Annotated in this window: 50 protein-coding genes and 1 rRNA gene (1 of these 51 running past the window's edge); 31 read left to right on the top strand and 20 right to left on the bottom strand. The window is 69.4% G+C overall.

Going from position 1 to position 57,059, the window contains the following annotated elements; genetic code table 11:
- On the bottom strand, positions 1-54 hold the start of the coding sequence (locus B118_RS0115360) for an SCP2 sterol-binding domain-containing protein (protein WP_018221757.1). It extends 399 nt beyond the left edge of the window; the window shows 54 of its 453 coding nt (coding positions 1-54); it begins with the start codon at positions 52-54; its stop codon lies off the left edge, out of view.
- A gap of 66 nt (positions 55-120) precedes the next feature.
- Between B118_RS0115360 and B118_RS0115355 the strand changes: the two genes are divergently transcribed.
- Positions 121-777, top strand: a complete 657-nt coding sequence (locus tag B118_RS0115355) for a TetR/AcrR family transcriptional regulator (RefSeq protein WP_196236784.1) — start codon at positions 121-123, stop codon at positions 775-777.
- A 44-nt stretch (positions 778-821) separates the two neighbouring features.
- Here the strand turns inward: B118_RS0115355 and B118_RS0115350 are convergent, their stop codons facing one another.
- The 3 genes from B118_RS0115350 to B118_RS0115340 form a co-directional block, all read right to left on the bottom strand.
- Entirely contained in the window at positions 822-1,439 is a 618-nt protein-coding gene (locus tag B118_RS0115350) for a DedA family protein (protein WP_018221755.1), read from the bottom strand.
- A 69-nt stretch (positions 1,440-1,508) separates the two neighbouring features.
- Positions 1,509-2,402, bottom strand: a complete 894-nt coding sequence (locus tag B118_RS0115345) for a MaoC/PaaZ C-terminal domain-containing protein (protein ID WP_018811902.1) — start codon at positions 2,400-2,402, stop codon at positions 1,509-1,511.
- Entirely contained in the window at positions 2,402-3,757 is a 1,356-nt protein-coding gene (locus B118_RS0115340; RefSeq protein ID WP_018811903.1) for a 3-oxoacyl-ACP reductase, read from the bottom strand. The genes B118_RS0115345 and B118_RS0115340 overlap by 1 nt, the downstream gene beginning before the upstream one ends.
- Before the next feature lie 55 nt (positions 3,758-3,812).
- On the opposite strand from B118_RS0115340, the gene B118_RS0115335 reads away from it, so the two are divergent.
- The 4 genes from B118_RS0115335 (at position 3,813) to purB (ending at position 9,290) form a co-directional block, all read left to right on the top strand.
- On the top strand, positions 3,813-5,105 hold the full coding sequence (locus B118_RS0115335; protein WP_018811904.1) for an acetyl-CoA C-acetyltransferase: 1,293 nt from the start codon (positions 3,813-3,815) through the stop codon (positions 5,103-5,105).
- 56 nt (positions 5,106-5,161) lie between these two features.
- Positions 5,162-5,866 carry a GntR family transcriptional regulator gene (locus B118_RS0115330; protein WP_028192988.1) on the top strand — a complete coding sequence of 235 codons (705 nt, stop codon included), beginning with the start codon at positions 5,162-5,164 and terminating at the stop codon, positions 5,864-5,866.
- Between the two features lie 204 nt (positions 5,867-6,070).
- Complete coding sequence (gene argS, locus B118_RS0115320) at positions 6,071-7,789, top strand: arginine--tRNA ligase (protein WP_028188810.1); 1,719 nt, start codon at positions 6,071-6,073, stop codon at positions 7,787-7,789.
- Positions 7,790-7,865: 76 nt separating this feature from the next.
- Positions 7,866-9,290 (top strand): adenylosuccinate lyase, encoded by a 1,425-nt coding sequence (gene purB / locus B118_RS0115315; RefSeq protein WP_026185535.1) that lies wholly within the window; start codon positions 7,866-7,868, stop codon positions 9,288-9,290.
- Between the two features lie 56 nt (positions 9,291-9,346).
- Here the strand turns inward: purB and B118_RS0115310 are convergent, their stop codons facing one another.
- Complete coding sequence (locus tag B118_RS0115310) at positions 9,347-9,913, bottom strand: YbjQ family protein (RefSeq protein WP_026270788.1); 567 nt, start codon at positions 9,911-9,913, stop codon at positions 9,347-9,349.
- Between the two features lie 404 nt (positions 9,914-10,317).
- On the opposite strand from B118_RS0115310, the gene purS reads away from it, so the two are divergent.
- The 3 genes from purS (at position 10,318) to purL (ending at position 13,839) form a co-directional block, all read left to right on the top strand.
- The gene (gene purS / locus B118_RS0115305) at positions 10,318-10,581 is read left to right on the top strand and encodes a phosphoribosylformylglycinamidine synthase subunit PurS (protein WP_018221744.1); all 264 of its coding nucleotides are present in this window, start codon (positions 10,318-10,320) and stop codon (positions 10,579-10,581) included.
- Entirely contained in the window at positions 10,578-11,258 is a 681-nt protein-coding gene (gene purQ, locus B118_RS0115300; RefSeq protein WP_018221743.1) for a phosphoribosylformylglycinamidine synthase subunit PurQ, read from the top strand. The genes purS and purQ overlap by 4 nt, the downstream gene beginning before the upstream one ends.
- A gap of 67 nt (positions 11,259-11,325) precedes the next feature.
- Positions 11,326-13,839 (top strand): phosphoribosylformylglycinamidine synthase subunit PurL, encoded by a 2,514-nt coding sequence (gene purL, locus B118_RS0115295; RefSeq protein ID WP_028192987.1) that lies wholly within the window; start codon positions 11,326-11,328, stop codon positions 13,837-13,839.
- 163 nt (positions 13,840-14,002) lie between these two features.
- Here the strand turns inward: purL and B118_RS0115290 are convergent, their stop codons facing one another.
- Positions 14,003-15,913: a carboxypeptidase regulatory-like domain-containing protein gene (locus B118_RS0115290; protein WP_043541403.1), complete on the bottom strand. Its 1,911-nt coding sequence runs from the start codon at positions 15,911-15,913 to the stop codon at positions 14,003-14,005.
- Positions 15,914-16,095: 182 nt separating this feature from the next.
- Between B118_RS0115290 and B118_RS0115285 the strand changes: the two genes are divergently transcribed.
- The 5 genes from B118_RS0115285 (at position 16,096) to amcA (ending at position 20,880) form a co-directional block, all read left to right on the top strand.
- A complete protein-coding gene (locus tag B118_RS0115285) occupies positions 16,096-16,419 on the top strand; it encodes a sterol carrier family protein (protein WP_018811911.1) in 324 nt (107 codons plus the stop codon).
- A 153-nt stretch (positions 16,420-16,572) separates the two neighbouring features.
- Positions 16,573-18,153, top strand: a complete 1,581-nt coding sequence (gene purF, locus B118_RS0115280; RefSeq protein WP_028192985.1) for an amidophosphoribosyltransferase — start codon at positions 16,573-16,575, stop codon at positions 18,151-18,153.
- A gap of 61 nt (positions 18,154-18,214) precedes the next feature.
- Positions 18,215-19,369 carry a phosphoribosylformylglycinamidine cyclo-ligase gene (gene purM / locus B118_RS0115275; protein WP_018221738.1) on the top strand — a complete coding sequence of 385 codons (1,155 nt, stop codon included), beginning with the start codon at positions 18,215-18,217 and terminating at the stop codon, positions 19,367-19,369.
- A 202-nt stretch (positions 19,370-19,571) separates the two neighbouring features.
- Complete coding sequence (gene amcB / locus B118_RS0115265) at positions 19,572-20,675, top strand: cyclophane-forming radical SAM peptide maturase AmcB (RefSeq protein ID WP_332308193.1); 1,104 nt, start codon at positions 19,572-19,574, stop codon at positions 20,673-20,675.
- A complete protein-coding gene (gene amcA / locus B118_RS0115260) occupies positions 20,644-20,880 on the top strand; it encodes a multiple cyclophane-containing RiPP AmcA (RefSeq protein ID WP_018727989.1) in 237 nt (78 codons plus the stop codon). Before amcB ends, amcA begins: the two co-directional genes overlap by 32 nt.
- A 209-nt stretch (positions 20,881-21,089) precedes the next feature.
- On the opposite strand, the gene B118_RS0115255 is transcribed toward amcA, so the two are convergent.
- Entirely contained in the window at positions 21,090-21,305 is a 216-nt protein-coding gene (locus B118_RS0115255; protein WP_018221734.1) for a DUF3073 domain-containing protein, read from the bottom strand.
- A 291-nt stretch (positions 21,306-21,596) separates the two neighbouring features.
- Positions 21,597-22,679: a Glu/Leu/Phe/Val dehydrogenase dimerization domain-containing protein gene (locus B118_RS0115250; RefSeq protein ID WP_018221733.1), complete on the bottom strand. Its 1,083-nt coding sequence runs from the start codon at positions 22,677-22,679 to the stop codon at positions 21,597-21,599.
- Between the two features lie 218 nt (positions 22,680-22,897).
- On the opposite strand from B118_RS0115250, the gene B118_RS0115245 reads away from it, so the two are divergent.
- Entirely contained in the window at positions 22,898-23,737 is an 840-nt protein-coding gene (locus B118_RS0115245) for a DUF8083 family protein (protein WP_018221732.1), read from the top strand.
- Between the two features lie 252 nt (positions 23,738-23,989).
- Positions 23,990-24,199, top strand: coding sequence for a BldC family transcriptional regulator (locus B118_RS0115240; RefSeq protein ID WP_007073996.1), 210 nt, complete (start codon positions 23,990-23,992; stop codon positions 24,197-24,199).
- Positions 24,200-24,364: 165 nt separating this feature from the next.
- Here the strand turns inward: B118_RS0115240 and B118_RS0115235 are convergent, their stop codons facing one another.
- A complete protein-coding gene (locus B118_RS0115235) occupies positions 24,365-24,745 on the bottom strand; it encodes a PPOX class F420-dependent oxidoreductase (RefSeq protein WP_018221731.1) in 381 nt (126 codons plus the stop codon).
- Positions 24,746-24,969: 224 nt separating this feature from the next.
- Here B118_RS0115235 and B118_RS0115230 point away from each other — a divergent pair, with 224 nt between their 5' ends.
- On the top strand, positions 24,970-25,827 hold the full coding sequence (locus tag B118_RS0115230; RefSeq protein ID WP_018221730.1) for a 3-hydroxyacyl-CoA dehydrogenase family protein: 858 nt from the start codon (positions 24,970-24,972) through the stop codon (positions 25,825-25,827).
- Positions 25,824-26,567: an enoyl-CoA hydratase/isomerase family protein gene (locus B118_RS0115225; RefSeq protein WP_018811916.1), complete on the top strand. Its 744-nt coding sequence runs from the start codon at positions 25,824-25,826 to the stop codon at positions 26,565-26,567. The genes B118_RS0115230 and B118_RS0115225 overlap by 4 nt, the downstream gene beginning before the upstream one ends.
- A gap of 175 nt (positions 26,568-26,742) precedes the next feature.
- Here the strand turns inward: B118_RS0115225 and B118_RS0115220 are convergent, their stop codons facing one another.
- The gene (locus tag B118_RS0115220; protein ID WP_018811917.1) at positions 26,743-28,077 is read right to left on the bottom strand and encodes an ABC transporter substrate-binding protein; all 1,335 of its coding nucleotides are present in this window, start codon (positions 28,075-28,077) and stop codon (positions 26,743-26,745) included.
- 146 nt (positions 28,078-28,223) lie between these two features.
- Positions 28,224-28,742 carry an SRPBCC family protein gene (locus B118_RS0115215; protein ID WP_018811918.1) on the bottom strand — a complete coding sequence of 173 codons (519 nt, stop codon included), beginning with the start codon at positions 28,740-28,742 and terminating at the stop codon, positions 28,224-28,226.
- Between the two features lie 227 nt (positions 28,743-28,969).
- Here B118_RS0115215 and B118_RS0115210 point away from each other — a divergent pair, with 227 nt between their 5' ends.
- From B118_RS0115210 to B118_RS0115200, 3 genes are all read left to right on the top strand, one after another.
- On the top strand, positions 28,970-29,431 hold the full coding sequence (locus tag B118_RS0115210) for a GbsR/MarR family transcriptional regulator (protein WP_018221726.1): 462 nt from the start codon (positions 28,970-28,972) through the stop codon (positions 29,429-29,431).
- Position 29,432: 1 nt separating this feature from the next.
- Entirely contained in the window at positions 29,433-30,731 is a 1,299-nt protein-coding gene (locus B118_RS0115205; protein WP_018811919.1) for a glycosyltransferase, read from the top strand.
- A 349-nt stretch (positions 30,732-31,080) separates the two neighbouring features.
- Positions 31,081-31,929: a hypothetical protein gene (locus tag B118_RS0115200; RefSeq protein ID WP_018823974.1), complete on the top strand. Its 849-nt coding sequence runs from the start codon at positions 31,081-31,083 to the stop codon at positions 31,927-31,929.
- A gap of 243 nt (positions 31,930-32,172) precedes the next feature.
- Here B118_RS0115200 and B118_RS0115195 read toward each other — a convergent pair whose 3' ends face one another.
- Positions 32,173-33,021, bottom strand: coding sequence for a CPBP family intramembrane glutamic endopeptidase (locus B118_RS0115195; protein ID WP_026270790.1), 849 nt, complete (start codon positions 33,019-33,021; stop codon positions 32,173-32,175).
- A gap of 468 nt (positions 33,022-33,489) precedes the next feature.
- Between B118_RS0115195 and B118_RS0115190 the strand changes: the two genes are divergently transcribed.
- From B118_RS0115190 to B118_RS0115170, 4 genes are all read left to right on the top strand, one after another.
- A complete protein-coding gene (locus B118_RS0115190) occupies positions 33,490-34,413 on the top strand; it encodes a cation diffusion facilitator family transporter (protein WP_028192984.1) in 924 nt (307 codons plus the stop codon).
- 180 nt (positions 34,414-34,593) lie between these two features.
- Complete coding sequence (locus tag B118_RS0115180) at positions 34,594-36,603, top strand: bifunctional copper resistance protein CopD/cytochrome c oxidase assembly protein (protein ID WP_028192983.1); 2,010 nt, start codon at positions 34,594-34,596, stop codon at positions 36,601-36,603.
- A 197-nt stretch (positions 36,604-36,800) separates the two neighbouring features.
- Complete coding sequence (locus B118_RS0115175) at positions 36,801-37,460, top strand: DsbA family protein (RefSeq protein ID WP_018221720.1); 660 nt, start codon at positions 36,801-36,803, stop codon at positions 37,458-37,460.
- Positions 37,457-38,095, top strand: coding sequence for a vitamin K epoxide reductase family protein (locus tag B118_RS0115170; protein WP_018811921.1), 639 nt, complete (start codon positions 37,457-37,459; stop codon positions 38,093-38,095). Before B118_RS0115175 ends, B118_RS0115170 begins: the two co-directional genes overlap by 4 nt.
- A gap of 275 nt (positions 38,096-38,370) precedes the next feature.
- Here the strand turns inward: B118_RS0115170 and B118_RS0115165 are convergent, their stop codons facing one another.
- Together B118_RS0115165 and B118_RS0115160 are read right to left on the bottom strand one after the other, a co-directional pair.
- On the bottom strand, positions 38,371-39,777 hold the full coding sequence (locus B118_RS0115165) for an MFS transporter (protein ID WP_018221718.1): 1,407 nt from the start codon (positions 39,775-39,777) through the stop codon (positions 38,371-38,373).
- Complete coding sequence (locus B118_RS0115160; protein ID WP_018221717.1) at positions 39,774-41,192, bottom strand: MFS transporter; 1,419 nt, start codon at positions 41,190-41,192, stop codon at positions 39,774-39,776. The genes B118_RS0115165 and B118_RS0115160 overlap by 4 nt, the downstream gene beginning before the upstream one ends.
- A gap of 306 nt (positions 41,193-41,498) precedes the next feature.
- Between B118_RS0115160 and B118_RS0115155 the strand changes: the two genes are divergently transcribed.
- The 5 genes from B118_RS0115155 to B118_RS0115135 all read left to right on the top strand — a co-directional run bounded on the left by B118_RS0115155 (position 41,499) and on the right by B118_RS0115135 (position 48,696).
- A complete protein-coding gene (locus tag B118_RS0115155) occupies positions 41,499-45,197 on the top strand; it encodes a nitrate reductase subunit alpha (RefSeq protein ID WP_033669796.1) in 3,699 nt (1,232 codons plus the stop codon).
- Positions 45,197-46,816, top strand: coding sequence for a nitrate reductase subunit beta (gene narH / locus B118_RS0115150; protein WP_018827735.1), 1,620 nt, complete (start codon positions 45,197-45,199; stop codon positions 46,814-46,816). The genes B118_RS0115155 and narH overlap by 1 nt, the downstream gene beginning before the upstream one ends.
- Positions 46,813-47,484, top strand: coding sequence for a nitrate reductase molybdenum cofactor assembly chaperone (gene narJ / locus B118_RS0115145; protein ID WP_018811924.1), 672 nt, complete (start codon positions 46,813-46,815; stop codon positions 47,482-47,484). Before narH ends, narJ begins: the two co-directional genes overlap by 4 nt.
- Positions 47,481-48,224 carry a respiratory nitrate reductase subunit gamma gene (gene narI, locus B118_RS0115140; protein WP_018221713.1) on the top strand — a complete coding sequence of 248 codons (744 nt, stop codon included), beginning with the start codon at positions 47,481-47,483 and terminating at the stop codon, positions 48,222-48,224. Before narJ ends, narI begins: the two co-directional genes overlap by 4 nt.
- Positions 48,225-48,366: 142 nt before the next feature.
- Complete coding sequence (locus B118_RS0115135; RefSeq protein WP_018221712.1) at positions 48,367-48,696, top strand: carboxymuconolactone decarboxylase family protein; 330 nt, start codon at positions 48,367-48,369, stop codon at positions 48,694-48,696.
- A gap of 43 nt (positions 48,697-48,739) precedes the next feature.
- On the opposite strand, the gene B118_RS0115130 is transcribed toward B118_RS0115135, so the two are convergent.
- Positions 48,740-49,615, bottom strand: coding sequence for an AraC family transcriptional regulator (locus tag B118_RS0115130; RefSeq protein WP_018811925.1), 876 nt, complete (start codon positions 49,613-49,615; stop codon positions 48,740-48,742).
- Between the two features lie 141 nt (positions 49,616-49,756).
- On the opposite strand from B118_RS0115130, the gene B118_RS0115125 reads away from it, so the two are divergent.
- Complete coding sequence (locus tag B118_RS0115125) at positions 49,757-50,410, top strand: class I SAM-dependent methyltransferase (protein ID WP_018221710.1); 654 nt, start codon at positions 49,757-49,759, stop codon at positions 50,408-50,410.
- A 79-nt stretch (positions 50,411-50,489) separates the two neighbouring features.
- On the opposite strand, the gene B118_RS0115120 is transcribed toward B118_RS0115125, so the two are convergent.
- Genes B118_RS0115120 through B118_RS0115100 form a run of 5 tightly spaced genes read right to left on the bottom strand, consistent with a single transcriptional unit; the run spans position 50,490 to position 56,094 of the window.
- Complete coding sequence (locus B118_RS0115120; RefSeq protein WP_018811926.1) at positions 50,490-51,125, bottom strand: nucleotidyltransferase family protein; 636 nt, start codon at positions 51,123-51,125, stop codon at positions 50,490-50,492.
- Positions 51,126-51,127: 2 nt separating this feature from the next.
- Entirely contained in the window at positions 51,128-52,261 is a 1,134-nt protein-coding gene (locus B118_RS0115115) for an XdhC family protein (RefSeq protein ID WP_028192982.1), read from the bottom strand.
- Positions 52,262-52,310: 49 nt separating this feature from the next.
- Entirely contained in the window at positions 52,311-54,620 is a 2,310-nt protein-coding gene (locus tag B118_RS0115110; RefSeq protein ID WP_018811928.1) for a xanthine dehydrogenase family protein molybdopterin-binding subunit, read from the bottom strand.
- Positions 54,617-55,615 carry an FAD binding domain-containing protein gene (locus B118_RS0115105; protein ID WP_018221706.1) on the bottom strand — a complete coding sequence of 333 codons (999 nt, stop codon included), beginning with the start codon at positions 55,613-55,615 and terminating at the stop codon, positions 54,617-54,619. The genes B118_RS0115110 and B118_RS0115105 overlap by 4 nt, the downstream gene beginning before the upstream one ends.
- Positions 55,615-56,094 (bottom strand): (2Fe-2S)-binding protein, encoded by a 480-nt coding sequence (locus tag B118_RS0115100; protein ID WP_018221705.1) that lies wholly within the window; start codon positions 56,092-56,094, stop codon positions 55,615-55,617. The genes B118_RS0115105 and B118_RS0115100 overlap by 1 nt, the downstream gene beginning before the upstream one ends.
- An 883-nt stretch (positions 56,095-56,977) precedes the next feature.
- Between B118_RS0115100 and B118_RS0115095 the strand changes: the two genes are divergently transcribed.
- Positions 56,978-57,059: ribosomal RNA gene (locus B118_RS0115095) — 16S ribosomal RNA — on the top strand; the annotation flags it as partial.

The raw sequence follows: 57,059 nt of genomic DNA, 5'->3' as shown, positions 1-57,059 counted from the left end.
CGCGAACTCCTTGGGTCCGACGTTCGCGAACTTGGCCGGGTCGAAGTCAGTCATGGGGCGCACCTTCCGAAATTGACTACTCGCGCGTAACCCTACGCACGAGTAGGTATGCTCGCAAGGGTGTCCAGTAGCCCCACCTTCCGCCGTCTGCCCCGAGCCGTCCGCGAGCAACAGATGCTTGATGCCGCAGTCAAGGTCTTCTCCCGGCGGGGCTACCACGGGGCCAGCATGGATGAGATCGCCGACGACGCCGGCATCTCCAAGCCAATGGTCTACGCGTACCTGGGCACCAAGGAGGAGCTCTTCGTCGCCTGCCTGCACCGCGAGGGCACCCGGATGATGCAGGCCATCGCGGACGCCGTCGCCCCCGACCTGTCGGCCGACGAGCGGCTCTGGCGGAGTTTGCAAGCCTTCCTCGGCTTCGTCGGCGCGCACCGCGACGGCTGGGCGGTGCTCTACCGGCAGGCCCGGGGCGAGCAGCCCTTCGCCGGGGAGCTCACCGCCCTGCGGCGGCGGATCGTCGAACTCGTTGCCGGGATGCTCGAACACACCCTGCGCAGCGAGGGGCGCGAGGTGACCGGGACCGAACTGGAGGTCGTCGCGTATGCCCTCGTCGGCGCGACCGAGTCAGTCGCCGACTGGCTGGTTGACCACCCGGAGGCGGACCCGGAGCAGACCGCCACCCAGATGATGAACGTCGCCTGGGTCGGCGCCGCCCAACTGCTCGCCGGGACCCTCTGGCGCCCGCCCAACAAACGGGGCGAAGCCCCCTCCTGACGTGCCCTCCGGGTCGCCCTCGCTCCGGTGGACGGCACCCTCGGCTACCGGTGGGCGGCGGGCCGGCGACGCGAGCGCCGACGTAGCCGCCGGGTCAACTCCAGCAGGCCGGTCACCGCGACCGACAGGGTCAGGCCAGCGAGTACGCCAAGCAGCGGCTTCTCCTGGAACGCCAGCCCGCCGAAGTGGCCCAGCAGCACGCTGTACAACGCCCAACTCCCCGCGCCGATCGCGTCAAAGAACAGGAACGACCGCAGTGGATAGCGCACCGCGCCCATCGTCAGGGTCACCGCCGTTCGCCCGCCGGGGACGTAGCGGGCGGTGGTGAGGACAAACCCGCCCCGGCGATACAACGCCCGGCGGGCCCACTCCGAACTGGCTCTCCGTCGGCTCTCCGCCGGAAACCTGGCGAGCCGCCGGGCGCCGCCGCCCCGCCCGATCACGTACGAGACGTGGTCGCCGGCCAGCGCGCCGAGGGCGGCGGCGGCCCAGATCGCCGCCAGCTCCGGCGCGTCGCCGCTGACCAGCACCGCCGCGGTGATCACCGCCGTCTCGGCCGGCACCATCGGGACGATCGCGTCGACCGCGGTGAGCGCGAACAGCAGCAGATACACCACGGGTGAGGTGATCAGCTGCCGCAGCAGGTCGAGCGCGGAGTCCATCTCCTCATGCTCGGGGGGTCGGTAGGAAAAGGCGGCCCTTCCGTCACAAAAGGAAGGATGAAGGTGCCCTCACTGCTCCCGGAGCGTGCCGATCAGGTGAGGGCGCTCCCGCAGGTCGTGCAGCGCGAAGTCGCCCGCCGAGCTGCTGCCGAAGGCGACGGTGCTTGGCAACGGCACCGGCAGCTTGAACGCCACGTCAACGGTGTACGCGTCCGGCAGCCGTGGCTCCAGCGCGGCCAGGCAGCGGGCCTTGCTCCACATGCCGTGCGCGATCGGGCACCGGAAGCCGAAGAGCCGCGCGCCGGGTCGAGAGGTGTGGATCGGGTTGTGGTCGCCGGAGACCCGGGCGTACGCGGGCCCGAGCTGGCGCCCGACATGCCAGTGCGCCCAGGCGCGCGGCGCTGGAGGCTGGTCACCCCGGTTGGCTCGTTCGCCACCGCCGGACGCCTGCTCCCGGCCCAGGTAGGTGGAGACACCCCGCCACACCTCCTCGCCGCCGACGGTGCCCACCAACACCACGTCGATCAGTCGGCCCCGGTCGTGCGGGCGCAGGTTCGTCGCGTACGTGACGAAGTCGAGCGTCTCGGCGGCGTCGATCGGGCGGTGGACAGTGATCCGGTTGCCGAGGTGGACCACACCGGAGAGCGGGATCGGGAAGTCCGGCGCGGTTATCAGGCTCAGCGCCAGCGGGAAACCCATGACGTGTGGGAACGTCGCCGGCAGCCGGTCGGTGAGCCGGAACCCGCAGACCCGGTCGTAGTCGGCGAGGTGCCCACGGTCGACGGCGATTCCCGCCACCCCCAGCTCGACTGCCGGGGGCTGCTCGGCTCGCCGCGCCCCGGTCCCGGGCAGCGCCCCGAGCAGTGCCCGGCGGTAGAGCGCACCGATCGTCGGCAGCGCCGTCAGCTGGACCCGGGACCGGGTGGCCGGGGCGATGTCGGACGGCTTCGGCGGGCCTGCCATCACGCCCCCAGCAGGCTCTGGCCGCAGACCCGGACCACGTTGCCGCTGACCGCGCCGGTGGCCGGCCAGGCCAGCCAGCTGATCGTCTCGGCGACATCCACCGGCAGTCCACCCTGGGCGAGGCTGTTCATCCGCCGGCCGGCCTCGCGCAGCACCAGCGGGATCCGGGCGGTCAGCCGGGTCTCGATGAACCCCGGGGCGACCGCGTTGACGCTGATGCCGCGTTCGGCCAGCACCGGGGCGAGCGACTCGACCAGACCGATCACGCCGGCCTTGCTGGTGGCGTAGTTGGTCTGCCCCCGGTTGCCGGCGATCCCGGCGATCGAGGAGACCGAGACGATCCGACCCCCGGCAGAGATCAACTCGCGTTCCAGCAGGAGGTCGTTGATCCGCTCCTGGCTGGAGAGGTTGACATCGATCACCTGATCCCACCGGTCAACATCCATCCGACCAAGGGTTCGGTCCCGGGTGATGCCCGCGTTGTGTACCACCACGTCGACCCGGCCGTGGCGGGCGGAGACATGGTCGGCCAACCGGGCCGGGGCGTCCGGGGAGGTGAGGTCGAGCTGCACGGCGGTGGCGCCGATGTCGTTGGCCACCGTGGAAAGCTCGTCACCGGCGGCCGGGATGTCCAGGGCGACCACCTCGGCGCCGTCTCGGGCCAGGACCCGGGCCAGCGCCGCGCCGATCCCCCGCGCCGCACCGGTGACCAGCACGACCTGGCCGTCCAGCGGGCGGTCCCAGTCCGCCGGGAGCGCGGCCTGCCCGGCACCGACCCGGATCACCTGACCGGAGACGTACGCGGAGCGCCCGGAGAGCAGGAAGCGGAGGGTGGCCTCAAGGCTGGTCGCGGTGCCCGGGTCGTCGGCGGCGGTGACATAGACCAGCTGGGCGGTGACCCCACGGCCGAACTCCTTGCCGATGCTGCGGGTCAACCCTTCGAGCGCCCGCTGCGCGGTGGCCTGCCGAGTCGTGGAGCACTCGGCGGGCGGGGTGCCGAGCACGATCACCCGGCCGCTGGGCAGCACCGAGCGGGCGTGCGGGTGGAGGCAGTCGTAGAGCTGGCGCAGCTCGGTCGAGTCGGTGATGCCGGTGGCGTCGTAGACGAGGGCGCCGAGCCGGGCCCCGGGGGTGACATCGGCCGGATCGCGGAGTTCGACTCCGGCGGCGGTCAGGAGTTTGCCGATGCTGCCGGCGAGCCGGCCCCCGGTGGCGGCATCGAACAGGACGGGGCCGGGGGTGAGGGGGTCACCGCTCCGGTGCCGCCGGAGTTGGGGTGGGTCGGGCAGCCCGAGGCGCTTGACCAGCCCCCGGCCGACCCCTGATTGGACGAAGCTCGCGTACCTGTCGGTCATAGGCGTAGCCTACTGGCGAGTAGGTTGAGAGCAACCCCCAAAGGAGGCGGGAAGCATGCAGAACATCCGGCGGGTCGCAGTCATCGGCGGCAACCGCATCCCCTTCGCCCGCTCCAACTCGCGGTACGCCGAGGCGTCCAACGCGGACCTGCTCGGCGCGGCCCTCGACGGGCTGGTCGCCCGGTACGGCCTGGCCGGCCAACGGGTCGGCGAGGTGGTGGCGGGCGCCGTGCTGAAACACTCCCGAGACTTCAACCTGACCCGCGAGGTGGTGCTCGGCTCGAAGCTCGACCCGCACACCCCCGCCTACGACATCCAGCAGGCCTGCGGCACCGGCCTGGAAGCCGCCATCCTGGTCGCCAACAAGATCGCGCTGGGTCAGCTCGAGGTCGGTATCGCCGGTGGCGTCGACACCACCTCGGACGCGCCGCTCGCCGTGAACGAGCAGCTGCGGCGCACGCTGCTCAAACTGAACAGTGCCCGGACCCTCGGGGAGCGGGTGCGGACCGCCACCCGGCTGCGCCCCTCGCAACCGTTCCGGCCGGAGCTCCCCCGCAACGCCGAGCCCCGCACCGGCCTGTCCATGGGCGAGCACGCCGCCCGTACCGCCCGGCGTTGGCAGGTCGGCCGGCAGGCGCAGGATGAGCTGGCGTTGCGGTCGCACCACCGGCTGGCCGCCGCGTACGAGCGGGGATTCTTCGACGACCTGATGACGCCGTACCTCGGGCTGACCCGGGACCAGAACCTGCGGCCCGACACCAGCCTGGAGAAGCTCGGCAACCTCCGCCCGGTCTTCGGCACGAAGGGCCCGGACGCCGAGCAGGCCACCATGACCGCCGGCAACTCGTCGCCGCTGACCGACGGCGCGTCGACCGTGCTGCTCGCCAGTGAGGAGTGGGCGCAGGCGCGCAACCTGCCGGTGCAGGCGTGGTTCACCTGGTCGCAGACGGCCGCCGTGGACTTCGTGCCCGGCGAGGAGGGGCTGCTGATGGCCCCCGCGTACGCGGTGCCCCAGCTGCTGGCCCGCGCCGGGCTCACCCTGCAGGACTTCGACTTCTACGAGATCCACGAGGCGTTCGCCGCGCAGGTGCTGGCCACCCTGGCCGCCTGGGAGTCGCCGGAGTTCTGCCGGGACCGGCTCGGGCTGGACGCCCCACTCGGAGCGATCGACCCGGAGCGGATCAACGTCAACGGTTCGTCGCTGGCCGCCGGGCACCCGTTCGCCGCGACCGGCGGCCGGATCGTGGCGACGCTGGCCAAGCTGCTCGACGAGCGCGGCGGCGGCCGCGGGCTCATCTCAATCTGCGCCGCAGGCGGGCAGGGCGTAACGGCGATCCTGGAACGCTGACCGAGGAGTCTCCCGGGTACGAGGTGGCGATCGACTGACGGAGCGGAGCAGCGGACATGGCGAGTGGATCCGACAGCCGTCCCCGTCATGAGCAGGTCGCGGCCGACCTGCGATCCCGCATCATGTCCGGCGAGCTGCCGCCGGGGTCACAGCTGCCGTCGATCCCAACGCTCGTGCAGCAGTACTCCGCTGCCACCGCGACAGTCCAACGTGCCCTCGGTGCGCTGAAGGCGGAGGGCTCCGTTTACAGCAAGGTGGGAAAGGGCGTCTACGTCCGACCGAGGCGACCGCTGGTGGTGGAGGCGTCGGCTTACCTCGCTCCCACCTCCGACCGGTACGCCTACCGGCTCCGCTCGGTGGCAGAGGTGGTGCCGCCAGCCGAGGTGGCGCGGGAACTGGGGATCGGTGCGGGCGAACGAGCCGTCCTGCGGCATCGGCTGCTCATGTGTGGTGCCGAGCCGGTCGAGCTGTCCTGGTCGTACTACCCGGCGGCCATCGCCAGCGGTACGGAGCTCGCCGTGCGGCGCAAGATCCCGGGTGGCGCCCCGCGGGTGCTGGCGGATCTGGGGTACCCGCAGCGGCAGACGCGGGACCGGGTCAGCGCGCGGATGCCCACGACGGAGGAGGTCGAAGCGCTCGACCTGCCGCCGTACGTACCGGTGCTCCGCCAGCTACGGGTGATCCGATCGGTCGACGCCAGACCGGTCGAGGTGTCGATCCTCGTCAAGGGCAGCCACCGGCACGAGCTGCACTACGACTAGCGGGGGTAGTCCCGGGCCCGAGGGCGCATCGCGGGCGGAAATCGGTCGATGGTGCGCCGGAGTTTCGGTAGTTTCCGGTTCGTGTCCAGCTTCGAACTCCGGCGAACCGTCCTCGACCGCCTGAGTTGACTCTTCGTGTCCGGCGGATCGATCCGCCGGACACCCTGGTCGTCGATCCGCTCCCCCGAGATTGGCGTACCTTTCATGAATCTTGAGAAGTTGCTGGCGGACCGGCTGGCGCCGGTGTTCTCGGCGGTGGCCGGTGCGCCGGTCGACCCGGTTCTGCGGCGGTCGCAGCACGCGGACTACCAGTGCGACGCCGCCCTCGCCCTGGCGCGTCGGCTTGGTCGCCGGCCACGGGACGTCGCGGCCGAGGTGCTGGACCAGGTGGAGTTGGCGGACCTCTGCTCAGCGGCGGCGGTGTCCGGTCCCGGTTTCATCAACCTGACGGTCGCCGACTCGGCACTCGGCACGCTGCTGTCGACCGCGGCCGCCGACACCCGGCTCGGGGTCGCGCCCAGCTCCGCTGCGGAGACGGTGGTGGTCGACTATTCGTCCCCGAACGTGGCCAAGGAGATGCACGTCGGGCACCTGCGGGGGACCGTGATCGGTGACGCCGCCGTACGGCTGCTCGAATGGCGCGGGCATCAGGTGATCAAGGCCAACCATCTGGGCGACTGGGGTACCCCCTTCGGGATGCTCATCGAGCACCTGCTCGACCTGGGTGAGTCGGGGGCTGCCGACGAGTTGTCCGTCGGGGACCTGGATTCGTTCTACAAGGCGGCCCGGGCCAAGTTCGACGCCGACGACGCGTTCCGGGGGCGGGCCCGGCGGCGGGTGGTCGCCCTGCAACACGGGGACGAGCTGACGCTGCGGCTGTGGCGGCTGCTCGTCGCCGAGTCGGAGAAGTACTTCCTCACCGTCTACGACCAGCTCGGCGTCCTCCTGACCGAGCAGGACTTCCGCGGGGAGAGTTACTACAACGACCGGCTCGCCCCGGTGACCGACGAGCTGGATCGGCTCGGCCTGCTGCGGGAGAGCGGCGACGCCGCCTGCGTCTTCCCGCCCGGCTTCACCGCCCGGGACGGGCAGCCGTTACCGATCATTGTGCGGAAGCGGGACGGCGGCTACGGCTACGGCGCCACCGACCTCGCGGCGATCCGCCACCGCACCCAGGACCTCGGCGCGACCCGGTTGCTCTACGTCGTCGGCCTGCCGCAGCGTCAGCACTTCGAGCTGGTGTACGCGGTCGCGCGGCAGGCCGGCTGGCTGAGCCCACCGGCGCGGGCCGAGCATCTCGGCTTCGGCTCGATCCTCGGCTCGGACGGCAGGATGCTGCGCAGCCGGGCCGGTGACTCGGTCAAACTTGTCGGGCTGCTCGAAGAGGGCGTGACCCGGGCCGCCGAGCTGGCCCGGCAGAAGAACCCCGACCTCTCCGCGACGGAGGTCGCTGACGTCGCCCGCGCGGTCGGCATCGGTGCCATCAAGTACGCCGACCTGTCCACCGACCGAAACAGGGACTACGTCTTCGACTGGCAGCGGATGCTCTCCCTGGACGGCAACACCGCCCCATACCTGCAGTACGCCCACGCCCGGATCCGGTCCATCTTCCGTCGGGCCGAGATCGAGCGGTTCACCCCCGCCCCGATCACGATCGGGCACCCGGCCGAGCACACCCTCGCCCTCGAACTGGCGGGTTTCGGAGCCGTGGTGGCCAGCGTCGAGCAGACCCTGCAGTTCCACCGGCTCGCCGGCTACCTGCACACCCTCGCCACCACCTTCAGTGGCTTCTACGAAGCCTGCCCGGTCCTGCGGGCCGAGGACGCGGTGCGCGACAGCCGGCTCGCCCTCTGCGACCTCACCGCCCGGGTCCTCCGGCAGGGCCTGTACCTACTCGGCATCGCCACCCCCGACCGGATGTAGCGCCCGGGTGCTCGGATGGCGTGGTCGGCGGCGGCCCGGCCGGGAGCGCCGCGCCCGGGTACCGGAGAATGGGGTCGTGACGACGATCCCGAACGTGCTCGCCAACCGGTACGCCTCCCCCGAACTGGTCACCCTCTGGTCCCCGGAGGAGAAGATTCGGATGGAGCGTCGGCTCTGGCTGGCCGTGCTCAGCGCCCAGCGGGATCTTGGCGTGGACGTGCCGGACGGGGTGGTCGAGGCCTATCAGCGGGTGCTCGACCAGGTCGACCTGGCCTCGATCGCGCGGCGGGAGCGGGTCACCCGGCACGACGTGAAGGCGCGGATCGAGGAGTTCAGCGCGCTGGCCGGGCATGAGCACGTGCACAAGGGCATGACCTCCCGGGACCTGACCGAGAATGTCGAGCAGCTGCAGGTGCGGGCCTCCCTGGAGCTGATCCGGGACCGGGTGGTCGCCACCCTGGCCCGCTTGTCCCGGCTCGCCGTCGAGCACTCCGACCTGGTGCTGGCGGGGCGCTCGCACAACGTTGCGGCGCAGGCCACCACGTTGGGCAAGCGTTTCGCCTCGGTGGCGGAGGAGCTGTTGATCGCGTACGAGCGGCTGGAAGACCTGATCGGGCGGTACCCGCTGCGGGGGATCAAGGGTCCGGTCGGCACCGCCGCGGACCAGCTCGACCTGCTCGACGGGGACGCCGGCAAGGTGGCCGAGTTGGAGCGTCGGGTGGCGGAGCACCTCGGCTTCGGCCGGGTGCTGGACAGCGTCGGGCAGGTCTACCCGCGTTCGCTCGACTTCGACGTGCTTTCGGCGTTGGCCCAGGTGGCGGCGGGGCCGTCGGCCTTGGCCACCACGATCCGGTTGATGGTCGGCCAGGAGTTGGCGACCGAGGGCTTCCAGCCGGGCCAGGTCGGCTCCAGCGCGATGCCGCACAAGATGAACACCCGGTCGTCGGAGCGGGTGAACGGCTTCGCGGTGATCATCCGTGGCTACCTGTCGATGGTCGGCGAACTCGCCGGCGATCAGTGGAACGAGGGGGATGTCTCCTGCTCGGTGGTGCGTCGGGTGGCGCTGCCGGACGCCTTCTTCGCCGCGGACGGGCTGTTCCAGACGTTCCTCACCGTGCTGGACGAGTTCGGCGCGTACCCGGCCGTGGTCAACCGGGAGTTGGAGCGCTTCCTGCCGTTCCTGGCCACCACCAAGATCCTGGTCGCGGCGGTACGGCGGGGTGTCGGCCGGGAGGTCGCCCACGAGGTGATCAAGGAGCACGCGGTGGCGGTCGCGCTGGCGATGCGGGAGAAGGGCGCCACCGAGAACGACCTCTTCGACCGGCTCGCCGCCGACGACCGGCTGAACCTGACCCGCGCCGACATCGCCGACCTGGTGGCCGACCGTACGGCCTTCGTCGGTGCCGCCCCCGCTCAGGTCCAGGCGGTGGTGCAGCGAGTCGCGGCGGTGCTCGACCGCCACCCCCGGGCCGCCGCGTACAGCCCGCCGCCGATCCTCTGATCGCCGCCCCCGCCCTGGGCCACCGGCGTCGGTCCCCGCGGGGCGGGACGCGGTGGTCAGGGTTCGGGGGTGGGGGTCTCGGCCGCGCTCCGCAGGTCGGGTGCGGTGGCCGGCTCGCCGATGCCGCTGGGCTCGGGCGTGATCGTCGGCTCGTGTGCGGTCTCCGCCGCCACCAGGGGCTGGTCGGGGGGCATGACGTCGGGGACCCGGGGTACCACGATCACCGCTGTGCCGTAGGCGCAGATCTCCATCCACATCTCGCCGCAGTCCCGGCTGTCGAACCGCATCCCGATCACCGCGTTCGCGCCGAGCCGGCGGGCCTCCTCGCCGAGGCGGGCCACCGAGTCGGCCCGCCAGCGGGTGAGGTTGTCCGGCGCCATCGGGTCGTACGCGCCGCCCCGGAGGTTCTTCACGCCCTCGCGGTACGGGTTACGGGTCCTGGCCATCGAGGAGACCACCTCGCCGAGGATCTGGCGGACCTCATAACCGGGTAGTTGATCCGTCGTCACGACCAGCACGGTTCTGATGCTGTCAGCCCGTGCTGGGGTCGAACGTGGGCCCTGTTCACCTGATCGGATGGTGAAAAACAGCGCGGCGCGGACGGTCGGCGCTTGGCCGGCCACCTGCGCTGTGGTGGCGTTAACCGTCAGACACCGGAAACCGGGGCGGTCCAGGAACGGTTGTACGCGACACTGCCCGCACATCCGGGAGCTGAGGCCGCTGGTCACGCCGATCTGCTGGTGGGTAGGAGTCCGGTGGCGGTTGCCGGGATGGAAATTGAAGCTTCTGTATTCTTCGGGGTTGTATCGCTCCGTTGGTAGGTCCGTCAACGAAGCGGGTCGGTGGCAACGAAATCGCATCGGGATCACAACGGAAAGGCATCGGACTTTGTGCTCGCCTTAACCGCGCCGGAGATTGCCCAAACCGCGTGCGGCCGGTGCGGGCGACGCGGTATCTGCCAGGTAGGCTGGCTGCGCTCGCCCCTTGTGGGTCGGCACCCAACTGCGTACACAGTCAGGAGTGCCCAGTGCCTCGCGTCGTCGTCGACGTCATGCTCAAACCGGAGATTCTCGATCCGCAGGGACAGGCCGTCGCTAACGCGCTGCCTCGGCTCGGCGTCGAGGATGTCGCCTCGGTCCGGATCGGCCGGCGGATCGAGATCGATTTCATCGGGGAGCCAGATCTGAACCAGACCCGGGAGATCGCCGACAAGCTGCTCGCCAACCCGGTCATCGAGGACTTCACCATCCGTCTGGCCGAGGATGGCGAGACCGTGGACGCCCAACCGTGACCGCCCGAGTAGGTGTGGTCACATTCCCCGGTTCACTCGACGACGGGGACGCCGCGCGTGCTGTTCGGCTCGCCGGCGCCGAGCCGGTCCGTCTCTGGCACGCTGACCCGCAGCTGCACGGGGTGGACGCTGTGGTCCTGCCCGGCGGCTTCTCGTACGGCGACTATCTGCGCTGCGGCGCCATCGCCCGGTTCGCCGCGGTGATGGAGACGATCGTCGACGCCGCCCGAGCGGGCCTGCCGGTACTCGGCATCTGCAACGGCTTCCAGATCCTCTGCGAGGCCCACCTGCTGCCCGGTGCGCTGACCCGAAACCAGCACCTGCACTTCCGCAACCGGGACCAGGTCCTGCGGATCGAGTCGGTCGGCACCGCCTGGACCAACGCGTTCCAGCCCGGCCAGGAGGTGCTGATTCCGGTCAAGAACGGCGAGGGCTGCTACGTCGCGGACGCCGCGACGCTGGACCAGCTCGAAGCCGAGGGCCGGGTGGTCGCCCGCTACGTGGGCAACCCGAACGGGTCCCAGCGGGATATCGCCGCGATCACCAACGCCGCCGGAAACGTCGTCGGCATCATGCCGCACCCGGAGCACGCGGTGGAGGAGCTCACCGGCCCCTCCCTGGACGGCCTCGGCTTCTTCACCTCGGCGCTCAAGCACCTGGTGGGGACCGCGGCGTGACCGCAGGCGGCATCATCGGTCGGCTCACCCGCCCGACGGGCGGCCCGCTGCGTAACAAGGAGAGGCCATGACCACCCAGGACCCGGCCCGGGACACCGCAGACGCCGTGGCAGCCGGAGCGACGGCTGCGCTCGACCGAGGCGCCGCCATCATCGGCTGGGCCGGCGGCGTGGACACCGTCCCCCACGCCGGCGACAGCCCGGACGAGCTTCAGCCCTACGCCGACCTCGGTCTCCGAGACGACGAGTACCAGCGGATCCGGCAGGTGCTTGACCGGCGGCCCACCCAGGCCGAGCTGGCCATGTACTCGATCATGTGGAGTGAGCACTGCTCCTACAAGTCGAGCAAGGTGCACCTGCGCCAGTTCGGGGAGAAGGCCCCGTCCAGCGACCGGCTACTCGCCGGCATCGGGGAGAACGCGGGCGTGGTCCGGGTCTCCGACGAACTCGCGGTGACCTTCAAGGTCGAGTCGCACAACCACCCGAGCTTTGTCGAGCCCTACCAGGGCGCGGCGACCGGCGTCGGCGGCATCGTCCGGGACATCCTCGCCATGGGCGCGCGTCCGGTCGCGGTGATGGATCCGCTGCGCTTCGGCGCGGCCGACCACCCCGACACCGCTCGCGTGCTACCCGGCGTGGTCGCCGGGGTCGGCGGCTACGGCAATCGCCTCGGCCTGCCGAACATCGGCGGCGAGGTCGTCTTCGACCCCTGCTACCAGGGCAACCCGCTGGTCAACGCCCTCTGCGTCGGGGTACTGCCGATCGACCGACTCCAGAACAAGGCCGCCGCCGGCGACGGAAACATCGTGGTGCTGATGGGCGCCAAGACCGGCCGGGACGGCATCGGCGGCGTGTCGGTGCTGGCCAGCGCCACCTTCGACGAGCGCAGCGAGCAGCGCCGCCCCTCGGTGCAGGTGGGTGACCCGTTCATCGAGAAGTTGCTCATCGAGGCCTGCCTGGAGCTCTACGACGAGCAACTCGTCGTCGGCATCCAGGACCTCGGCGGCGCCGGGCTGACCTGTGCCCTCGCCGAGACCGCCGCCGCCGCGGGCACCGGCATGCGGGTCTGGCTTGAGCGGGTCCCGCTGCGGGAAGCCTCGATGGAGCCGCACGAGATCCTCGCCAGTGAGTCCCAGGAGCGGATGCTGCTGGTGGTTGAGCCGGAGAAGCTGGAGGCGGTGCTCAAGACTGCCGAGAGGTGGGGCGTGCTCGCCACCGCAATCGGTGAGGTCACCCCGCCGGCGGCGGACGGGCAGCCGGGCCGCCTGGTCGTCACCTGGCGAGACTATCTGGTCGTTGACGTCCCGCCGGGCTCACTGGCGGATGACGGCCCGGTGTACAACCGGCCGATGCGGGAGCCGGCCGACCTGATTCTGCTTCAGGCCGACCGAGCGGAGACCCTGCCCCGGCCGAGTGACCCGGAGGCCCTGCGGGAGACGGTCCTGCGCATGGTCGCCGCACCGAATCTGGCGGACAAGACCTGGGTCACCGAGCAGTACGACCGGTACGTGCTCGGCAACACCGTGCTCGCCCAGCCCGAGGACTCGGGTGTGATCCGGATTGACGAGCGCAGTGGCATCGGCATCGCGCTCTCCGTTGACGGCAACGGCCGGTACGCGCGCCTCGACCCGTACCACGGCGCCAAGCTCGCGCTGGCCGAGGCGTACCGGAACGTGGCGGTGAGCGGTGCGAAGCCGATCGCCGTCACCGACTGCCTCAACTTCGGCTCGCCGGAGGACCCGGGTGTGATGTGGCAGTTCGCCGAGGCCGTCCGGGGTATCGCCGACGGCTGCGGCGAACTGGGTATCCCGGTGACCGGGGGCAACGTCAGCTTCTACAACCAGACCGGTGCGGCAGCCATCCATCCGACCCCGGTGGTGGGGGTCCTCGGCGTGCTGGACGACGTGGCGGATCGCGTCCCGATGGGTTTTGTCCCGCGCGACGACGATCACGACCAGATCTACCTGCTCGGCGAGACGCACGTGGAGCTGTCCGGCTCGGAGTGGGCGTGGGCCACCCACGAACACCTCGGCGGCGTACCTCCCCAGGTGAACCTCGACCGCGAGCGGGCGATCGCCGAGTTGATGGCGGTGGCAGCCCGGGGCGGGCACCTCAGCTCCGCGCACGACCTCTCCGACGGCGGTCTGGCGCAGGCTCTGGTCGAGTCCTGCCTGCGCCGGGGTGTCGGCGCCCGGATCACGCTGCCGGAGCAGTTCACCGGCGGTTCGATGCCGTTCGTCTTCCTGTTCAGCGAGTCTGCTGGCCGGGTGTTGGTCTCGGTGCCGCGTGGGCACGAGAAGGCGTTCACCGCGCTGGCCGACGAGCAGGGAGTGCCGTGCGAGCGGATCGGCGTCACCGATCCGGCGGGTGGTGCGCTGGAGTTGCACGGGCAGTTCCGGCTCAGCCTGGCGGAGCTGCGTGCGGCGCACAGCGCCACCCTGCCCCGCCTTTTCGGCGGAGCGGAACTCGCCACCTCGTCGGCCGAACCGGTCGAAGGGTCGGCCGCGAGCGTTACGCCGGTCGAGACGGTGATGGCCGTCAGCTCCGAACCACAGCTGGGGGGACCGAGCGAACCGGTGTGACCGCCGCCGTGCCGGCCCCGCCTGGTTCCGGCACCCGACTCGAGTAGGGCGATCCGGCCCGGCTGATCTCAGCCGGGCCGGATTCTGCTGCAGGGGATCGGCAAACCACAGGACGGACTGTTGCGGGCCCGCCCGAAGCCGGGTGGCCCGCAACAGTCCGTTGTCAGTCGTCCAGCCAGTTCAGCCGGCGACCGCCCCGGTCCGGCGGGGGAGCGTCGGACCGAGCCCGATCGGCCTGCGTCGGGTCCCCGTAGCCACCACCGTAGCCGCCCTGGCCATACCCACGGTCGTCGTAGCCGCCGTGCTGGGCGGGTGTTTCCTGGTGGTAGCCGCCGTATTGGGCGGGTGTTTCCTGGTGGTAGCCGCCGTGCTGGGCGGGTGTTTCCTGGTGGTAGCCGCCGTATTGGGCGGGTGCTTTCTGGTGGTAGCCGCCGTATTGGGCGGGTGCTTTCTGGTGGTAGCCGCCGTATTGGGCGGGCGTTTCCTGGTGGTAGCCGCCGTATTGGGCGGGCGTTTCCTGGTGGTAGCCGCCGTATCCACCCTGCTGGTCGTAACCACCGGCCGGCTCGGCCCCCTGTCCGTACGCGGGCTCGGTCTGGCTGTAGCCGGCGTCCTGCTGGTATCTCCCGGTGGGGTACGGGTCGGCCGGGGCCGGATACTGCGTGGCGGCGGTCTGGTAGCGGCCGGTCGCTTCGTCGTGCCGATCGTCGTAACCAGAGGAACCGCCGGAGGCGGGCGGATAGCCGGTTCCGGCTGACGAGGACATGCCGTAGTCGCTGGCGCCGTAGCCGCCGCCGGACGCGGGGGAGGTGGCGCCGTAGCCGCCGCCGGACGCGGGAGAGGTGGTGCCGTAGCCGCTGTCGGCCCAGCTGGACTGGCCAGCGGACGCGTTGTAGGGCTGCGGCGGAGCGCCGTAGGGGTCCGGTGGGACATCGTCAACCACCGGGCTGTGCATCATCGTGGGAGCTTCGGCGAGAGACGGGTTTCCGCCGACCATCGTCGGCGCTGCCGCGGTCGGATTCACGATCCGCGTCTGATCGTCGATGCCGCCGTAGCTACCGCGGGCAACCGGGACGGCACCCGTGGCCGCGCCGGATGGGGTGACGCCCGCCTCGTCTTCGTCGTCGGTCTCCTTGCGGCGTAGCCACAGCAGCACCATGGTGCCGACGCCGGCTGCTACGAGGAGGCCACCGAGCAAGATGATCAGCAGCGAGCCGATGCCGCCGGACTCCTCGTTGCTGGCGTCTGCCACGGGGGCATCCACGGCGGCTTCGACCGGCTCGTCGGTCTGCTCCTCCACCCCGACGGTCGGTGCCGGCTCGATACTCGAGGATGTGGTGGGACTCGGGGTCGGCGCTTCGATCTTGAGTGAGATCCGCTGGCCGGAGATGCTCTGCCCGGTGGAGGCATTCAGGGTCTTGGTGGCGGTGAAATCCTCGATGCTCGCGCCGATGACGAGTCGGCCGGGGGCGATCGGGTTCTGGGTGCTGCCAGTGAACCGGAAGTTTCCCCCGTTGTCGGTCCTGGTGTCGAACCGGTTGTTCTTGGAGTCCTTGAGGACGACCTGGGCTCCCGGTACCGGGCTGCCGGTGCTCTGGTTGACCACCTCGCCGGAGACCGACCTCACCGTCTGCGTCTGGGGGGGCTGGCTCGGGCTGGGCTCCGGCTTGCCCACCAGGGTGACGGTGGTGGTCCCGATACCGTCACCGTCGACGGAACCGGCCGCGGTGACGGTGATCGTGGCCACTCCGTTGGCCGCGTCGTCCGCCAGTCGGAAGGTGGCCTGAAAGTTCCCGTTCTGATTGACGTCCCTCTCGCAGCCGGTGGCGCAGGTGAGCTTTCCGCTGCTGGATGTCACCCTCACGGTCGCGGGATCGTCGGCCGAGGCCTCGATCGAGTAGCTGATCGTGGTGGTTCCGCCCGCCTCGACCCGGCTCGGTGAGGCCGAGACCTTGTTGACCACGGGGGCGGCGGAGGCCGGGCTGGCGGGGACGGTGAGCAGGGCGCCGACCAGCAACGCCGCGACCACACCGGCCCGCTGCTTCCAGGCACGTCGGTGTGTTGACACGTCCACCGCCTTCCACTGGATTCCCGGTGGCCGGCGGTCGCCGGGCCGGGGATCATCACGGTACGAATACGCCGTGGGCTACTATGCCTTGTCCAGTCGGATCGGCGCGACCCAGGGCCGGTGTGCGAGTCTCCGCGCGCGCGCCGTATCGTCCCGCTGTGCCCCCTTCGTACGCTAGGACCGCTGCAGTGGTGGCGGCGCTGTCAGCGCTTGACGAGGGGCGTACCCCCGATCGTCCGGTGCTCCGTGCGGCGGTCCGTGCCCTGTTGGCCGTGCTGGCGGAGCGGGCGCCCGGTCGATCGGTGGAGGTGCGGGTCCCACCCTATGGCGCGGTGCAGTGTGTGCCGGGCCCCCGGCACACCCGGGGTACCCCGGCGAACGTGGTCGAGACCGACCCGGAGACCTGGCTGCGGGTCGCGACGGGACGTGTCGCGTGGGGGGAAGCAGTCGCCGAGGGTTACGTACGGGTCAGTGGGGTCCGGGCGGACCTGGCCGCGTACCTGCCGCTTTAGCAGGTGGCGGCGGGTGGCAATTACAGGATGCAGTGATTTCGTGACTTTCTGTGTAGGTGCGGGTTCGCGTACACTGTCAGCGACGACAAGCGGTCCCGGCCGGGGAGCGGATCCTGTGATTCGCCTGGCCAGTCCAGCAAGAGGGAGCGGCAGGTGCCCCGAGGCGATGGCCGGTTGAGCCACGACCTTGACCCCCAACGTCCCGGCCCCCAGGACGCCTGTGGTGTCTTCGGTGTCTGGGCCCCGGGCGAGGAGGTCGCCAATCTGACCTACTTTGGGCTGTACGCGTTGCAGCACCGGGGGCAGGAGGCGGCTGGCATCGCAGTCAGTGACGGCACGGGGGTGGTGGTCTACAAGGACCTTGGCCTGGTAGCCCAGGTCTTCGACGAGCCAACCCTGGCCAGCCTGCGCGGGCACGTGGCGATCGGCCACGCGCGTTACTCGACCACCGGCGCCTCCACCTGGGAGAACGCCCAACCGACCATTCGCTCCACCGCTTCCGGCACGACGATCGCCCTGGCCCACAACGGCAACCTGGTCAACACGGCCGAGTTGCAGCGGGAGGCCGGCGAGCGGGCGTTGGCCGGCGACGGGGCCACCAACGACACCTCGCTGGTGACCATGCTGCTGGCCAGCCGACCTGATCTGTCGGTGGAGGCCGCCGCCCTGGAGGTGTTGCCGCAGCTACGGGGAGCGTTCAGCTTCGTCTTCATGGACGAGTCGACGCTCTACGCGGCCCGTGATCAACACGGGGTCCGCCCGCTGGTGTTGGGCCGACTGGAGCGCGGTTGGGTGGTGGCCAGTGAGACGGCCGCGCTCGATATCGTCGGTGCCAGTGTGGTCCGCGAGGTCGAGCCGGGTGAGTTGATCGCGATCGACGAGGACGGTCTGCGCTCTGCCCGTTTCGCCGCGCCGGAGCCGAAGGGCTGCCTCTTCGAATACGTCTACATCGCCCGTCCGGACGCCACGATCGCCGGCCGGAACGTGCACGCGGCACGCGTCCAGATCGGTCGTCAGCTCGCTCGGGAGCACCCGGTAGCGGCCGACCTGGTGATCCCCGTGCCCGAATCGGGCACCCCCGCCGCGATCGGCTACGCGGCGGAGTCCGGCATTACCTTCGGGGCCGGTCTGATGAAGAATCCGTACGTCGGGCGGACCTTCATCCAGCCGTCGCAGACGCTGCGTCAGCTCGGTATTCGGCTCAAGCTCAACCCGCTACGCGAGAACGTTCGGGGGAAGCGGCTGGTCGTCGTGGACGACTCCATCGTCCGTGGCAACACCCAGCGGGCCATTGTGCGAATGCTCCGCGAGGCCGGCGCGCTGGAGGTGCATGTTCGGATCTCCTCGCCGCCGGTTTCCTGGCCCTGTTTCTATGGCATCGACTTCGCCACCCGCGCCGAGTTGCTCGCCAATGGTCTGGACAACGAGGGCGTCCGGCGGTCGATCGGCGCGGACACGCTCGGCTACGTGTCGCTCAGCGGTCTCATCGCGGCCACCGAGCAACCGAAGAGCCGGCTCTGCCGCGCGTGTTTCGACGGCGAGTATCCGATCGAGCTGCCCGCTGACAGCTTGATCGGCAAGCACGTGCTTGAGGGGGTCGGCCGGCGGGTCGCCGCCGAGTCCTCCGAACCGCACGCCAGTCCGCTCGTCGCCGCACCCAGCGGCCGCGACGCGTTCAGCTCGGCGCGGGTGCCGCGCCCCGACCCGGAAGAGCCGACCACCCACATCCGGTAGCACCACCCGGGTGCAACCCGGCTATCGCCGGTTCGCACCAGGACCATCTAAGGGGAGAACCGTGACGCACGTGTCCGAGCGCAGCGGCGCAGGAAGTAGCCAGACCGGTGCCGGCGGTGACCGCCAGCCCTGGACCACCGCCACCGGGCGTCCGGTGCGCAAACGTTCGGCCTCGTACCTGGATGCCGGGGTCTCGATCGAGGCGGGCGACCGCGCGGTCGAGCTACTCAAGTCGAAGGTGAAGCAGACTCGACGACCAGAGGTGATGGGCGACCTGGGTGGCTTCGCCGGCCTGTTCCGGCTGGACACGAAGAAGTACAAGAACCCGATCCTGGCCTCCTCCACCGATGGGGTCGGCACGAAGCTGGTGATCGCGCAGCAGCTCGGCATTCACGACACGGTCGGCATCGACCTGGTCGCCATGGTCGTGGACGACCTGGTGGCGTGCGGTGCCGAGCCGCTGTTCCTGCTCGACTACATCGCCACCGGTGAGGTCGTCCCGGACCGGGTGGCCGAGATCGGCGCCGGAATCGCCGATGGCTGCCGTTACGCCGGTTGCGCCCTGCTGGGTGGGGAGACCGCCGAGCACCCCGGTGTCCTCCGGCCGGATGAGTACGACATCTCGGCCACCGGTGTGGGGGTGGTGGAGGAGAGCGAAATCCTCAGCTCCGAGCGGGTGGAGGTCGGCGACGTCGTGATCGCGATGCGCGCGTCCGGCCTACACTCCAACGGATTTTCCCTGGTCCGGCACGTGCTGCTGGGCGCCGGCCGAATGCGGCTGGACGTGGTCATCGAGGACTTTGGCCGGCAACGCACCCTTGGTGAGGAGCTGCTGACCCCCACCAAGATCTATGCGCAGGACTGTCTGAAGCTGATCGCTGAGGCGGAGGTCCGGGTATTCGCCCACGTGACCGGGGGCGGTATCCCGGGGAACCTGGTCCGGGTCCTGCCGGAGCACGTGGACGCGGTGGTCGATCGCGCTACCTGGAAGCCGCAGCCGATCTTCGACCTGGTGCAGTCCAAAGGGCGGATCGAAGCCCCGGAGATGGAAGCGACGTTCAACATGGGCGTCGGCATGTTCGCGATCGTCTCCGCCGAGGATGCCGACCGCGCGCTGGCCACCCTCACCGGCCGCGGCGTGGATGCGTGGCAGGCCGGTGAGATCATCGAAGGCACCGGCAATGTTCAGCTGGTCGGGCAGCACACCCGTGGCTGATTGCTTCGGTGCCCGGTTGGACTGCTGATCGGGCTTCGCACCGATCCCGACGGTCCGCGGGTCGAGGGCTTCACCCGGGTGGCCGACGCCGCCTAGCCTGGGGAGCACTCGCGCAACGTCGCCGGGGCACGTCGGGGTGTCGTGGTGCGCCCAGGCCTGGCAGAGGAGGGCGATGGCGGTACGGGGGCAGTCGACAGGTGGGATGCGCGGTTTGGCTGCCGTCCCAGCCTATGTGGTTATGCAGCCCACAACGCTCTGCAATCTCGACTGCGTGTACTGCTATCTCCCGCTCCGCCACGCTAACCGGCGGATGCCGGTCAGCGTGGCGGAGGCGGTGGCGGCATCAGTCAACCCGTGGGCGCGAGCCGGGCGGTTCTCCGTGGTGTGGCACGGTGGCGAGCCACTCGCCGCCGGGCCCGAGCTGCTCGCCGCGTTGATTGCCCCGTTCGGGCCGGAGGTCGAGCATCACGTCCAGACCAACGCGACGCTGATCGACGATGTTTGGTGTCGGTTCTTCGCGGAGCACCGGGTCCGGGTGAGTGTCAGCGTGGACGGGCCGCGGGAGCGCAGCACGGATCGGGTCACCCGGGGTCGGCGTCCCGCGTACCCCCAGATCATGCGGGGAGTCGAGGCACTGCGTCGGCATGGGCTGCCGTTTTCGGCGCTGGCCGTGGTGGGGCGGCCCGCGCCGGGTCTCGCCCGTGAACTGTACGACTTCTTCCTTGATCTCGGCCCGGACGTGTTGGGCGTGAACATCGAGGAGACCGAGGGGGTCAATACGCGGGCCAACCGCCACGACGCGGCTGCGGTGGCCGCCTTCTGGTCCGAGTTGGTGGCGGCCTGGCGCCGGAACCCCCGCATCCATCTGCGTGAGGTCGAGTGGTCCCTGCGGTACGTCGCCGCGGTGTTGGACGGCGTCGAGGAGCAGGTACTGCCCCGTCGGCTGGATCCGATTCCCACGGTCGGTCATGACGGGTCGGTGACCGTGCTATCGCCCGAACTGGCGGGCTTCACCAACCCCCGATACGGCGACTTCAGCAGTGGCAACGTGCTGGTCACTCCGCTGGCGAAGATCCTGGCCGAGGCCGCGGAGACACCCTGGGTCGGGGAGTTCCTCGCCGGGGTGGAGGCTTGCCGGGCGTCGTGTTCCTACTTCGGTTTCTGCGGCGGTGGCCATGCGGCCAATCGCTACTTCGAGCAGGGCCGCTTTGACGGTACGGAGACCGAGCACTGCCGCAACAGCAAGATCCGCCTACTGGAGGGAGTATTGGAGCATGCCCGAGGACACCGGTCCCCAGCAACCTGAGCGCACGGCAGGCACGGTCTCGGAGGACGTGGTCGATCGGGTCCGCGCCGCTGGCGCCGACCTCACCACGTTGCTCCGGGAGGCCGAGGCGGCCCGGCGGCTACGGGCGGAGGCGGCGGGAGATGGCTCCGCCAGCGCGGTCTGCGCCTGGAACCACTTCGAGAACATCCCGACGTTCTACAACTGGAACAACCGTCCACGCTGAGGGTTACACCGAGTAACGCAGAGTTGGCTGGTTGGTTACACCGAAGCCGTCCACGCTCCGCCGGTGTTCCGCCACTCCTGCCGGACAGGGCGCGTCTCGGAGCCACTGCCAGTACTCCGAGACACACCCCGCCTCCGTCGGGGACCGCTGACCGATGGGCACAAACATGAGCACGCGGATCGACCGCGTGCTCATGTTGCGACCAGGGGTCAGCGGTTGGGACGAGCCCGGCTGTCCGGGTCGTCGTCCACGTGGTCCTCGTCATCGTCGTCGACATACTCTTTGTAGTCGTCGTCGAAGTCGTGGTCCGACTTGTGGCTGCCGCCGAGTTCGCGTTGCAAGGCGGCGAGGTCGGTGTTCGGGGAGTGGTACTTCAACTCCCGGGCCACCTTTGTCTGCTTGGCCTTAGCTCGGCCGCGCCCCATGGCTCGACCCCCTCGCACAGAATGCGGGGCAGCCCGAAGGCGGGCCCCGATGACGTCAGGCATCTCTCGTGGCTCTTACGGTACATGGAGATGCCATCGTTCGGCACCTCGGGTTACCGTCGCCCGGCTCCGCGCGTCGCGGCGGGCCGGTCGTCACCCAGTGTACTCGGTAAGGGCCAATCCGGAGAGCGCCCCTAACAGCAGGCGAATCACCGTGAATCCAGCTTAACCGCGTTGCGCCGCTGTGGCGGCCCAGGGGCGGAACCAGCCCGGCCCGCCCCCGGGCTGGGATCAGGGCAGCAGGATTGTCCGCAGCCGGCCCACCTCAGCCATCCGTCGCTCGGCCAGCCGGTCCGCGGCCACCGCCGGAGGCACCCCCTCGGTATCGGCGAGCCTCAGGATCTCCCGCGTGGTGTCGTAGATCTTGGTCGCTCGCAGCTTCGCGCGTTCGAAGTTGAAGCCCTCGATCTCGTCGGCAACCTGGATCACGCCACCGGCGTTGACCACGTAGTCGGGCGCGTACAGGATGCCCCGGTCGGCGAGGAGTTTTTCGATGCCCGGGTGGGCGAGCTGGTTGTTCGCCGCCCCGGCGACCACCTTCGCCCGCAGCGCCGGGACGGTGTTGTCGTTGAGCGTGCCCCCCAGTGCGCACGGGGCGTACACCTCGATGTCGGACCCGGCGAGCACGGTGGCGTCGTCCATCAGCGTCACCTGCGGATGGTTCGTCCGCGCCCAGGCCAGGGCCCGCGGGTTCACGTCGGTCGCCACCACCTCGGCGCCGTCGTCCAGGAGGTGGCCGACCAGGTGCTTGCCGACCTTGCCCAGGCCGGCCACGCCGACTCGTCGGCCGCGCAGCGTCGGCGTGCCCCAGGCGTGCTCGGCTGCGGCGCGCATGCCCTGGAACACGCCCCAGGCGGTGAGGATCGAAGAGTCGCCGGCGCCCCCGTGCTCACGGCTTCGGCCGGTCACGTACCGAGTCTCCCGGGCGACCACGTCCATGTCGGCGACGTAGGTACCAACGTCGCAGGCAGTGTAGTAGCGGCCACCCAGGGTGGCCACAAAGCGGCCGTAGGCGCGCAACAGTGCCTCGCTCTTGAGCTGTTCGGGATCCCCCCAGATGACGGCCTTGCCGCCGCCCAGGTCCAGCCCGGCCAGGGCGTTCTTGTACGCCATGCCGCGGGAGAGGTCGAGCACGTCGGCGAGGGCCGCCTCCTCGTTCGCGTACGGGTAGAACCGGGTGCCGCCGAGCGCGGGTCCCAGCGCCGTGGAGTAGATGCCGATGATCGCCCGAAGGCCAGACTGTTTGTCCTGGCAGAACAGGACCTGCTCGTGGCCGACCGACCCGGGGTCGTCGGTGGTGGCGAATACGCCCATGACTCACTCCTGGTGGGGTGTGCGGCCTTGTGGGCCGCGGACCTGCGGACGCCGGCGGGATGCTGCCGGTTCCGCTGAGCCTAGTATCGGCCGACATCGTCTCCGTCGTCACCAGCGTGTGCGTTCGTACGGCGGGATCAGCCGCTCGGCGACTCTCCGGAGCGCACGCGAAACCGTGCCACCAGGGATTCGCATCTGACTCGTGGGAGGATCGCGCCGTGCCCTCGCTCTTCGCCGCATACCTGCGCGTGTACGAACCGTTGACTGCCTTCGACCGAGACCGCCAGGAATACTGGCGGCGTTACGTCGAGCAGGGCCGGGCTGTCGCCCCGGTGGAGGGGCCCGGCCGGCAGCTCACGATGGTGATCGAGGCGCTCGGCGCGGGTTGGACGCGGCTGCCGAATCTGCCGGACGAGGCGTACGTCCTGGAGGCGGACGACACCCTGCTGGTCTGCCCGTGGAACCTGCGCATCCGGGTCGCCGAGGCGGCACTGAACGCGCGCGATGGCGTACCCCCGGTGTTGGCGGACGCCTTTGTGCCGCCGGTGCTCGCCGGGAAGGCCAGGGCGGTGGTTGACGACTGGCGTAGCGGGGCGCGCGTACTGGAACACGGCGTTCCCCGGGTGCATGAGCAGATCGCCACCTGGGGCGTGCCGCTGCGGTGGTTTGTCCTCTTCGAGCCGGTGGAGCGGCACCAGGTCACCGAGCCCGGCCGGCGGGCACTGCGGTACCGGACGGAGATTTCCAAGGCCCGCCGGCGCTCGTCGCGGGCCCTTGCCGTGTTGCGGAAGTCGGTCGGTGCCGCGCCGATCACCGAGGCGGTGGAGGAGGCCGCGCGCTGGCTGGAGGAGTTCCATCCACGGTCGGTGGTGGAACTGGACTACGGCGGGCTGGTGTCGCTGCTCTCCGACGAGACCCTCGCGGCGGACGACTCGCCGGAGCTGGTCGCCGCTGGCCTGGCCGGGCTGTCTCGGGGTGAGGCGGAGGAGGCGTCAGCGGCCTACGACAAGCTGGTTGCACGGTGGCGTGCGGTGCAGTTGCTTGAGCGGTGCAACTGACGCCAAATCGGTGGATTTCACTTCGCCAATCTGGGAACCTTTCGCACTTGATTCGCCACGAACCGTGATCATGAAGCTAGATAAGGTGGCTTCTGTCACATTAAAGGGGAATAATTCGGGCATGGTTCATCCGTCCGTCTAGGTACGTTCGGCCGTTCGGCCCATGTCGGACATCGGGGACTAGCCGGACCATGGGAGACGCGTCGGCCGGCGGGACCCCGGCCGGTGTCTATACACGTGGAGGAGTGACCCATGGCATCGCGAACGCACGAACCGGAGCCGCTGCTCACGCCGGCCGAGGTGGCGTCGATGTTCCGTGTCGACCCGAAGACGGTGACCCGTTGGGCCAAGGCCGGCAAGCTGAGTGCGATTCGGACTCTTGGCGGGCACCGCAGGTACCGGGAGTCGGAGGTCAGAGCGCTGCTGCAGGGGCAGATCCCGCAGCAGCGTCAGGGGGACTGACCTGGTGAGAACCAACGGACAATGTGGGTAGGGCGGTGGACGATCTGTCTACCGCCCTACGGCATTTCTGTGGGTGAACGCGGCTCAGCCCTCGGAAGGGCTCCGCGGGCGGACGCGACTGGCGGGCGGACGCGACTGGTCCCCGGGAGTCTCCGCGGGCGCGGATCAGTCCTTGAGCGTGACCCGGATTCCGATCGTGCCCTGCTCGCCCCGGCGCAACCGGCTCCCCAGCAGGGTCAGCCGGCCGAGCACCCGGTACTTCTCTTTGATCAGGCCCCGGACCCGCCGGGTGCCCGCCGAGTCGGCGAGCGCGGCGTAGCCGGGCACTGTCGGACCGTGCGGTCGCCCGCGGACATCGCAGGGGGCGATGGTCACATCGCCGCTGCGCCGGATCCGCTTCACCTTGCCGGAGCTGGCAACGGTCCATACTACGAGCGCATCGCCGTCGCGGACCGCCCAAACCGGGGTCGGTACCGCACGGCCATCCTTGCGGAAGGTCGTGAGCAAGATGTACTTCTCGGTCGCGAGTCGCTCCAGCGTGGTCACGCCGCCAGGATACGGCTCCGCAGCCGGTTGACCGGGCAGTGAGCCGGAACGGCGTGCCGTGCACCGCGGGGCTGGCGCGGCACGACACATCCGGAAGCCTCCTTCCGCCCGGTGCCGGGCTGCCGCGCGGTGCCTTCCAACCAATAGGGTCGCGGGGACGAGCGACACGGGTAGGCGGGACAACACGGGTGATCCCCGAGTCGCCGCCGGAGGGAGGAGGCGCCATGGGTGACCGTTGGGTCGTGATCGGAGCCGGCACGATGGGTCTCGGGATCGCGTACGTGGCCGCCGGTGCCGGCTACGACGTGGACCTGGTCGAGGTCGATCCGGCCCGGGGTGAGGCCGCCGTGGCGCGCCTCGGCGAGCTGTGGGACCGGGCCGTTGGCCGCGGCCGGTTAACGGTTGCGCAGGCCGACGCCAACCGGTCCCGGGTGACTGTTCGGGGAGCCCTCACTGAGGTCAGCGCCGGCCCGGAGGTCGTGGTCGAGGCCGTCCCGGAGCGGGCCGATCTGAAGCGCTCAGTGCTGCGCGACGCCGAGCACCTGCGCCCCGCGCTGTTGGCCAGCAACACCTCCAGCATCTCGATCGCCGAGCTGGCCGAGGGGCTGACCCGCCCGGACCGCTTCCTTGGCCTGCACTTCTTCAACCCGGTGTGGGCGATGACGCTGCTCGAGGTCGTCGTCGGCCCGGGGACCACGCCGCAGAGCACGGACGCGGCGGTCGCACTCGCAGCTCGGCTGGGTAAGGATCCCGTCGTCGTACGTGACCTGCCCGGCTTCGCCACCTCCCGGCTGGGCGTGACGCTCGGTCTGGAGGCGATTCGAATGGTCGCCGACAAGGTGGCGGAACCAGCGGACATCGACAAGGCGATGGTGCTCGGCTACCGGCATCCGGTGGGGCCACTGGAGCTCACCGACCTGGTTGGGCTGGACGTGCGGCTCGACATCGCCCGCACCCTGGCGGCCGCGTACGGGGAGCGGTTCGCGCCGCCGCCGCTGTTGGTCGAGATGGTTGCCGCCGGACACCTCGGCAAGAAGTCCGGCCAGGGCTTCTACCGGTGGGAGAACGGAGTGAAGGCGTGACGGGCCTGCGGATCGACGAACACGCCGACCGGGTGGTGGCGGTGCTGGACCGCCCAGAGAAGCGCAACGCCATCGACGTTGACCTTGTCCACGCGCTCCACGAACTCTGCGCCGAGCTGGAGGCTCGGCCGCGGCTGCTGCTGCTCACCGGAGGTGCCGAGGGCATATTCGCCGGGGGCGCCGACATCGGACAGCTCCGCGAGCGCGACCGGCTGGATGCCCTCGCCGCGATCAACTCGGCGGTCTTCGCCCGGATCAGGGCGCTGCCGATGCCGACCGTGGTAGCTGTCGACGGGCCGGCCCTGGGCGGTGGCGCCGAGCTGGCGTACGCCGGCGACCTACGGGTGTGCACCTCGCGGGCCGTCTTCGGACAGCCCGAGGTGCGGCTCGGCATCCTGGCCGGGGCGGGGGCGACGCACCGGTTGCCGGCGCTGGTCGGCGAGGCGCGGGCGAAGGAGCTGCTCTTCACCGGCCGGCGGGTGGATGCCGCGGAGGCCCTGCGGATCGGTCTGGTCAACCAGGTGGTCGCCGAGCCGGCCGAGCTGCTGCCGGCGGCGCACACCCTGCTCGACGAGGTGGCGAAGGGCTCCGCGCTCGCGTTACGGCTGACCAAGCTGGCCGTGGACGCTCCGGCCGCCGCGCACCCACACGTGGATCTGGTCAGTCAGGCAGTGCTCTTTGCGGACGAGGAAAAGCACCGCCGGATGACCGACTTTCTCGAGCGTCGGCGCCGGCCGTAGCTCCAGGTGCTGCTGTCGGCGCGGTGCGGGCACGTGGCCGGCTGGGCGGGACACGGAGGCCGGGCGGGGCATGTAGCCGGCCGGAGGCACGTGGCCGGCCGGGCGGGGCACGTAGCTGGCAGGGGCGGGGCCGCACCGTGCTTCGGTGCGGCCCCGCCCAGCGCCCGACTGCGGCTCAGCGGCGCAGCGACACCCCGGCGTCGGCGAGAGCCCGGATCAGCCCGGCCGACTCGTTGAATCCGATGATCACGACAGCGTCGGACCCAGTTTCCTTGATCTCGCGGACCACGGACGTGAAATCCACCGTTGCCGCCTCGGCCCCCTCCGGCGGCTGATAGGTGTTCAGCGTGATTCGGCCCGCGTCGATGCCTGCCTGTTCCAGCTCGGACCGGACGATCTCCTGTAGTCCCTCGCCGTAGGAGTCCTGACGGGCCACGATGGCGACCTGCTGCGGGCCGTCCCGCAGGATGACGTCAGCCAGTGCCCGGCCCTGCAGGTTGTCGGACGGAGCGGTCCGGAAATAGCGGTCCTCGTCGTCCAGATCGGTGAGGCTCGCTTCGGTGTTCGACGGGGAGAACAGCACCATCCCGGCCTGCACCACGTCGGGCAACACCGCCCGCGAGACGCCCGATGCGCCGGCGCCGATGATGACGTGAACGCCGGCGGCGGCATGGCTCGCCACGGTCGCCTTGGCCACCACCGGATCAGTCCCGTCATCGCCGTCGATCCAGGTTACTGGGGAGCCAAGGACGCCACCCGCGGCGTTGATCTCCTGGATCGCGAGGGCGGCGCCGGCGGCGAGGGGCGGGTGGGACAGCACGAGGGCACCGGTCTGCGGTAGCAGGCCCCCCAGCACCAGCGGGCCTTCCGCGTCTTCGTCGGCCGCCCCGGTCTCCGGTGGCGGTGTGCTGCTCGCGCTGGACTCGAACCCCGCACCGACGAACTCCGTCTTGGCGTCGTTGATCTGCGTCCCGTCGAAGTGCAGGGTGGCGTAGCTGGCGGTCGAGGGCTCGCCGGCGGCAGTGAACCCACCTCGGCTGAGCGAGATGCCACGGTACTCGATGTCCTGCCCGTCCCGGGCCAGCGCGAGGCAGTCCACGGCGGTCTCACACCGCTGGCCGCCGTTGGTGACTCCGACGATCTGTGCGGCGAAAGCCGCCGGATCGGTAGTGCCGGCGAGCTGCGCGGCGAGTGCACTGATCAGTACCGCGTCGTAGGCCTCCGCCGCATAGATGAAGCTGGTCAGGTCGGGTTCGATCGACAGCAACCGGTCCTTGAATTCTTCCGGCAGCGGCGTCAGCGGTGTGGTCCCCTTCATCCCGTCAACCAGGTTGGCCCGGTCTCCCAACTCGGCGGGGAACGAATTGAGCATGGTGCTGTCGGTGCCGTAGAGACGTACCGAGGTAGTGGTGGCCTCGTTGGTCTCGTCGTTCCCGCAGGCGCTGCTGGCGAGCAGGAGCGTCGCGCAGGCGGCAAGGGTGGCAGCTCGCGTGGCGCGTGGGATCAGCATCGCAGTCCTTCCTCGGCGAAGTAACGCTGCGCAGCGTAGCGCGCCTGGCAAGCCGCCCAAAACCCTGGTTATCGCTACCCGCAGGTAGGCCACCTTGTTACTCACCGTGTTGTAGAAGGTGGTGGGAAAGCGGTCGAGTCAGTGCTTCAGCCGAGGGCGCGCTTCGCCACCACACGCGCATAGCGGGCGAGAAGTTCGGACCAGCCAGCGGTCAGCGCCCGGCGGTAGCCCTCCGCTGCGGGGCCGTGCCGATCGAAGTGTCGGTGTTCCACCTCTACCCGGGTCTGCCCCGAGCGGTCGGGGCGAAAGAGCGCCTCGACCTCGCTGGCCCGGGCCGGATCGGGTGCTGGAACGCGGTCTGCCCCGATCTGCCAGGTGAAGACGAGTCGGCGGGGCGGGGTCCAGGCCAGCACCCGGCCCCAGTCGTTACGGAAGCCGTGCGGGCCGATTTCGTACAGCATCCCACCGGCCCGTGGTTCCATCCCCAGCGCGGTCAGGAGGCCGGGGCCGGACCAGGTGTACTCCGTGACCCACCAGTCGGTTATTGCGCCGGTGAATATCTCGAATGCCTGCTGCGCCGAGGCGGGAATGAGGAGCGAGCTGCGGAGCGAGAACCGTGCGAAATCCTGCTGGATATCGACGGGATCGATTATCTCCTGTCCCATAAGCCCGGACCATACCGGCTGATGCCTGCCGGTGCAGCATTGGGAGTGCGCGATTTAGCTGTTTATGGCAGTGATGTAGCAGGGCGGGTCGTCAATACCTCCATCGGGATTATGTTCCTGGTGGAAATTCTCGTATTTCGCCCTGGTCTCGGTTTCTGGACGACGTTTAGTGTCTAGGTTTAGAAAATTTTGAACGTTCAAGACTCTTGTGTCAGGAAGGGGAGCGGATGGACCCGGAGGTTGGCCGGCGATACGCCGAGGAGGTCGGCGTCGTCCTGGCTCGGATGGGCACCACCCCCGCCTTCGGCAAGCTGCTGGGCTGGCTGCTCATCTGCGACCCGCCGAAACAGACCACCGCGCAGCTGTGTGCGGCGATGGGGCTCTCCAAGGCCTCGGTATCCACCGGCATGCGGGTGCTGGAACAGTCCGGCCTGGTCCGACGGGTGCCGAGCCCGGGCCGAGGGCACGCGTACGAGATGCATCCGGACGCCTTCGCCCGTGCCCTCGACCCGACCGACAAGATGCGGGCTTTCATCGATCTGATGCAGCGCGGGATCGATCTGGTGGGCGACGCGGGGGCACCTGAGGCCAGCCGGTTACGCCATACCCGCGACTTCTACACCTTCATGGTCGAGCGCACCCCCGCCCTGATGGAGGAGTTCCGTCGACAAGCGCGAAAGGACAGTTAGGATGCGAATCCTGGTGATCACCGTAGGGTCGCGAGGGGATGTCCAACCGTACGTGGCCCTCGGCAAAGGTCTCCAGTCGGCCGGCCATGACGTCACCCTCGCCACCTGCGCCCGGTTCCGGTCGTTCGTCACCGACCAGGGTCTGGCATACGGCGAACTCAGTGACGACATATTGCAGCTGCTGGATTCGGCATCCGGCCGGGCGGCGATGGAGGACACCACCGGATTGCTCGGGGCGGTCAGGACCAACATCCGGCTGGCCCGGCAGGCGAACCCGATCAACCGGAGGTTGCTGACCGACGCCTGGGCAGCAGCGAGGCAGGCCGAGCCAGATCTGGTCGTCTACCACCCGAAGGTGCTGGCCGGTCCGCACATCGCCGAGAGGCTCGGCGTACCGGTAGTCCTGGCGCTGCCGGTGCCGGTCGCCGTGCCGACCGGCGACTTCCCCCTCGTCGGGCTGCCCGAACTGCCGCTCGGCCGGTGGTACAACCGACTGACCTACCGCCTGGCCGGTGCCGGATACCGAATGTACGACGGCATGGTGAACACCTTTCGCCGCGACGCACTCGGGCTCCCGAAGACCCGTGGTGCCGCGCTGACCACCCGGCTCCCCGACGGGCGACCGATCCCGGTGCTGCACGGCATCAGCGAGCACGTCCTGCCGCGTCCCGCCGACTGGCCCGGGCACGCGCATCTCACCGGCTACTGGTTCCTTGACGACGCCGCCCGCTGGCAGCCCCCGGCCGCCCTAGTCGACTTCATCGAGGCGGGCGACCCACCGGTCTACGTCGGCTTCGGCAGCATGGCCGGGCGTGACCCGCGCCGACTCACCCGCCTCGTCGGCGAGGCACTGCGCCGGGCCGGCGTCCGCGGCATCGTGGCCACCGGTTGGGGTGGGTTGGCGGCGACCGCGCCGTCGGGCACCGAGTCGTCAGACACCGTATGGCACCTCACCCAGGCCCCACACGACTGGCTCTTCCCGCGGATGTCCGCCATCGTGCACCACGGTGGGGCCGGCACCACCGCGGCGGCGCTACGCGCTGGCAAGCCCTCGGTGATCTGCCCGTTTCTCCTGGATCAGTTCGTCTGGGGTCGGCAGGTGTTCGCGCTCGGCGCGGGCAGTGCGCCCATCCCGCAGCGGAAGCTCACTGCGCAGCGCCTGGCCACCGCAATCCGTGCGGTCACCACCGATGCCGACATCCGGGCCGCCGCGGCCAAGCTGGGGCGGAGCCTCGCGACCGAGGATGGCGTGGCGAACGCGGTCGGCAGGATCGACGCTCTCCTCGGCCCGACGGGTTAGGGTGCCAGCACCGAGTGGCCGCGCCCCCGGATGCCCTGGGCCTGAGTCGGCTGCGGCTTCGTCCGTGGAAAGGACGCCGAAGAGTACTGCGACGCGTCACTGTCACCCGATCACAATCAGCGACACCGTGCGACGTACTCGTGCGCCATACCCGTTCCTACCTGCGATCTCACGGGGATCACCACACCACGTAACCCCGTGGCTGTAGTAGGTTGTCTGATTTGCCGGCTTGGCTAATCTACGAATTCACCATATCCTACCGGTGTAGCACCCGTTGCCTCCGGCCGCCGCAGGTCGGAGGCTGTGTTTGAGCCCTGAGTTTGCATCCGGAGTAAAGGGAGTCAAAGCGTTGACCGACGAGTCCGGTAAGGCCAACTTCAGCGGAATCTACAACCAGGAGACGCCGTGCGCGTACTACGCTAACCTGCGCCGGTTGAAATACGAGATCCCGCAGCATGGGGCTACCGTATTCAACCAGCTGATCGATGCTCAACCGTGGGGTGGTGGCTATCGCCCCACCGTGCTCGACGTGTGCTGTTCCTATGGCATCGTCGGGGTGCTCACCAAGACCGATCTTGAGCTGGACGACGTGTACACGTACTACCAGGGTGCCAGTGACGACGGGCGTACCGTGGACCAGGTGCGCCGCGCCGAGAACGAATTTCTGGGTCAGCGGGCCCGGCCAGACGCCCCGCACGTAATCGGGTTGGACGTCGCCGAGAATGCTACTCGGCACGGGGTGGCGGTCGGTGCGCTCGACGACGCCTTTGTCGAGAACCTGGAGGCGACAACGCCGTCGTCAGAATTGGCCAAGAAGATGTCGGAGGTTGACCTCATCACGACCACGGGTGGCATCGGCTATGTCACCGAGCGGACGTTCGAGCGGCTGCTCACCTGCACTGAGGATCCGCCCTGGGTCGCCGCGTTCTGCCTTCGGACGTACGACTATGAGCCGATCTCGGACGTGCTCGCGCAGTACGGGCTCGTAACCGAGAAGGCGGACCAGGCTGTTCGGCAGCGGCGGTTTATCGACGACACCGAACGGGAGTGGGCGATGGCGGAGTTGGCGGCGCGGGGCGTCGACCCGGCCGACATGGAGAGTGCGGGGTATTTGTATGCCGACTTCTACCTCTCCCGGCCGAGGGAAGATGCGACAGAGAAGCCGTTGGCCGACCTGGTGACGATTCCCGCCAACTAGCTGACGCTGTCCCCGCCCTCGTCAAAGACTGCGCTGGTGGCGCGGGGGTGAGTCGGTGAGAGCGCCCTCCGGGCCGGCGGGATCACGGTTGCGGTGAACTCGGCTGGCCGATTCGAGGGCTGCTACGCGTGCGATCGAGGCTTGGGGACTGCTGCCCTGGACGCGGGCGGGTCCCCAAGCCTCCCCCAGGTAGATCAGGTGTTGGTGGCCGGGCGTTGAGCTGCCCCCGTGGTGCCGGCGCTGTCAGGCCGTGCCCCGCATGAGGGCGAGCAGCATCCCAAACACGATCACTGTTTGGATCGAGTGCGGAATGACCGAGAGCCACATGCTCCGATAGCGCCTTACTGGTAGTGACATGATTAGTCCGCTGGTCAGCATGATGCCGCCAGCAGTCCAGGGCTGATGTAGGTGGTACAGGCCGAACAGGACGCCGTTGGCGAACCAGTCCGCTGACCCGAACACGCCTTGCATCCTGGGTAGGAGGATGCCGCGGAAGATGAACTCCTCACCGAGGAAGACGTTGAAAATGCTGAGCGTCAGAAAGAGCGCCAGGAACCACCAGGCTCCTTCCATCCGCGGGGCGACTTCGGTCGAGAACAGCGTTTCGGCGTCCTGGAAGGGCAATGGGGCCAGTCCGGGTAGTAGATGCTGCTGCAGGTTCTGAATCGCCGGTGCCAGGTACATCATATTGAGTACGAACGCGATTCCCAGTGGCGCCAGCAGCCAGAGGAGGCGTTTGCGGGGCCGACCGTTCACCGGGTCTCTGGGAACCTGTAACCACAGCCGGCGGGCCATTGCGGAGGGACCTACTGATTTCTCCTCGCGCCGGAGTATCAACATTGCCAGCACGAACTGCCAGACCAGGCCGGCCGCGAGCGTGCCGGTCGCCAGCACCACGGTGTCGTAGGGGCCGTCTGCTACTGCGGGGGTAATCACCCAGTAGCCCAAGCCCATGGGTAGGGCGGCGGCCGCCCAGATTCCCAGGATTTTCGCCAGCGAGTACTGTGCCGGCAGGTCGGTCGATGTTGCTGTGGGCGTGCCGGGTCGCTGCCTCGGCGGACCCGGCCGACTCTGCGTGGTGCCACCGCCCATACCGCTCAGCTCCTCGTTGATGTGTTGCCTCCTGGCCTAATTGTTGTGCCGGCGAAAGGCGTTCGTCCATGGCGGCCAGCCGGCCAGAATCGGGTAGGGAATCCCGGTCTTCCGGCTTGGGGCTCTCCCTACCTTTCGTGCGGGATTCACGCGCCGGGGCGGGCGAGGCTCGCTGCTGCCCTCCCCGTAGTTCGTTTCAGCGTTATATCGCTCTTTATCGGCGTTGGGACGTGTGTTGGGTATGTAAACGGAATATCTGGAGCGGTTGCCCATACCAATATCAATCCGTTGAGGAAAACTGCCGGCTGTTCTGGCGCTCGTCATCCCTGGGTGCGCCTGGCGGGTGGGGTGTTCGCCTGCTCGACGGAGCCCGCCGGACTGTCGCTGGTGGTGTTCGCCACACTTGCACGTATAGTGATGTAAGCATATGTTCGTCGTGGCGCTGACAACTGAGCAGGGGAGAGGCGGATGGGCGCGGGGCACGATCACGGTCAACAAGCGGCGCGGGCCGGTGCGAAGCACCGGGGTCGGCTCTGGGCGGCCTTCGGGCTGCTCCTCACCTTTATGGTCGTGGAGGCGGTCGCGGCGGTGATGACCGGCTCCTTGGCGCTGCTCTCCGACGCCGGCCACATGTTCACCGATGTCCTCGGTATCGGCATGGCCCTGGCCGCGATCACCGCCGCCAGCAGGGCGTCCCGGTCTGGCCAGCGAACGTTCGGGCTCTATCGGATGGAGGTGCTGGCGGCGCTGGCCAACGCCGTCCTGCTGTTCGCGGTGGCCTGCTACGTGGTGGTCGAGGCGGTACGTCGGTTCAGTCAGCCGCCGGAGGTTCTGGCGGGGCCGATGCTGGCGGTGGCGGCAGCGGGCCTGGCGGCCAATGTCGTCGCCTTCTTCCTCCTGCGCGCGGGCTCGCGGGAGAGTCTGAACGTGCGGGGCGCCTACCTGGAGGTTCTGGGAGACCTGTTCACCTCCGTCGGCGTGATCGTTGCCGCGGTCGTGATCGCCGTGACCGACTGGTGGTACGCCGATCCGCTGATCGCGGTGGCGGTGGGGCTGTTCATCCTGCCCCGCGCGTACCAGTTGGGCCGCGCCGCGCTGCGGGTGCTGGTGCAGGCCGCGCCGGCACATCTGGACATCTCCGCCGTGCGGGCGGCGCTACTCGCCGTGGACGGGGTAGCCGACGTGCACGACCTGCACGTATGGACGCTAACCTCGGGGATGGACGTTGCTTCGGCGCACCTGGCTCTCAACCGTGATGCCGATCTTGCCGCAGTGCTGGCCCGGTCCCGGCGGCTGCTGCGGGATCGTTTCGCGATCGAGCACGCCACCCTGCAGGCCGAACCGGCGGAGCCGGCCGACGCGGACGCTGTCTGCCACGGGAGTGGGTGGTGATCTGCGTCGCTCCCGGGAACCAGCGGGCGCGACCGGCCGACCACCTGATATACCGCCATCTATCTGGGAGCTCTTCGTGAACCGCCCATCCAGCCTGACTACCTTCCGGGCCGCCGTCTGGCGGGTGGTCGCCGGTCTCCGGCCGGTCCCCCGCCGCCCGCGTCGGTTGGCGACCCGGTGATAGGTCTCGCCGCTCTGGGGCGTCGGCCGTTTCTGCTGTCGGCGGGGACGGTGCTGGTGGCGGCCGCCGTCGGTGCGGTGCTGCTGTGGTGGGGCGGCGGTGCCGTCGCGGAGGTCCCGCCCGGGCTTCCGGACCCTGGACCAACCACCTGGCTGCTGCCGGCCTCCCGGCTGGGTATGCAGGTCAGCGCGGTCGCCACGGTCGGTCTACTGCTGGCAGCGGTGGTGCTCTCGCCCCGGGACGAGGGTGGGCGGCTATCCCCGATCGGCTACCGCCGCATGCGCGCTGCCGCCGGCGCGGCCGCGGTCTGGACCGCGACGTCCGCGGTCGCGGTCAGCTACACCATGGTCGACCTGTTCGGCCTCCCCGCCGCCGAGGTGCTGTCCCTGCCGGGGGTGCTCCACTTCGCCACCGCTGTCCCGCTCGGGCAGTCCCTGGCGCTCAGCGGCGCCCTGGCCCTGATCGTGGCGGTGGTCGCCGCGACCAGCCTGCGACCCGGTGGCGCGCTGACCGCCCTGCTGCTGGCGCTGGGCGCCCTGGTGCCGCCGGTCTTCACCGGCCACGCCGCGGCCAGCGGCAACCACCAGCTGGCCGTCTCCGGTCTTCTCCTACACGTGTTACCGGTCACCATCTGGGCCGGTGGCCTGCTCGCCCTGGCCGTTACCAGTCGCGGCACGACCGCCGACCTGGCACGAGCCGTACGCAGATTCTCCCCGCTCGCCGTTGGCTGCCTGACCGCGGTGGGTCTGTCCGGGCTGCTGTCGGCCGCTGTTCGGCTCCCGAGCGCCGCCGACCTGCTGGGCACCCGGTACGGGCAGGTGCTTCTGATCAAAGCTGCTGCGCTCGTCGCGATCGCCGCCGCGGGACTGGCCCACCGTCGCCGGGCCCTACCTGCCCTGGCAGCAGGTCGGCGTGGGCCGTTCCTGCGGGTTGCGGTCGTCGAGACGCTGCTCTTCGCCGCTGCGATCGGCACCTCGGTCGCGCTGTCCCGCACTCCGGCACCCATCGGTGCGGAGACGGAGGACCTCGCCACCGCGCTACTCGGCTTCCCGATGCCGCCGCCGATGACCATCGGCGACCTCGCCACCGCGTGGCTACCCGAGCCGCTGATCATGGCGGCCGCGCTGGCCGCCGCCGGGTTCTACACAGCCGGGGTGTGGCGGCTCCGCCGCCGCGGCGATGCCTGGCCCATCTCCCGTACCGCCTTGTGGCTGGTGGGCTGTGCCCTCATCATCGTGGCCACCTCGAGCGGTCTGGCCCGCTACGGGCCGCTGCTGTTCTCGATCCACATGATTCAGCACCTGCTGCTGATGATGATCGCCCCGATTCTGCTCGCGCTCGGCGGCCCCATCACCCTGGCGCTGCGTGCCCTGGCCCCGTCGACCGACCCGCGCTGGCCGGGCCCCCGCGAGTGGCTGCAGATGGCGCTGCACTCACGGCTCTCGCGCTTCCTCACCAATCCGGTGGTCGCGTTGGTGATCTACGTCGCCAGCCTCTACCTGATGTACTTCACCGGCCTGTACGAGCTGGCACTGCGTTCCCACGCCGCGCACCTGGCCATGGTCGGACACTTCCTCGGCGCCGGCTATCTGTTCTTCTGGGTTGTCATCGGTGTTGATCCCGCACCACGCCGTATCCCACATCCGCTGAAGCTGATCCTGGTCCTGATCAGCATGGTGCTGCACGCCTTCCTCGGCGTCACGCTCATGCAGTCCACCACCCTGATCGCGGAGACCTGGTGGATAGCGTTGGACCGCCCCTGGGGCGCCACCCCCTTGGAGGACCAACGCACCGCTGGCGGCATCGCCTGGTCCTTCGGTGAGTTGCCCACCGTCGTCGTGTTGGGCGCGTTGATGCGCCAGTGGATGAAGGCCGACGAGCGGGAGGCCCGCCGCCGGGACCGGGCCGCCGACCGCGCCGAGGCCGAAGGGCGCGAGGACGCCGAGCTCGCCGCGTACAACCGGATGCTGGCGGATCTGGCCGACCGCGATCGGCAGGTTCGCCGGTGAGTGGGCGGTTGGGCCGCCCCGCCGCGGGCGTCGGCGTGCCGGATGCCGGCCTCGCCGCTCCGTGCGGCCCTGCCCGTTCTGCGCCGAACAGGTGAATCACAATGATCCGTGGCGGTGCGCCCGGTACCTTTGCGTCCGGCGCTTCGCCTGCTCAGGGCGGTCGCCGCGGATCGGATAGACCGACAGGAGACCGAGATATGACGAGGAACATCCGGCTGACCCTCGCCGCGGTCGTGGCGTTGATTCTGGTGGCGGTCGGCGTGCTGGCGTTCAACCGCCGGGACGCGATTCCCAGCGTGGAGACGACCGGCGATACGGTCGAACGCGCGGTGCTGGTCCGCGAGGACAGCCACCGGCTGACCTCCGCTCCCGACGGCAGGGTAACCCTGGTGGAGTTCCTCGACTTCGAGTGCGGGGCATGTGGGTCGGTGTACCCGAAGGTCAAGGAGATCGTCGCCGCCTACGAGGGGAAGATCACCTTCGTGGTGCGGTACTTCCCCATCTCCAGCCACCCCAATGCCGAGCTCGCCGCCCGCGCCGCGGAGTCCGCGGCCAACCAGGACCGCTTCGCCGACATGTACCAGCTGCTCTTCGAGAACCAGGACGACTGGAGCCGCCAGGAGGAGCCGCAGACCGAGGTCTTCCTCGACTACGCTCGTACCCTCGGTCTGGACATCGACCGCTTCCAGCGTGACCTGGACGACCCCGCCACCGCCGCCCGGGTGGCGAAGGACCGCACCGACGGTGAAGCCGTCGGTGTGCGGGGCACCCCCACCTTCTTCCTCAACGGGGAGTCCCTCTCCGACCTGCGCAAGGACGATCTGATCACCATGATCGACACTGCCCTGGCCGGATGACGACCGCCACCGCCGATCGACCCGTCGCCGCCCCCGCCGCTGGGCGCCACTTCCTGACTGTCGTCACCGCGTGGATCCTCACCGTCGGCGGTGGCGTCGGCCTGCTCGCCGCCGCCACCCTCACCGTCGAGAAGATCAACCTGCTGGCTGATCCCGGGTACGTCCCCACCTGCAGCATCAACCCGATCCTGTCCTGCGGCTCGGTGATGAACACTCCGCAGGCCGCGGTCTTCGGATTCCCCAATCCGCTGCTCGGCATCGCGGGGTTCGCCGTGGTCACCACGCTCGGCGTCGTCCTGCTCGCCACCGGAGGCCTCCCCCGGTGGATGTGGCTCGGCCTGCAGGGGGGCGTCAGCTTCGGCGTCGTCTTTGTGCACTGGCTCATCTACCAGAGCCTCTACGTGATCGGCGCGCTCTGCCCGTACTGCATGGTGGTCTGGGCGGTCACCATTCCGATCTTCCTCTACACCACGCTGCAGACCCTGCGCGACAACGCGACCGTACTGCCGCGGGCGCTGCGGCGCGCGACGGAACAGGTCGCCCTCTACCACAGCCTGGTCCTCGTCATCTGGTTCGCGTTCATCGTCGCCGCGATCCTGCACCGCTTCTGGGACTACTGGATCACCCTGGTCTGAGACCGTCGCGGCTCCGAGCCGGCCCTGACGGTTTCGGAGACGTCCTTTGCCGCCGCTCAGGAGAACACCTGGAAGATCCGCTGGCGCCGGACGTCCCGAGTGCGAGCTGAGCCCTGCCAGCATCACACCGCGACGGTGGGGCACGGGCGTCCGACCGGAACGGGGCACCGGGCGCCAACCGGTGGGGAACAAGAAACCGGGCTGACCTCGTTGCCGGTTCCAACGAGGTCAGCCCGGCTGTGACCGCGCCCCAGGTGGAGCGGGAATCGGGACGGTCAGCTGGGCTTGGGCGCTCCCGGGCGCGCGTAGCGCTGCCAGGTGATGACGACGCAGAGGGCAGCGAATGCCAGCCCGACGAGGTAGAACGCGGTTGGTGACATGATCGTCAGGCCGATTCCGAAGAAGAACGGGCCGAAGGCGGCGATCGCCGCGGTCCAACCGATGACGCCACCGGCCTGCCGGCGCTCGAAAATCATCGGCATCTGCTTGAAGGTGGAGGCGTTACCGATCCCGCTGAACAGGAAGATCGCGAGCATTCCCCAGAGGAACCGGTCGAAGCCGGCATCCAGTGCCGCGGCCGAGCTGGTGTCGGGTCGCAGTGCGGTGATGGTGAAGGCGATGGATGCGACGAGGCCGATTCCGGAGATCAGGGTCCACCGGGCGCCGCCGAACTTGTCAGTCAGCGGCGAGAAGGCGACGCGGGCCGCGGCACCGACCAGCGGGCCGAGGAAGACGAACTTGACCGGGTCGGGTACGGCGTAGCCGTCCACGAGCAGCTGCGCGGCGGCCCCGCTGCCCTGCACGATGTCCGGGTTGCCGGCACCGTAGAGGTTCTTCATCAGCAGCCCGAACTGGGCGGACAGCCCGGCGAAGGTACCGAAGGTCATGATGTAGAGCAGCGTCATCCACCACGTGTCGACGTTGCGGAAGATGTCGAACTGCTGCCGAATGTTCGCCTTGACCGGGACCGACCGCAGCATGGTCCAGGCGAGCACGGCACCGACGATGATGAACGGGATGTAGATGTACGCCGCGTTCTGGTACCAGACGTCCCGGGCGGGTTCGCCCGGCGAGGTGGCCATCGGCCGGGAGCTGCCGAGGAAGCCGATCAGCGAGAAGCCGATGACCCACGGGGTCAGCAGCTGAACCAGCGAGACGCCGAAGTTGCCGATCCCGGCCTGGACGCCCAGCGCGGTGCCCTGGAGTCGGCGGGGGAAGAAGTAGGAGGTACTCGGCATGAAGCCGGAGAACGCTCCGCCACCGATACCGGAGAGGAACGACAGCGACAGCAGCACCCAGAACGGGGTGGTCGGGTCCTGAACGAAGATTCCCCAACCCAGGACGGGCAGGAGTAGGAGCACGGTGGTCAGGGTGACCATCTTGCGGGTGCCCATGATCGGCGGCAGCACCATCCAGATCAGGCGCATGAGACCGCCGGCCAGGCCGGGCATGGCGGTGAGCCAGTAGAGCTGGGCGGTGCTGAGGTCGAAGCCGAGATTCGTCAGCTTCGGGGCGATCGCCGAAGCGAGGAACCACGAGGTGAAGCAGAGGGTCAGCGTGAAGGTGCTGATCCAGAGAGTCCGCCACGCCAAGCCCTTGTCCCAGGAGTCCGCATCCTCCGGGTTCCAGGATTCCAGCCACTCGCGGTTCCCGGATCTCCGGGTGGAACTCGTGGTGTTCATTCGTGGGCCTCCTTGGGCGCACGGGTCGCCGCCGAAGCGGGCGCGGCCGATCGGTTCGTGAAGTCGGGCTTTTCGAAGTGGTCGGCGAGCTGGGGTGACTCGCCGTGCAGCATGCGCACGACGGTGAGATGCATCCATATCGCGCAGATGAGGGTGAGCACGAACAGGACCAGGAAGGTGCTCGACGGGAGACCGGTCCAGGTCTTGGTGTAGGCGAAGAGCGGGGGAAGGAAGAATCCGCCGAGACCGCCGAGCATGCCGACCAGCCCGCCGACGGCTCCCACCTGGCTGGGGAAGTACTCGGGGATGTGCTTGTACACCGCGGCCTTGCCGACACCCATGGCGCAGCCGAGCAGTACGACCAGCACCGTGAAGGGCACGATGCCGAGCTGGTAGGCGAGGTGGGTGGTCTGGGTGCCGTCGGGGTGGTTGACGACGATGTGGCCCGGAGGCATCATCAGAATGCCCGTGCTGAGCAGCATGAGGCCGAAGGTCCAGTACATCACCCGGCGGGCACCCAGTCGGTCGGAGAGCGATCCGCCGACCGGTCGCAGCAGCGAGGCGGGGAAGATGTACAGGGCGGTCAGGTAGGCCGCGGTCTGCAGGGACACGTCGTAGTTGTTCATGTAGTAGGTCGGCAGCCACGCGGCGAGCGCCACGTAGGCACCGAACACTGCCACGTAGTACAGGCTGAACCGCCACACCCGCAGCCGCTTGAGCGGTTCGAGCTGGGCCCGCAGCGGGGTGCCGCTGCTCGGCACCCGGTCGCGGCGGGGGGTGATGAACCAGGTAGCCGCCGCGAGGACGAGCAGCAACACCGCGTAGACGACGGGGACCAGCCGCCAGCCGCCCTCGATGACGCCGAGGTAGGTGGCACCGGCGGTCCCAGCGATCAGCGGCGGGCCGATGAACTTGGTGACGGAGGCGCCGACGTTGCCGGCGCCGAAGAGGCCGAGCGCGAAACCCTGCTTCTCCCGCGGCTGCCAGGCGGAGTTCCAGGCGATACCCGCGGTGAAGGAGTTACCGGCGAAACCGACCAGGAACGCCAGCACCAACAGCATCGCGTACGAGTTGGCGAGGGATACCAGGAATGAGGCGACCGCGGTCACGAGGAGCATCGCGGTCATTACCCGGCGTCCGCCGATCCGGTCCGCCACAATCCCGGCGGGGAGCCGCCAGAGCGAGCCGTTCAGCACGGCGGCGGCGATGATCCAGGACAGCTGCACCTCGGAGAGCCCGAACTCCTCACTGATCGGCTTGCCGAGGATGCCGAACATGAGCCACACCGCGAACATGACGGTGAAGCCGATGGTAGACAGGGTTAGGACCCGGGTGCGCCCACGATCGTTACGGCTGTTCTGCCCGGCCGCCGCTTCTTCCGGCGTCGGGTCGTCTGGAGCGGGTTTGACGTACACGGCAATTCCTCGATCAGCGGTAGACGGAGGTCGGCGCTAGCGTCACTGGCGCGACTGTCTACCCAAGGCTGCTGTCGTTTATCAGCGGCGGGTAGGGACCTTCTCCCCCGTCTGGCTGGCAGCAGGTCCCGTCGGTCGTACCCCATCCGGTGGAATAGGGGGGTGGCCGGGACCTTGGTCCCGACGGGTCGGGACCGCGGCCTCCCGATCTGGCGGTTGATTTCGCGAACCCTGGTATGCGTGGCGCGCTGCCGTGTGCCGCCGACAACCCCTCGCGTTGTCGCTCGCCGCCGGAGGAGTGCCCACGTGTCAGCGCACCGCCCGCCAGAAGTTCATGATCCTGCGACGGACCAGGTCCCCGGCGCGGCGCCGTTGCTGGCTGCTCGGCGCTTCCTCCGCCGGGAGGCGGTCGGCGACCACGGCCGGACGCTGCACCAGGTGGACGACGGCGACTGGGAGCGGTTCTACCGCGACCGGTGGCGCTACGACCGGGTGGTGCGCTCCACCCACGGCGTCAACTGCACCGGCTCCTGCTCGTGGAACGTCTTCGTCAAGGATGGCCTGATCACCTGGGAACACCAGGCCACCGACTACCCGACGACCGGCCCGGACTCGCCGGACTACGAGCCGCGGGGCTGTCCCCGCGGCGCCTCCTTCTCCTGGTACGAGTACTCGCCCTCCCGGGTGCGTCACCCCTACGTACGCGGGGTGCTGGCCGAGATGTTCCGCGACGGGCTCGCGCGCCTGGGTGATCCGGTGTCTGCCTGGGCCGACATTGTGGAGAACCCACTCAAGGCGCGCGCCTACAAGACCCAGCGGGGACGTGGCGGCTTCGTCCGCGCCAGCTGGGATGAGGTGACCACGATGGTTGCCGCCGCGCACGTCTACACCACGAAGACGTACGGCCCGGACCGGGTGGTGGGCTTCTCACCGATTCCGGCGATGTCGATGGCCTCCTTCGCCGCCGGCACCCGTTACCACGCCCTGCTCGGTGGCACCCTGCTGAGCTTCTACGACTGGTACGCCGACCTGCCGATCGCCTCGCCGCAGATCTGGGGCGACCAGACCGACGTACCTGAGGCCGGCGACTGGTGGAACTCCACCTACCTGATGATGTGGGGCTCGAACATTCCGGTCACTCGTACGCCGGACGCCCACTTCCTGGCCGAGGCCCGCTACCGGGGCACGAAGGTCGTCGCGGTCAGCCCGGACTACGCCGACAACGTCAAGTTCGCTGACGACTGGCTGGCCCCGCACCCGGGTACCGACGGCGCGCTGGCGATGGCGATGGGCCACGTCGTACTCACCGAGTTCTTCCGGGACCGCACGGTCGACTACTTCGCCGACTACATTCGCCGCTACACCGACCTGCCGTTCCTGGTCACGCTGCGACCCACCGCGGACGGCCGGTGGACCACGGATCGGTTCCTCACCGCGGCGGACCTGGGCCAGGCGGACGGAGCGCACAAGACCGTCCTGGTTGACGAGCGCACCGGCGAGTTGGTCGTGCCGAACGGGTCGCTGGGCTTCCGGTACGGCGAGGCCGGCCAGGGGCGCTGGAACCTGGACCTGGGCGAGGTGCTTCCCGCGCTCGGGCTGCTCGACCGGAGCGACGAGGCGATCGAGGTCGAGTTGGCTCGCTTCGACGTCGGGGAGACCGAGGGCGGGGCCACCATCCGCCGTGGTGTACCGGCCATCCGGGTCGGCGAGCAGCTGGTCACCTCGGTCTACGACCTGGTGCTGGCGCAGTACGGGGTGCGCCGCGGCGAGCTGCCGGGGCAGTGGCCGACGGGTTACGACGACCCGGATTCGCCGAACACCCCGGCCTGGCAGGAGCGGATCACCGGGGTGCCGGCCGCGGTGGCGGCCCGGATCGGCCGGGAGTTCGCCCGCAACGCCGAGCGCAGCAAGGGGCGGTCGCTGATCGTCCTGGGCGCCGGCGCGAACCAGTGGTTCCACTCCGACATGACCTACCGGGCACTCATCTCCCTGGTCACCCTGACCGGCTGCCAGGGCGTCAACGGTGGTGGCTGGGCGCACTACGTGGGGCAGGAGAAGGCCCGGCCGATCACCGGCCAGCAGCACATGTCCTTCGGGCTCGACTGGCAACGGCCGATGCGGCACCAGGCAAGCACCCCGTTCTGGTACCTGCACACCGACCAGTGGCGGTACGAGCGGGTCCCGGTCGATGAGCTCTCCTCCCCGTTGGGCACCGGCCGGTTCGCGGGGATGGCCTTCGCCGACACCGTCGCCGCCGCGCAGCGGATGGGCTGGAGCCCCGGCCACCCGTCGTTCAACCGCAACCCCCTCGACCTCACCGACGAGGCGGCGGTGGCCGGGGTGACGGTGCAGGAGCACATCGTCGCCGAGCTGAAGGCCGGTCGGCTCCGGTCGGTGGCGGAGGACCCGGACGACCCGGCGAACTTCCCGCGCTGCCTCACCCTGTGGCGGGCGAACCTGCTCGGCTCCTCCGGCAAGGGCAACGAGTACTTTCTGCGCCACCTGCTGGGAATCGACTCGGCCGCCAGCGCCTCGGAGTGCGACCCGGAGCACCGACCCCGGGACCTGGTGTGGCGAGATGAGGCACCGACCGGGAAGCTTGACCTCCTCACGGCGATCGACTTCCGGATGACCAACACCGGCCTGCACGCCGACGTGGTGCTGCCCACCGCGACCTGGTACGAGAAGCACGACATCTCCACCACGGACATGCACCCGTTCGTGCACGCGTTCAGCCCGGCGGTGGAGCCACCCGCCGACGCCCACTCCGACTACGACACCTTCCTGGCGCTCGCCGACCGGTTCAGTGAGCTGGCCGTCGACCACCTGGGGGTGCGGCGGGACGTGCTGGCCGCGCCGCTGCAACACGACACCCCGGACGAGCTGGCCATGCCCAGCGGGCGGGTGCGGGACTGGAAGGCCGGCGAGTGCGAGCCGGTCCCCGGCTCCACCATGCCGAAGCTCATCGAGATCGAGCGGGACTACGCCCAGATCGGCGCGAAGATGCGTGCCGTCGGCCCGCTCCTCGACCGGCTCGGCACCAGCACGAAGGCGCTCACCGTGGACGTGACCGCGGAGGTGGAGTACCTGCGGGAGCGAAACGGGGTCGTCACTGACGGGCCGTTCGCTGGTCGGCCGTCGCTGGCCACCGCCGACCGGATGTGCGAGGCGATCCTGGCGCTGTCGGGCACCACGAACGGTCGGGTCGCCGCGGCCGGTTTCGCGGCGTTGGAGCAGCGGACCGGGCAACCGTTCGTCGATCTGATCGCCGGGCACGAGACCGACCAGATCACGTACGCGGACACCCAGCGGGCACCCCAGCCGGTCTTCACCAGCCCGGAGTGGTCCGGCTCGGAGAAGGGCGGCCGTCGCTACTCGCCCTTCACCCTCAACGTGGAGCGGCTCAAGCCGTGGCACACCATCACCGGTCGGCAGCACTTCTTCGTGGAGCACGACTGGGTGGCGGAGTTGGGCGAGCAGTTGCCGGGCTTCCGGCCCCCGCTGAACATGGCTCGGCACTTCGGTGCCCCGGGTGAGTTGGTCGACGGCGGCGTCACCGTACGCTTCCTGACCCCGCACGCGAAGTGGTCTATCCACTCGATGTACCACGACAACGATTTGATGCTGGCGTTGTCCCGAGGCGGGCCGGTGATCTGGATGAGTGTGCCGGACGCCGCCAAGGTCGGCGTTCGGGACAACGACTGGGTCGAGGCGCACAACCGTAACGGAGTCATCGTGGCCCGGGCGGTGGTCAGTCACCGGATGCCGGAGGGAACGGTGTTCCAGTACCACTCGCCGGAGCGGACGATCAACGTGCCCAAGGCGGAGAAGAGCGGTCGCCGGGGTGGTTACCACAACTCGTTGACCCGGCTGCTGGTCAAGCCCACCCACCTGGCCGGCGGACACGCCCAACTCACCTACGCCTTCAACTACTACGGCCCGATCGGCAGCCAACGCGACGAGATCACGGTGATCCGCCGCCGCGACCAGGAGGTGGAGTACTGATGAGGATCCGAGCGCAGGTCGCCATGGTGATGAACCTGGACAAGTGCATCGGGTGTCACACCTGCTCCGTAACCTGCAAGCAGACCTGGACCAACCGGGACGGCACCGAGTACGTCTGGTTCAACAACGTCGAGACCAAGCCGGGCATCGGCTACCCCAAGCACTACGAGGATCAGGACCGCTGGCACGGGGGCTGGCAGCTGGACGAGAAGGGCCGGCTGAAGCTGCGCTCCGGCGGCCGGGTCAAGCGGCTCAGCCGGCTGTTCGTCAACCCGGACCTGCCCTCGATCGACGACTACTACGAGCCGGCGGCCTTCGACAAGGACATCCTGGCCAACGCCCCCGCCGGGCTCAAGGACACCCCGGTGCAGCGGCCCCACTCCGCGCTGACCGGCGAGCCGATGGCCCTCACCTGGGGGGCCAACTGGGAGGACAGCCTCGGCGGAGCCCACGAGCACGCCACCGGTGACCCGAACCTCGCCCGGATGTCGGCGGAGGCCGCGGAGCGGGTGAAGTTCGAGTTCGAGAAGACCTTCCTGTTCCACCTGCCGCGCATCTGCGAGCACTGCCTCAACCCGGCGTGTGTGTCGGCCTGCCCCTCCGGCGCGATGTACAAGCGGGAGGAGGACGGTATCGTCCTGGTCGACCAGGACCGCTGCCGGGGCTGGCGGATGTGCGTCTCCGCCTGCCCGTACAAGAAGGTGTACGTCAACCACAGCACCGGTAAGGCGGAGAAGTGCACCCTGTGCTTCCCGCGGATCGAGGCGGGGCAGCCGACGATCTGCTCCGAAACCTGCGTGGGTCGGCTGCGCTACCTGGGCATCGTGTTCTACGACGAGGACGCGGTGCTCGCTGCCGCTTCGGTGACCGACGAGCACGACCTGCTCGAGGCGCAGCGTGCGGTCTTCCTCGATCCGGCCGACCCGGCCGTACAGGAGGCCGCCCGGGCCGCCGGCATGCCGCAGGAGTGGCTGGACGCCGCCGAACGGTCCCCGGTGTGGCGGCTGATCAGCGAGTACAAGGTGGCGCTGCCGCTGCACCCGGAGTATCGGACGCTACCCATGGTCTGGTACGTCCCGCCGCTGTCGCCGGTGCTGGACGCGGTGGGGGAGGCCGGCCGGGACGACACCGACGCCGACGACATCTTCCACACCATCCGGGAGCTGCGGATTCCGGTGGAGTACCTGGCCGAGCTCTTCACCGCTGGTGACGTGGAGGCGACCGCCGGGGTCCTGATGAAGCTGGCGGCCATGCGTTCCTACATGCGCGCTCGCACGCTGGACGGTACCGTCGCCGACGATCTGCTCGACGGAATCGGGATGACCGCGGACCAGGTCGAGGCCATGTACCGGTTGTTGGCCATCGCCAAGTACGACGAGCGCTACGTGATCCCGGCCGCGTACAGCAAGGACGCCGCCGCGCTGGAAGCGCAGGCCACCGCGAACCAGGACTGCGCGCTGGACTGCGAGGGCGGCCCGGGAATGACCACGCAGGCCTCTGCGGAGAGCTTCCACCTGGTCGAGGGCGAGCAGGTTCGTCCCGGCCGGCCCGGACTCTTCTCCCGGCGTGCCGACGGCCGGCGTGGCTTCACGATCAACCCGCTGCGAGGCGGCGCATGACCGCCGCGACCGACCGGGCCCGCATCTTCGAGCTGGTCTCGCTGCTGCTCACCTACCCGGATGACGAGCTACTCGGTGCCGGAGCCGAGTTGCGCGGTGCCGCCGCGCAGATCGAGGCGCCGGTGGCGCGGGAGCGGATCGACGAATTCCTGGACTGGCTGCTGAACAACCCCCTGATCGACGTACAGCAGCACTTCGTACAGACCTTCGACCTGCGCCGCCGCTCCGGTCTGTACCTCACCTACTACCTGCACGGAGACACCCGTAAGCGGGGCATGGCGCTGCTGGTGCTCAAGCAGCGATACCGGGCGCACGGACTGCGGCTCGCGGATGGGGAGCTGCCGGACCTGCTGCCGGTGGTGCTCGAGTACGCCGCCTTGGTCGGCCCGGGCGAGGGGGAGGCGCCCCTGCGGCAGCATCGGCAGGGCATCGAACTGCTCCGCGCCGCCCTGACCGACTGCGGCACCCCCTACCGCCTGCTGCTGGACGTTGTCTGCGCCGTGTTGCCGGCGCTGACCGACGCCGACCGGGCCGCCATCGCGGCGCTCGCCGTGGACGGGCCGCCGGTGGAGACGGTCGGCCTGGATTCTCTCGGCGACGGTCCGGACCTGCACGCCGCCGCGCTTGCCCCTTATCCCGCCTGCTCCCCGTCGGAGGCATCGCGATGACCAACCTCGTCTGGACCGTCCTGCCGTACCTGTGCCTCGTGGTCTTCGTCGCCGGCCATGTCTGGCGGTGGCGCCACGACCAGTTCGGCTGGACCACGCACACCAGCCAGGTGTTGGAGAATCGCCTCCTGCGGCTCGGCTCGCCCCTGTTCCACCTCGGCGCTCTCGGGGTCGTCGGTGGGCACGTCATGGGCCTGCTGGTGCCCGCGTCGGTGACCGAGAAGATCGGAATCAGTGAGCACGCCTACCACCTCACCGCGGTCTGGGGCGGTACGGTGACCGGCCTGATGCTGATGACCGGCCTGGTCCTGCTGATCATCCGGCGGATGGTCAACGGCCGGGTTCGTCGGGTGACCACGCGGATGGACAAGGTGCTCTACGCCGCGCTCGCCGCCATGGTGGCGCTCGGCATGATCGCCACGGTTGGGATCAACCTGCTCGGTGGGGGCTACGACTACCGGGAGACGATCGCCGTCTGGTTCCGTGGGATCTTCTGGTTCCAGCCGGACCCCACCCTGATGAGCGGGGCTCCCCTGGTCTACCAACTGCACGCGATCGGCGGTTTCCTCTTCCTGGCACTGTGGCCGTTCACCCGACTGGTGCACGTCTGGTCGGCGCCGCTGGCGTACCTGTGGCGTCCGTACGTGGTCTACCGCGGGCGCCGTGGCCCGGCGCCGACGGCGACCGCCGCGCCGGAGCAGGTACGGGACGCCGTCCGGGAGCCGTCGGCTCGGCGGTGACCGTCGTGTGGTGGCGGGTCGGTCGGCGGCGCTCCCGACGCGGCGGCCGTCGAGGCGTGAGTTCTGCCTGGATACGTCCTCGGACCACGGTGCCCACGGGCCGGGGCTAATGTGTCAATATCGGGCGGTGGCGGAGGGTGATATGCAGCAGCAGTATCTTCCGGATGTCTACGTGAAGTTCCTGGAACGCTTTCCGGATGTCGCAGCGGCGCAGGGCGTGCTGGCGCGGACGGTGCGGGAGCGCAACTCGTTCGACGACCGGACCGACCGGCTGATCAAGTTGGCGGTGGCGGTTGGGGCCGAGGCGGAGGGAGCGGTGCGCTCCAATGTCCGCAAGGCGCTTCAGCACGGTGCGACCGTGGACGAGGTGCAAGCCGTCGCGCTCGCGGCCATCACCACCTGTGGTTTTCCTACCGCCATCGCGGCTTTGGGCTGGATCGACTCGGTCGTCTCGGCGCCGTCGGACGAGTGATGCCGACCGGCACCCCGCGGGGTGCCGGATGCACGGGTTGACTTCACACCGCGGGCGGTCTCGCCTCCCGCCACTGGGTGGGGGTGACTCCGTGCCGGGCGCGGAAGCGTTTGCTGAAGTAGCTGGTGTCGGGGTAACCGACCCGGCGGCTGATCGTGCTGACGGCTAGGTCGGTCTCGGTGAGCAGCAGGCGTGCCTGCTGCATCCGGCGCTGCGTGATCCACTGGGTCACGGTGCGGCCGGTTTTGCGACGCACGGCGGTGGTGAGGTATCCGGTGGTCAGCGCGAGGTCGGCCGCGATGTCGGCGAGGGAGATGGGCTGGTGGTAGCGCGCCTCGATGGCCTCGAAGACGGCCGCCAGCAGCGGTTCGTCGGCGTAGCGCAGGTGGTCGGCGAGGTCGGTCGACAAGCGGGCCACGGTCACGAGCAGCAGGGTCAGGTGGGCGAGGGCGGCCGCCTGGTGACCGTCGCGGCGGGCCCGAATCTCGGCGTCGAGTGCGGCGAAGCGCTCCATCAGGCTGGCCCGGTCGACCGGTGGGACCGGTAGCCGCTGGGCCCGGTTGCTGCCCTGCGCGAACGGAAAGAGCAACGGGTGGGTTCGCCAGGATGAGTAGGCGCCGGGCATTCCCGGCCGGACCACGTCGGCCGGGAACCAGACGGTCCAGCCGTCGCTGGTGATCTCCGCAAACGGGTCGACGGAGGAGACCACCTGCCCTGGTGCGATGACGAAGAGGTCGCCGTCGGCCACCGTCCAGGTGCGGTCGTCGATGCGAACCGTCCCCCGCGCCACGTGGGCGTAGCAGAGCACCAGGAAGTCGTGGGTGTGGGTGGCGAGGTCGAGGAAGGGTTCGCCGTGGGGATGGTGGGCTACCGCGACCGGGGCGATGCCGGGCACGTGGCCGAAGTCGAAGACCGGCACGCCCTGCCCGGTGACACCGACCTGGCGGGAGGGGGGAGTCAAGTTCCGTCGCATCCTGTCCACAGTTCCGCCATTGTCCGCAGCTTCGCTGTCCATGAGGCTGAGGGTACGACCGAGTTTCCGCTATTACCGGAGCGTGCCATGACCGGACAGCACAACTCCCATTCTGAGAATCGGGCCTATCTGCCCGCCATGGGCAAGCAATGGTTGCTGCCCCTCTACGATCCGTTCGCCCGCTTTATTGGCATCGGACGGGTTCATGAGAAGCTTTTGGAGCGTGCGAATCTTCGGCCGGGGCAACGAGTCCTGGAGATTGGCTGTGGCACCGGCGATCTGCTGCGGACGCTCAAGCGCCACCACCCGGAGGTGGACGCGATGGGCATCGATCCGGACCCCAGTGCGCTGCGCCGTGCTCGCCGCAAGGCCGCCCGGGGCAAGGTGCAGATCCAGTACGAGCGCGCGTTCGCCGATGACCTGCCGCTGGCGGACCACAGCGTTGACCGGGTGCTCTCCTCGTTCATGTTGCATCACATCGACGAAGCGGACTGGGTGCGGGTGCTGCGCGAGGTCCGGCGGGTGCTGCGTCCCGGTGGTGAGCTGCATGTAGCCGACATCGACGGCAGCCTGCCCGGACACGAGGGCGGTCATGCCCACCGCTCTGGTCGGGCCGGGGACAGCCTCCCCGATCGGGCCCTGTCCGCGTTGGTTGACGCCGGGCTGACCGGCGTCCGGGAGAACGGCTACGGCCGAGCCCGACTGGGCCGGTACGTCTTCTACCGGGCCGACGTCGGCTGAGGGAGAGCGCTTTCGCCCGGGGCGGCGGCTGGCCGTCAAGGACGGTGGTCTGACCCAGCCGAGGCCGTGCGCCGCCGCGTCAACGCCGGATCTTCGGGGGCACGTCCAGGTCCTGGGCGTCGGCCACGTCGGCGCACGGAACGACCGTGACGATGTCCCGATGCTGACGGAGGTAGTACCGGGCGCCCCGGTCCCGGGTGGCGCTCGCGGCGGCGCCGGCCCAGTGCTCACGCCCGAGCAGTACCGGGTGGCCCCACCGGTCGCCGTGGTAGCCCCCGACCGCCAGAGCATCGGGTCGGGCGGCGGCAGCCACCCGGCGTACCGCCTCGACTCCGACCCCCGGCATGTCAACCAAGGTCACGACAGTAGCCAGGGCGGTGGTTTCCTCCAGCGCTGCCAACCCCGCCCGCAGCGATGAACCCATGCCGGTCGGCCACGCCGGGTTTCGGACGACGCCCGAGTGGACCAATTCGGTCACGGCCTCCGCCCGCGCCCCCACCACGACCAGTACGGGGGCGCAGCCGGCGGCCACCAGCACGTCCCGGCTCCGCAGCACCAGGGGCTGGCCCTGGAAAGCCACGAGTGCCTTCGGCCCGCCGTACCGCCGGCCCGCTCCCGCGGCGAGCAGCAGTCCCGCGACGGGGTCGGTGCGCCCCGCGTCCACCGGCTCTTCGCCCACCGGTTTGCAGGCCGGACCGGGCCGTCGTTTCCGCATGCTCAGCTGACCGTGGCGTCGGCACGTCGGTGGATGGGGCCAGCCAGGTAGGTCAGGGGTCGACCGGTGCCCCCGGTGCCGGCGGCCGCGATCATTTCGGCGCAGATGGAAACGGCGGTCTCCTGGGGAGTTTGGGCGCCCAGGTCGAGGCCGATGGGTGCTCGAAGGTGGCTGAGTTCGTCCTCGGTCAAGCCGGCCGCGGTGAGCCGGAGGAGCCGCTCGCGGTGTGTTTCTCGGCTGCCGATCACGCCGACGTAGCCGGCGCGCCCCCGTAGGGCCAGCGACAGCAGTTCGGTCTCGTGGCGATCATCGTGGCTGAGTACCACGATGGCGCTCCGGGCGTCGGTCTCGATGCTGCGCAGGTGGCGGTGCGGCCAGTCACAGACCACCTGGTGAGCGTCCGGGAAGTGCGCTGCGCGCATGAACACCGGCCGGGGGTCACACACGGTCACCTCGAAGCCGAGGAAACGCCCGAGCTGGCTCATCGCTCGGGCGACCGGACTCATCCCGTAGAGCAACATGCGGGGTGCCGGCTGGTGTCTGACGAACAGGACGTCAACCGGCTGCCCAGCGCCGTTGATGATGCGTTCGACCCGCCCCACCGCGATGCGTTCGACCTGCCCCGCTCCGGTGGACACCCGCTCCCGGAGCTGGCGTGCCACGAGCTCATCCACCCCCGGATCGCCCGACGATCCCCACCACCCATCCGAGTCTGCCGCCAGCAGCGCCGCCCCTGGGCCGGCGGGTAGCACCAGAGCGGAGCCGACCGCCCGATTCGCCAGCAACCGATCGAGCAGCGGTGCCATGACCTCCACCGCCGCGGGCAGCACCACCACGTCGATCTCACTACGACAGGCGAGGCCGACCACCGGCGAGCCGTCGCTCTGGTGGGTGTAGCGGTTCCGGTGCACCCGACCAGAGCGGATCGAGTCCTGGGCCGCCGTGAGGACCGCGCCGTCAATGCACCCGCCGGCCACGCCGCCGGCGACCTCGCCGGTGGCGCAGCTGGCCATCACCGTCCCAACCGGGCACGGCGCGCTCCCCGTCACACCGACGACAACGGCCATCGCGAAGGAGAGGTCGGCCGAACACCACTGCCGTAGGGTCGGCGCGATGTACCTGATCCCCGCTGTCATCAGACTCCCTGCCGGCGAGCGGCCTAACGCGGTGTGGAACCCCTGGCCGTTACCGAGCAGGCTCCGTCATGAGGTCCTCGATGCGGACGGGCAGACTCCGGACCCGGACCCCGGTGGCGTGGTGGACGGCGTTGGTGATCGCGGCTGCCGCCCCGACGTGGACGACTTCGCCCAGGTTCTTGAGACCGAACGCGCTGAACGATGGGTCGGGCTCGTCGATGAAGTCGACGTCGAGGGTGGGTACGTCGGCGTTCACCGGAACCAGGTAGTCGCTCAGGTTGGTGTTGAGGAATCCGCCGAAGCGGGGGTCCACGGTGCTCTCCTCCCGGAGCGCGCTGCTGATGCCCCAGACCAGGCCGCTCAGGGCCTGGCTGGTGGCGGTGCGCCGACTGATTACCCGCCCGCAGTCGATGACCGACAGCATCCGGGTGACCCGTGGTCGGCGGATCCGGGGGCCGATGCGGACCTCGACGAAGTGGGCGACATAGGAGCAGGTGACGAAGTCGGGAAAGACTGGGCCCACCCGGGCGTTGTCGACGTCCGCCATCACCGCGCTCATCGGCGCCGTGCCGGTGTCGGGCGCATCGGTCGGGCGTCGCCCTGGGGCGAAGTACTGCCCGGGAGCCTCGACCGAGGGGAGGCCGGCGGCCATGAGAAGCCCGGCTATCAGTGGCCCCGAGTTGTCTGGGCCGACCAGCCGTCCCTCCGCCAGTCGGCACTCGCTGACGTCAACGTTGGCAACCGGCTCGCCATGGGTGGCGGCGATCTGGTGCAGCTGGGCTCGGATCCCGACGGCCGCTTCCTGGATGGCCGGCATGGCGGTGGCGGCTCCCCACGAGCCACCGGTTTCTGGCTGGGGAGCGACCCGGGTGTCACCAACGACTACCCGGATGTTGCTAGGTGACAGGCCGAGGGCATCGGCCGCGGTCAGCGCGACCACGGTGCGTATGCCCTGGCCCATCTCGTGTCCGCTGACCGAGACCTCCGCCGTGCCGTCGTCACACAGCCGTACGTGCGCGCCGGCGGCGGAGGCGAGGCCGGGATAGCAGCCGGTCGCCACGCCCCAGCCGATGAGGCTGCCATCCTCGCCGCGCATCGACCCGATCGCCGGGTCGCGTTCCGACCAGCCGAACCGTTCGGCGCCCCGATCAAGGCACTGCCTGAGCCGCCGTGAGGAGAATGGTTTGCCGGTTATCGGGTCGGTGGCGGTGTCGTGGCGCCGCCGTAGCTCGACCGGGTCAACGCCCACCCGTTCGGCGAGTTCGTCCAGGGCGCTCTCCACCGCGAACATCGTCGCCATCTCCATCGGCGCTCGCATGTAGCCGGGCGTCTGGGTGTCGAGCCGCACCAGGGTGGTGGTACCGCGGAAGTTCGGGATGCCGTACATACTTGCCGAAACCTGCGGCCCCCAGAACGGCATCAGGTCATGGCGTGATGTCTGCGCGACTGCCTCGTGTACCAGGGAGGTGATCGTGCCGTCGTCCCGCGCGCCGAACCGGATCCGGTGCCGGGTCGCGGGACGAAAGTGGACGCTGTGGAAGACGGCGGACCGCGGGACGATCAGCATCACCGGCCGGTCGACCCGCCGGGCGGCCAGGGCGGCCAGGGTGGTGCTGTACGTCTGACCGGTGCGCTGGCCGAAGCCGCCGCCGAGGGAGGGCGAGACGACCTGGACCAACTCCATCGGGATCCCGAGTTGCTTCGCCAGCGCGTGCCGGACGCGTCCCGCCGCCTGAGTGCCCTCATGGATCAGGAGCGATCCCTCATGCCACTCGGCGAGGGTGGACAGCAGCTCCAGCCCGTTGTGATGCTGCGCGGGGGAGTAGTAGGTGGCGTCAACCACAACTGGTGCCTGGTCGAGTAGCCGGTCACCCTCGCCGATCTCCACCACGGGGAACACGGGCACCGCCTCCGCCTGGTCGACCCGCTCGCCCCCCGGGGCGTCGAGTTCCACAGCGAACGGCTCGACGTCGTAGCGGGCGGTCACCAACGCCGCGGCTTCCGCTGCAGCCTCCAAGGTCTCCGCCACCACGATCGCGATTGGCTGACCGCGGTAGGCCACGGCGTTGTCCCGCATCGGTTGGAAGCTTTCGCTCGCGCTCCCCAACCCGAAGGTGAATTCGGACGGGTGCAGGCGATCCAGGTTTTCGTGCGTGAGTACCGCGAGCACCCCCCGCACCCGTTCCGCCTTGGCGGTCTCGAGGGTCGTGATCCGGCCGCGGCCCACGGTCGCACTGACCGGAATCGCGTACGCCATCGCCGCGGCCGTGCGGTCGGCGCCGTAGAGCGGTTCGCCGCGGACCTTCTCCACGCCGTCGTGGCGGACGTGGTCGGAGCCGATCCAGGCCATGGTGTTCATCCCATTCTCTGCTGAGCCGCCGCGACGGCCTCGAGTACGGTTTCCACAGCCAGCTGTACCCGGAAGTGGTTCTGCGGCGTGGTGCGAGCCGACCGGAACTCCGGCTCCAATGCCGTCCGGATGGACGTCTCGTCCAGCTGGGTCCCGGTCAGTGCCTGTTCGGCCTCCCGTGCCCGCCAGGGCACGGTGCCCAGGCTGCCGAGCGCGATCCGTATTTCGCTGGCGGTACCTCCTGCGTCGAGGTGAAGCCCGACGGCCGCCGACGCGAGGGCGAACGAGTACGAACTCCGGTCGCTCACCTTCTGGTAGCTGGACGACCGCGCCGCCGGCGTCATCGGCACCCGGACGGCCGTGATGAACTCGCCGGGCTTGAGGGTCGTCTCCCGGTGCGGTGTGTCGCCCGGCGGCACGAACAGGTCATGGATCGACATGGAGCGGGTGCCGTCGGGCCCGAGGACGGAGAGGCTCGCGTCGAACGCGGTCAGTGCCACCGCCAGGTCGCCGGGATAGACGGCGATGCAGCGGTTGCTGGTACCGAGGACGGCGTGGTGGCGATTGACGCCCTCCATCGCGGAGCATCCCGACCCGGGCTGACGTTTGTTGCACGAGAACTCGACCGCTCGGAAGTAGCCGCAGCGGGTGCGTTGCAGCAGGTTACCGCCGATCCTCGCCATGTTCCGTAACTGTTGGGAGGCCGCGGACAGGAGGGACTCCGCGAGCACCGGGCAGTTGGCCGCGACCAGCGGGTGGTTCGCGGCGTCGCTCATCCGGGTCAGCGCCCCGATGACCAGGTCACCCTGCTCCTCCCGGACGAAGTCCAAATCCGGGACGTCGGTCAGGTCGATGAGCAGACCGGGGGCTTCGACGTCGAGCTTCATCAGGTCCACGAGGGTCGTGCCACCACTGAGGTAGTGGGGTTGGTCGTCCTGAGAGGTGGCGAACGTCGATACCGCCTCCGCCGCGGAGCGCGCCCGGGTGTAGGTGAAGGCCCGCATCAGGACCGCCCGGGATCGGCGGCATGAACCCTGGCGACCGCTTGGACGATGCCCTGGTAGGCGCCGCAGCGGCAGAGATTCCCACTCATGAACTCGCGGATCTCTTCGGTGGACCCGGCGTGCCCCTCGTCGACACAGGCAATTGCCGACATCAGCTGTCCTGGGGTGCAGTAGCCACACTGCAGTGCGTCGCAGTCGAGGAACGCCTGCTGCATCGGATGCAACTCGTCCGGCGACTCCGTGAGCCCTTCGACGGTCCGTACCGCACCGCCGGCGACCTGGGCGGCGAGGGTCAGACAGGCCACCACGGGCCGGTCGTCGACATGGACCGTGCAGGCACCGCACTGCCCATGGTCGCACCCCTTCTTCGTGCCGTAGAGGCCGACGTGATCTCGCAGCGCGTCCAGCAGCGTCGTTCGGGCATCGAGCGTCCACTCCCGGTCCTGACCGTTAACGGTGAGCCTGGTCTGCACCGTCATGGACCCATCCCCCTCCTGCTCTCTTCCGCATTCACCTCAGGTGGTCACCCGCACACAGGCTAGTGCCTGTTTCTGCCGAAAATCGGTGTTTGCACCGATTCTTGGCGGGGACTGGGGCTGCCGCCTCGAAGGTTCATGGGTGCTGGGCAGGTCGCCGCCGGTTGTTGCGCCATTGGGCACAGGTCGGGTGGTACGCGAACCGCCCGTGTCGTCGCGGGCTGAGGTTCCACCCCTGACTTGGCTCACACGCCTGTCCACCCAACCGGGGAGCGAGTGTGACGGGGGCCGCAGCCGCTCGATTTGACGTGTGAACCCGAATCCGCGTAACTTTCTCTCTGCCAGCGCGGAACGGGGCAAACAGGGCGAAAGTCCTGAGGCCCACTCCAAGCGGCACCGGCGACAAGAAGCTTCACTGTCGAGTCGCCGGGCGGGCGGTGCCCGCCAAGTCTGCCGACAGGCCGATTTGGTGCGGCGAAACCGACCGGGTAAGGTAACAGCCGGCAGGAACCGGGCGAGCCAGCGGGAAACCGCGGGCGGCCGGTCTGCCAAATCCGAGGATCACACACGCGGGTAGCCACGTGTGCGCTCAACGGAAGCTGAACCGTGCGAAGCACGACAGACCGGGACAAACGGTTTGACACGGCGAAGACGGTGAGGTAAAGTAGTAAAAGTGCCTGGCGCGAGAGTGGCGGGCTGGAGCGGTTGCCTCTTGAGGGGCCCTGGTTTGGGGTTCTGATGGTGTGTGGTTGTTCTTTGAGAACTCAACAGGGTGTTTGGAAAGCCAGTGCCGTTTTGGTCTGGGTTGGCCTGCTGTTTGGTGGGTTGGCTTGGGCTTGAATTTGGCAGCAGATTGTTTTTTGTTGCTGGGGTTTTCTTCAAGTTTTTGTTGGAGAGTTTGATCCTGGCTCAGGACGAACGCTGGCGGCGTGCTTAACACATGCAAGTCGAGCGGAAAGGCCCTTCGG

The organism is Salinispora pacifica CNR114, assembly GCF_000514775.1.
GTDB classification, from domain to species: Bacteria; Actinomycetota; Actinomycetes; order Mycobacteriales; family Micromonosporaceae; genus Micromonospora; species Micromonospora pacifica.
This window is presented reverse-complemented; position numbering and strand designations above follow the sequence as displayed.

Excerpts from the sequence above, each read along its gene's own strand:
- B118_RS0115350 (WP_018221755.1), bottom strand. The coding sequence starts at position 1,439 with ATGGACTCCGCGCTCGACCTGCTGCGGCAGCTGATCACCTCACCCGTG.
- B118_RS0115345 (WP_018811902.1), bottom strand. The coding sequence starts at position 2,402 with ATGGCAGGCCCGCCGAAGCCGTCCGACATCGCCCCGGCCACCCGGTCC.
- B118_RS0115340 (WP_018811903.1), bottom strand. The coding sequence starts at position 3,757 with ATGACCGACAGGTACGCGAGCTTCGTCCAATCAGGGGTCGGCCGGGGG.
- B118_RS0115335 (WP_018811904.1), top strand. The coding sequence starts at position 3,813 with ATGCAGAACATCCGGCGGGTCGCAGTCATCGGCGGCAACCGCATCCCC.
- B118_RS0115330 (WP_028192988.1), top strand. The coding sequence starts at position 5,162 with ATGGCGAGTGGATCCGACAGCCGTCCCCGTCATGAGCAGGTCGCGGCC.
- argS (WP_028188810.1), top strand. The coding sequence starts at position 6,071 with ATGAATCTTGAGAAGTTGCTGGCGGACCGGCTGGCGCCGGTGTTCTCG.
- purL (WP_028192987.1), top strand. The coding sequence starts at position 11,326 with ATGACCACCCAGGACCCGGCCCGGGACACCGCAGACGCCGTGGCAGCC.
- amcB (WP_332308193.1), top strand. The coding sequence starts at position 19,572 with ATGCGCGGTTTGGCTGCCGTCCCAGCCTATGTGGTTATGCAGCCCACA.
- amcA (WP_018727989.1), top strand. The coding sequence starts at position 20,644 with ATGCCCGAGGACACCGGTCCCCAGCAACCTGAGCGCACGGCAGGCACG.
- B118_RS0115255 (WP_018221734.1), bottom strand. The coding sequence starts at position 21,305 with ATGGGGCGCGGCCGAGCTAAGGCCAAGCAGACAAAGGTGGCCCGGGAG.
- B118_RS0115250 (WP_018221733.1), bottom strand. The coding sequence starts at position 22,679 with ATGGGCGTATTCGCCACCACCGACGACCCCGGGTCGGTCGGCCACGAG.
- B118_RS0115240 (WP_007073996.1), top strand. The coding sequence starts at position 23,990 with ATGGCATCGCGAACGCACGAACCGGAGCCGCTGCTCACGCCGGCCGAG.
- B118_RS0115230 (WP_018221730.1), top strand. The coding sequence starts at position 24,970 with ATGGGTGACCGTTGGGTCGTGATCGGAGCCGGCACGATGGGTCTCGGG.
- B118_RS0115220 (WP_018811917.1), bottom strand. The coding sequence starts at position 28,077 with ATGCTGATCCCACGCGCCACGCGAGCTGCCACCCTTGCCGCCTGCGCG.
- B118_RS0115215 (WP_018811918.1), bottom strand. The coding sequence starts at position 28,742 with ATGGGACAGGAGATAATCGATCCCGTCGATATCCAGCAGGATTTCGCA.
- B118_RS0115210 (WP_018221726.1), top strand. The coding sequence starts at position 28,970 with ATGGACCCGGAGGTTGGCCGGCGATACGCCGAGGAGGTCGGCGTCGTC.
- B118_RS0115205 (WP_018811919.1), top strand. The coding sequence starts at position 29,433 with ATGCGAATCCTGGTGATCACCGTAGGGTCGCGAGGGGATGTCCAACCG.
- B118_RS0115195 (WP_026270790.1), bottom strand. The coding sequence starts at position 33,021 with ATGGGCGGTGGCACCACGCAGAGTCGGCCGGGTCCGCCGAGGCAGCGA.
- B118_RS0115190 (WP_028192984.1), top strand. The coding sequence starts at position 33,490 with ATGGGCGCGGGGCACGATCACGGTCAACAAGCGGCGCGGGCCGGTGCG.
- B118_RS0115175 (WP_018221720.1), top strand. The coding sequence starts at position 36,801 with ATGACGAGGAACATCCGGCTGACCCTCGCCGCGGTCGTGGCGTTGATT.
- B118_RS0115170 (WP_018811921.1), top strand. The coding sequence starts at position 37,457 with ATGACGACCGCCACCGCCGATCGACCCGTCGCCGCCCCCGCCGCTGGG.
- B118_RS0115165 (WP_018221718.1), bottom strand. The coding sequence starts at position 39,777 with ATGAACACCACGAGTTCCACCCGGAGATCCGGGAACCGCGAGTGGCTG.
- narH (WP_018827735.1), top strand. The coding sequence starts at position 45,197 with ATGAGGATCCGAGCGCAGGTCGCCATGGTGATGAACCTGGACAAGTGC.
- narJ (WP_018811924.1), top strand. The coding sequence starts at position 46,813 with ATGACCGCCGCGACCGACCGGGCCCGCATCTTCGAGCTGGTCTCGCTG.
- narI (WP_018221713.1), top strand. The coding sequence starts at position 47,481 with ATGACCAACCTCGTCTGGACCGTCCTGCCGTACCTGTGCCTCGTGGTC.
- B118_RS0115135 (WP_018221712.1), top strand. The coding sequence starts at position 48,367 with ATGCAGCAGCAGTATCTTCCGGATGTCTACGTGAAGTTCCTGGAACGC.
- B118_RS0115125 (WP_018221710.1), top strand. The coding sequence starts at position 49,757 with ATGACCGGACAGCACAACTCCCATTCTGAGAATCGGGCCTATCTGCCC.
- B118_RS0115120 (WP_018811926.1), bottom strand. The coding sequence starts at position 51,125 with ATGCGGAAACGACGGCCCGGTCCGGCCTGCAAACCGGTGGGCGAAGAG.
- B118_RS0115115 (WP_028192982.1), bottom strand. The coding sequence starts at position 52,261 with ATGACAGCGGGGATCAGGTACATCGCGCCGACCCTACGGCAGTGGTGT.
- B118_RS0115110 (WP_018811928.1), bottom strand. The coding sequence starts at position 54,620 with ATGAACACCATGGCCTGGATCGGCTCCGACCACGTCCGCCACGACGGC.
- B118_RS0115105 (WP_018221706.1), bottom strand. The coding sequence starts at position 55,615 with ATGCGGGCCTTCACCTACACCCGGGCGCGCTCCGCGGCGGAGGCGGTA.
- B118_RS0115100 (WP_018221705.1), bottom strand. The coding sequence starts at position 56,094 with ATGACGGTGCAGACCAGGCTCACCGTTAACGGTCAGGACCGGGAGTGG.